Source organism: Kitasatospora sp. NPDC101108 (genome assembly GCF_055584725.1).
Genome location: NZ_JBVJLM010000010.1, coordinates 1 through 56,940 on the forward strand (window position 1 = coordinate 1; position 56,940 = coordinate 56,940).

Sequence of the window (56,940 nt, forward strand, 5' to 3'; positions counted from 1 at the left end):
TGGCCGGGCAGGGCGGCGAACAGCATCCGCGTGGCGTTGCGGTTCAGGTTCTCGATGCTGCCCTTCAGGTGGGGGCTGTAGGCGGGCAGGTCGTCTAGGGGTCCCCTCGGGGCGAGGTCTCTGACAGACGGGAGGTCTTGGGGCCCGGTTTTGTTCGGTGGGCCGTCCCTGATCTGGAGAGCTGTCAGGATCGCCGCATGGAGATCCGTCGCATCGCTGAGGCCGAGGCGGTAGGGGGTGCGGCGCTCTGGTGTCAGGGGAGCTGCCGGGGAAGCCACAGGTAGTGGACGATGTTCTCCCCCTCGTCGGACACGCCCTCCTGGCCGGTCGTGGTGAAGCCCAGGCCTTCGTAGAGGCGCCTGGCACGGACGTTGTCGGTGTGGGTGAACAGCTGGAAGCGGTCGTAGCCGTGGCCGCAGCCGTGGGTGAGCAGGGCCTGGAGGAGTTTCCTGCCCACTCCCCGGCCCCAGTGCCCGGGTTTCACGCTGACCATGCTGATGTGGCACAGCCCGGCGATCACCGGGCCGGTGCCGCGGCCGTGGCGGCCGCTCATCCCGGCGGCGAGGCCGATCATCTCGCCCTCGATGCTGTGCGCGACGAAGAAGAACGCGTCCGGGCCGGCGAGTCTGCGGCGCGCGCGGTCGCGGCTCGCCTGCCCGCCGGGCGGTCGGCCGCTTCGCCACGCGTCGGCAGTGCTGATGACTGTCAGCGCCTGCTCGATGTCGGACGCGGTTCCGGGCCGGACGGCGAAGGCGTGGTCGGCTGGCATGGTGGCACGGTAGTCCTCCGTCCCGCAGGATGCGCCCGGTTCCGGGAACTGCGAGGACCCGTGCCGCACGGTCGGGCATTCGCACCGGGCCGGCAGGAACCGGGGATTGGCCGTCCGCGCGGGCTGCGCCAAGATATCCGTCATGACCGATCCAGGGGGAACGGCGGACGGCACCGCCACGACGGGCATGCTCATCAGCGGCCGCTACCGGCTGCACGAACGCCTCGGGCGCGGCGGTATGGGCACGGTGTGGCGGGCCACCGACGAACGGCTGCGTCGCCAGGTCGCGCTCAAGGAACCCGTGTTCCCCGACGGCGTCGACGACCGGGAACGCGCCGAGCGCTTCCGGCGGATGGAACGCGAGGCGCAGGCCGCCGCCGCCCTGCGGCATCCGAACATCGTCCGGGTCCATGACATCGAGACCGTCGACGGCCGTCCCTGGCTGGTGATGGAGCTGATCGAGGGCGAGAGCCTGGACGCGGTCCTGGCCGCCGGCACGCTCAGTGTCCGCGAGGCAGCCGAGATCGGCCGCGAGATCGCCGCCGCGCTGGCCGCGGTCCACGCCGCCGGGGTGGTGCACCGGGACATCAAGCCGGCCAACATCATGCGCACCCGCACCGGCGAGACCGTCCTCACCGACTTCGGGATCGCCCAGATCGACGGCGGCACCGACCTGACCCGAACCGGCGTCGTGGTCGGCTCCATCCCCTACCTCTCCCCCGAACGCGCGATCGGCCAGCGTCCCGGCCCGCCCGCCGACCTGTGGGCGCTGGGCGTGCTCCTCTACGAGGCGGTCGAAGGCCTCCACCCCTACCGCAGGCAGCACCCCCAGAGCACCCTGGCCGCGATCCTCACCGATCCCGTGCCCGAACCGCGGCGCAGCGGAGCACTGACCGCGCCGATCATGTCCCTGCTGGAGCGCGACCCCGCCCGCCGGCCCACCGCCGCCCAGGCCCAGCTCCAGCTCGCCGCGGCCGCGGCGGCGGCCACCCGGCCCGCACCGCCCTCGCCGACCGTCCTCGACGCACCGGCCCGCACGGCCGTTGTTCCTGCCGCGCTGACCCTGCGGCTGCGCACTGCCACCGCGGCCGTCACCGGCACGAAGCGGCGCACGGCGACCGCGGCCCTCGCCGTCGTCGCCGTCGTCGCCGCGGCCACCACCTGGGCACTGTGGCCCGCCGGCACGCCGAGCCCGGCGAACGTCCCCGCCGGCTACAAGGCGCAGCAGGTGGCGTCGCTGGGCTTCGCCGTCGCGGTGCCGCAGGACTACACGGCCTCCGTCGGCAGCGACGACGCCGCCTGGGCCAGCCCCGACGGGCGCATCCAGATCGACCTGCGCGACGAGGGCAGGAGCACCGAGGACCCCCGGGCTTCCGCACAGAAGCGGCTCGACAGCGTGAAGACCGGTCAGGGCAGGCCGCCGAACTGCAACGCCATTCCGGATCCTTTCTTCGTCACACCCGTGCACGGCCCGCAGTCGATGCTCCACGGCGGCGGCGTCAACGCCTCGGTCATCGAGTACGACTACTCGACCAAGGCCGACGAGCCCTACCCGTGCATCGCCCAGAACCCGAACGACAAGGCCGTCGAGCAGTTCATGACCCACGACGGCCACGTCCTGCACCTCACCGTCACCGTCAGCGGCTACGACAAGGAGCAGAGCGACGGCCAGAAGGCCGACTACACCGTCTACGAGAACGTCAACACCTCACTGGCGTTCGGCTGACACGCTTCCTCCGAAGGACGGTTCGTCGTCGGGGTCGTCAGCCGGTGACGGTCTCGGCGTGCCGGGTGAGCGCGTCCAGGAGTGCGGTCTGCTGGTCGGTCAGTTTGCCGTCGGTGCGGGCCTTCGCCTGCTTGCGCAGCCAGGTGCCGGGGCGGAAGGCGGGGTCGTCGCCCAGGCCGGTGCGGTTGGCGGGGCCGGTGAGGGTGCCGCCGGCGGCGAGGTAGGTGAGCAGGCGGCGGTAGGAGCGGTTCCAGTCCGGTTCCAGGCGCCACAGTTCGTCCAGCGCGGTGAGCTTGGCGATCTGGTCGGGGTTGAGGTTGTCGGCCTTGCGCTGGCGGCGCATCCAGGCGCCGACCGCGTAGTGGTCGAGCTTCGCGGTGGCGGGGATGGCGAGGTGGCCGTGGTGGGCGGCCCAGGCGCGGGCGTAGGCGTAGCCGCGTTCCCAGGCGCCGGCGTGCTTGGACCAGATCATGCCGAGGGCGTCCAGTTCGCTGACGCGGGCCGCATCGAGCAGGTGTTGGCCGTTGAGGTGGCGTTGGCGGGTGAGCCAGGAGATCAGCTCGGCGTGCTCGGTCCTGTCGGTGGGGTCGAGGTGGCCGTGCTGGAGGTGGAAGGCGGTGGCGACGGCGTGCATGCGCTGCCACTCGCTCGCGCGGGGGTTGAAGGCGCGGAGTTTGACGCTCTGGAGGATCCGGGCGGCGTGCCGGCGGGCGTCGATCTTGAGCCATTCGACCGGTGACTGGGCCGGGGCCGGCGGCTGCTCGCCCTCCCCGGGCTCGGCCGCCTGGCCCTCGGAGGTTTCGGTGGTGTGCGGGGCGGGCTGGGCGCGGTGGGAGCGCAGCTCGGTGATGCGGCCGACCACCCGGGCGTCGTGCGCGGCCAGGGCGCGCAGGACCCGCCAGATCGTGCGGAAGGAGCTGGTCTCGATCTCGGTGTCGGCCTGCGCCTTCACGGCCTCACCGGCGTCCTTCACCTCGGCCGGGTCCGCGGTGGCGGTGTCGTCGCCGGCCAGCGGGGTGGGGAGGTAGACGGGGATGATGACCCAGGAGACCTTGCCCTGCCGGTAGGACTGGCGCAGCGCGCGGCCGACGGCCTGGACGATGTCGATGACGGACGACTTCGGGTCCGCGAAGCAGATCGCGTCGACGGCGGCGATGTCGATGCCTTCGGACAGGAGGCGGGCGTTGCAGAGGATGCCGCATTCCTCGCCGTCCTCGCCGGTGTGGGCCTTGAACTCGGCGAACGCGGCCCGGCGGTCGCGCAGGCGGTCGGTGCCGGCCACCGCCTTGGCCCAGATCCGCTCCGGCCGGTCCGCGTCCGGGAGCAGCGCGGCCGCCGCGGGCAGGTCGGCGGCGAACTCCCGCGCCGAGGTCACCCGGGAGTGGAAGGTGATCACGCGGCGCAGGTCGAGGTCGGCGACCGCGCGCAGTACCGCGGTCTGCAACGCGAGGCGCAGCAGGTCCTCGTTGGTGCGCTGGGAGCGCAGGTCGGCGACCGCGGGGAGGTTGAGGAGGTCGCGCAGGTCCTCGTCGGTGACCACCGGGACGAGGACGCGGTAGTCGGCGAGGTAGCCGTGCTCGATGCCCTGGCCGAGGGTCCAGGTGAACACGGTGGTGCCGTAGACGGTTTCGTCGTCCATCGAGCAGATGACCGTGCCTTCGGCGACGTCCGCCACCTCGCGCGGCACCCGGGCCTCGTCCACGATCCGCGGCGTGGCGGTGAAGTACAGGCGGCGCTTCGTCGGGACCTGGTCGTCGGCGTGGATGGCGGCCCACGCCTTGGCGTCCGAGCCGGCGGTGCGGTGGGCCTCGTCGATGACCGCCAGGTCCCAGGGGGGCAGGCCGAAGTCGCGGTGGGCCTGGACGATCCGTTCCAGGCAGGCGTAGGTGGTGTAGACGGTGACCGGTTCGCCGGGTTTGACGGAGGTGACCAGGTCGGCGATCCGGGCGGCCTGGGTCGACACCTGCGCGCGGATCCGGCCGCCGGCTTCCGCGCTCTCCAGTGCTTCCTCGCGTGAGCAGGCCGCCACCGCCAGGCCTCGGCGTGCGCCCCGCAGTGACCAGGCTTCGGCGGTCTGCTCCAGCAGCTCGATGGTCGGGACCAGGACCAGCACCCGGCCGCGCGCGGCCAGGCGGCGGGCGCCGGCGGCCGCGATGAGGGTCTTGCCGGAGCCGGTCGCCGCGACGACGGTCGCGCGGCCGCCGTCCTTCACCGCGCGTACCGCGGCCGCCACGGCGTCCTTCTGGAACCGGTGCAGCGGCAGCGGGTTGGCGGTGGCGCCGGTCGGCTGCGCCGGGACGGCCTTCTCAGGGCCGGCCACGGTGGTGGTCTCCACGGCGGTGCTTCTCCTTCGAAGGCTCGGAGGCCGAGTCGGCGGGGCGGGTGGGGGGCGGGGCTGTGGGAGGGGCGGACTCTACTGCTGCTGCTGGGGTGGCACCCAGGCCCGGACTTCGAGGTACTGGATGTCGGCGTCCTCGACGGCGCGGCCGGTCTCCACCAGCCAGGCCTTCATCGCCTCGGTGACGTCGCCGTGGTGGTCGGCGACGCGCCGGGACCATTCGGCGGCGTCGAAGCCGCCGGTGGAGGCGGAGCCGTAGGTGCGCTCCTCGGTGCCGTCCGCGCGGGGGACGAAGCCGCGGCGAAGCCCCGGGGAGTCCTCGGTGGAGCCGGCCGACATCGTGTACTGGTTGGCCCTCATCCGGACGGTGAAGGCGAGGCGGCCGCCGGCCTGGCCGGTCTCGTGGACGATCGGGGCGAGGTGGGAGGCGCCGGACTTGATGGCCTGCTTCCCGGCGCGGCCGGCCATCGACTCGCCGGGCGCGCCGACGACGTCCTTGCCCCGCACCCGGGCCTTGTGGCCGGTCCTGGTGCGGCGGCGCTCGACGTTCTCGCGGGCGATCCCGGTCAGGGTCTCGGTGTCGCGTTCGCCGGCGCGCACCGCGCGCACGAGCTGGCGCAGCGCGCCGACGAACGCCTTGCCCTTGCCCTTGGTGAAGAACTGGGTGACCAGTGAGGCGTCGCGGCCGAGCATTCTGGCGACCTGGCGCTTGGTGAAGCCCTGGTCGATCAGCTGCTGGGTCAGCCTCGCGGCCTCGTTCGGGTGGGTCGGGTCGGCCGGGCTCACTGGTCGGTTCCCTTCTCGGCGAGTTCGGCGCGGCCCAGGGCGCGGAGCCCGAGGTACTGCTCCTGGGTGGTGGGGTGCTCGACGGGGCCGGTGAGGTGGCCCTTGAGGAGGTAGTCGCCGGGCTCGCCCCGGTAGGGCCAGGGCTGGCGTTCGGTCAGGGCGATGCCGTCGGTGCCGAAGTAGACGACCGTGCCGGGCTTCGCGTGCAGGGCACCGGCGGAGGCGATGACCTCCTTGCCCTGGCGGTACTTCATGTCCAGCAGGGCGGCGCGGGCTCCGGACCACACGTAGGCGGCCCACTCGGGGTGTGCGTAGGGGTCGCGGGAGAAGCCGGCCTGGCGCTGCCAGGTCACCACCTCGTCGTCCTGGCCGAGGATCTCCACCCCGGCGGGGAGGGTCTCGCCGGCGGGGGTGGTGCCGGAGACCAGGCGGGGGCGCTGGGCGAAGCCGCCGAGGCCGAACAGCAGCACCGAGCGGACGGCTCGGGAGGCGAGGTAGGCGGCCTGCCGCTGGCGTTCGTCGGCGTGGGCGCGGGAGAGGTTGGTCAGGTCCGCCCAGGCGGACTTGAGGCGCTTGCCCCACTCGTCGAGGGGCTTGCCGTCCTCGAACAGCAGGCCGTCGAGGACCTCGATCCGCCACGGCGCGATGTGGTTCGACAGGGCGAGGTGGATCTCCGCGCCGCCGGCCCAGGTGGTGAACGTGGCGCCGGGCTGCGAGGGGTAGATCCAGGCCCGGTCACCGGTGACGGGGGCCGGGAGCAGGCCGACGTGCTGCCAGCCCTGCGGGACGGTGACGCGCACGTTCCAGTGGGAGCAGGACATCAGGGCCTTGGTCTGCTCCTGCTCGGTCATCGCGGCGAACGCGGCGGCGGTGATGCGGCGCGGGGTTCCCACCGGGGACTTCCACAGGTGCTTGGCGTAGGCGAAGGTGCGGTCGTACTCCACCAGCGCCGGAAGCTGCTGCGGCACCTGGGGCGGCAGGATCAGTTCGGTGCGGCCCTGGCCGCCGGTGGCGTGCAGCAGAGCGCGCAGTTCCTCCGACAGGACCGGGTAGCCGCCGGCCCACTTGCCGGTGGTGGGGATGGTGCGCGACCACAGGTCCCGGCCGGTCTGCGACGGGGAGCCCATGAGCACGGCGTCGTCCCAGTGGCGGCGCAGTGCCTGCCACAGCAGGGTGAACGCCTGGCGGCAGGTGACGACGTCGGCGCCGTCCGGGTCGAACCACTCCCCCATCGAGCGGATCTCGGTGCTGCCGCTGTCGGGTGCGGCGGCCGGGGCGTAGCGGCCGACGGGCTGGCGCTGGTGGACGAAGTGCCCGGCGAGCTTGTCGCGGCCGGAGCCGACGGCGGTGGTCCACCGCTCGCTGGGGGTGTTGAGCCAGGCGGCGACGGCGTCCTTGAGGGTGGAGTACCGCTCGGCGCCGTCGTGCCACGGGGCGCCGGCGGTGATGTAGATGCGCTCGGTGCCGGGTGCGGTTGCCAGGACGGAGTCCAGGATCTCGCCCGGGGTGCGGGCGCCGAGGTCGAGGCGCACCACGCGGTCGCGTACGGCGAGGTCGCCGGTGGCGGCGTCCAGGAACACCGTGGAGCGGGCCTGCTGGGTGAAGTTCGGGCGTTTGGAGGCCAGGCCGGTGGTCACGGTTTCGAACCGCGCGCCGGCCGGGCCGTCGGGGAGGGTGGGCAGTTCGCGCGGCCCGACAGCGGCCGGAGCGGCCGGGGTGGCGGCGGCGACGGCCTGGTCGTCGGCCTCGGCCGGCGCCTCGGCGGCCGGGGTCGGCTGCTCGGGCGCGGCGGGGCGGGTCAGTGCCGGGGCGAGGGCGCTCACGGACTCGGCGGCCGGCTCGGCCTTCGGCGCCTCGGGCGGCGCGGCGGCTGCGGGCCGGTCGTCGGCCTTGGCGGCGCGGACGGCGGCCGGCGTCGGGTCCAGCAGCGGGGCGATCCGCACGACGTCGCCGACCGACAGGCCGGAGGCCTTCGCGACGGCGTCGGCCTTCGCACCCTCGTACCCGGCGAGCCCGGCGACCCGGCGCGCGCGCTGGGCGGTGAGCTTGTCCAGCTCTTTCTGCGCGGCCGCGATCTGTTTCTCGGCGGCCGTGATCTCGGTGCGCAGCTCGCGCAGAGAGGCGAGCTCGGCGGTGTACGTCTTGCGGTCCATCAGCGGGTCACTCCCCCTCGGTGTCGAGCTGGTCGGTGGTGGCCGGGTGGGTGGGGACGTAGGCGATCGGGCCGCCGGAGAGCGAGTGCAGGCGGGTGCCGAGCAGCAGTGCGGCCAGGCGGGTGTCCTGCGGGTCGGTGGGGGTGGCGGCGTTGGCGGGGGCGGTGAGGTCCCTCAGGTAGCCGGCCAGGCGCGCCTTCGGGAAGCGGTAGCGGCCCGTCGTGCCGACGGTGCCGTCCGACTCCCATTCGGCCAGGCCGGTCAGCACCGCGACGACGAACCCGGCGACCGTGACCGGCAGCACGGCGCCGGCCGCGACCCGGGCCGGGTCGCACCGCCACCAGCCGGACAGCGCGGCCAGCAGCTGCGTCTCGTCCAGCGCGGTGCCGAAGCCGATCCACTCCCGGTCCGGCTCCTCGACCCGGGTCGGGGCGTCCGAGCGCAGCACTGCGATCTCGGGCGTGCCGAGCACGGTCAGGCCGGCGGCGGGCCGGGCCTGGAGCGCCTGGAGCGCGGCCAGCGGGAACACCTGCCGGCCGGTGTCGCGGACACCGGGGACCAGGCCGGTGGCCATCAGCTTCTTCACCGTCGGGATCGAGCATCCCAGGGCCGTCCCGGCTTGACCGGTCGTCACGAACACACCCACCACCCACGCCTATTCATCTAAAGTGAAACGCTAGGGTGACTCTACGCCCCCTGCGGCGGCGGCTCGGCGCGGCGAGGGGTACCGGGGTGGTGGCACCGGCGCTCTGCTCGCCGACTCCGTCCCGTCGCCGACGACCTGGTGGAGTGACCGGAGCGGGGCCCGAGGGCCACGCCGGCTCCCTCGGGCGTTCCCCGAAGCCCCGGCCTGCCCGGCTGCCGCGGGCGGCGCGGGCGGCGCGGGCGGCCCGAGCCGGCGGTCGACCGGGGCGTGGGCTCACTGCCAGAGCTGCTTCGACCAGTCGCCCCGGGGGCGATAGGCGCGGCCGTCACCGAGCTGCCTCATCCCGCCGGGAACGACGTCCGCGTGGTACGGGTACTGCTCCGTCACCGCGGCCAGCAGGAACTCCAGGAAGCCGCCCTCGAAGAGGTCCCACTCCCGCATCGAGTGGAACTTGACCGCGACCGGCCACCGGTCCGGGTCCGGGCCCCGCGTCAGCCAGAAGAAGTGGTCGCAGTCCCAGTTGTTGCCCCAGTTCAGGAGCCCGCCCTCGGCCGGGAACAGCGGGTACGGGCACTCGTCGCGGTCCCCGTCCCGGTAGGCCCGGGCCAGCGTGCTGCAGTATCCGTACGGTTCGGTCGTGCAGGAGAGGAACCCCTCGAAGCCGGCCGGCTGCCCGGCCTGGGGACCGGGCGCTTGCGACGGTGTGTAGACGTGCAGTTCGTCGCCGATGCTGACCGTCCCGTACCGGTCGGCGAACGCCCGGTAGTCCGCGGGCAGTTGGAAGCCGAGTACCTCGGGCCCGAGCTCCCACGGGACCGGGACCACGCCCTGCGGCGGCGGTCCGATCAGCGTGGCGAGCCGGTCCAGCATCCGCTCGGTGGTCACGTCCACTTCCCTTGCCCCTGTTCGATGATCATCCGGAGCACCCCGGCGCCCGCCCTCCGGACGTCCTGCGGATGCCCCGCTCCAGCCGCGGCCGGTACTACGTGGTACCGAGTACCGCTACACGGTATCACTGAGTACCGGGAGCGTGACTACTCCGTGGTCGGCGCGGCGCAGTCGGCCGTCAGGTCGGCGACGACGTGGGGCAGGCCTCCGGTGCGGTGGGCGGCGCGCTGGCGGTGCGCCCCGGTGCCGTGGGCGGCGAGCCTGTCGAAGAAGGCGGCGGCCCTGTCGAGGTCGCCGAAGCGCTGGAGCGCGGCGCCGATGTGGTCCATGAGCCGGCGGGCGCGTTCCGGCGCGGGCAGCATGGTGGCGGACAGCGCGTCCAGGCCCGTGCCGGTCCAGCCGTCGCGGGTGCCGTACCAGTACGCCCCGCGCAGCAGGTCGGAGCTCAGCCGCGGGCCGGGGTCGCCGCCTTCGACCAGGCGGGCGGAGGTGTCCACCAGGGCGCGGACGACGGCCGCCACGGCGGCGGAGTCGGCCGGGTCCGGGGGAACGTCCATGGACCGCACCTCGATGGTCGGCAGGCGGGGGTGCGGGCGGATGTCCCAGAACGGCAGGTCGGCGAAGGGAACCACGCGCGCCGCGGCCAGCTGCGCGGTGGTGCGCCGGTAGTCGTCGAAGGACTCGACGTACGGGGGCGGACCCAGGGCCGGGATCCGCAGGCGGGTCACGGTGCGCCAGCTCGCGTAGCCGGTGTCCCGGCCGTCGAAGTACGGGGAGTTCGCGGTCATCTCCACGAGCAGCGGAAGCCACGGCCGCAGGTGGTTGCCGACCAGGGCCGCCACCTCGCGGTCCGGCAGGAGGACGTGGACGTGCAGGGCGCTGACCGCGAAGTCGTCCATCAGCGACCGGTACAGCTCCACGCCGGCCCGGTAGCGGGGGTGATCGCCCACCGGGGCGTGGGAGCCCCCGATCACCGGGGTCGCCGAGGGGCAGACCCGCAGGCCCTCCCCCGCCGCGGCCGCGGCGACGGCCTGCCGCGCCCGCACCAGGTGGGCGTGCAGCTCCCCGGTGTCCGTGCACGGCGGGGTCCGCACCTCCACCTGCAGGTCGGTGAACTCCCCGGCCACCAGGTCCCCCAGTTCCCGCGCGGCCAGGGCCGCCACCCGCGGGCCGGCGCCCACCACGGCGCCGGTGCCGGGGCGCACCAGGAACAGCTCCTCCTCCACCCCGACCGACGGCACCCCGGCGGCGCTCGCCGGCGGTGCGGGCGCGGACCGCCGGGAACTCGTCTCAGTCGTGTCGTCCATCAGCCCACGCTCCCCCGTGCGGCCGGCGGTGTCATCCCGGGGAGCCGTCCTCGACGAGAATCCTCTTCACGAGACACGCCCGTGCGTCCCACCCGACGGAGGTTCCATGCGTCTGCTCTCCCGTGGCCGGCACCATGCCACGTTCGAATTCGGCGGCCTGCGGGTGACCTCGCTGCGGGACGGGTACCTCGACCTGCCGCCGACCCGGCTGCGCGGCCAGGACGGGCGCGCGCTCGACGCGCTGCCGGCCGCCGTCCCGCTGGCCGGCGGCAACCTGCGGCTGTCGGTCAACGCCTTCCACGTCACCGACGGCACGCGCTCGCTGCTCGTCGACACCGGCGCGTCCGACGTCTGGCACGAGCCCACCATGGGACTGCTCCACGACGCGCTCGACGAAGCGGGCATCGACCGCGCGCGCCTCACCGACGTGGCCATCACCCACCGGCACCAGGACCACGTGAGCGGCCTGATCGCACCGGACGGTTCGCAGGCGTTCACCGCCCTGGAGCGCGTGTGGATCGGCGCGGGCGACACCCAGGTGTTCACCGGGCGCCTCGACCCGGTCCGCGACCGGGTCGTCCCCGTGTCGCAGGAGACCGCGATCAACGACTGGGCCACCGCGCTGCCCACCCCTGGCCACACCCCCGGCCACACCGTCTACGACATCAGCAGCGACGCCGGCCACCTGCTCGTCTGGGGCGACACCGTGCACGTCCCCACCCTCCAGTTCGACCGGCCGGACGTGACCTGGGAGCTCGACGGCGACCGGTCCCAGGCCCGCACCGCACGGGCGGCCCTGCTCGAACGCCTGACCCGCCCCCACCACTTCGTGGCCGGCGCCCACCTCGACTCACCCGGCATCGCCCGCGTCAGTCCCGGCCCCGGCGGCGACGGCTACGCGCTGGAGTACCTCGCACCACCGATCGGCTGACCCCGCCCGCGGCGGCGCCCCCGGCCGTGCCCGCGCGCGCACCGGCTCGTTGACGGGACATGCGAACGATCACAACGGCCGCGCACACCCGGCGCGCCCTGCTCACCGGGGCGGCCGGGGCGGCCGCCGGTCTCGGCCTCGACCTCGGCCCCACCGGGAGCGGGGCGGCGCGGGCACGGGCGGCAGGACGGGCCGAGGAAGCGCCGGGACAGCCGGGACGGCGGGTCGCCGTGCTCGGCGGCGGGGTCGCCGGACTGAGCGCGGCGCAGGAACTGGCCGAACGCGGCTACCGGGTGACGGTCTACGAGCGCAACACGGCGCTGGGCGGCAAGGCCCGCAGCATGGACGTGCCCGGCACCGCCCGGGGCGGGCGGCGGCCACTGCCCGGCGAACACGGCTTCCGCTTCTTCCCCGGCTTCTACCGCAACCTGCCCGACACCCTGCGCCGGATCCCGCTGCCCACCGGCACGCCCGGCCGCACCGTCCACGACAACCTGGTGAACGCCACCGAGGAACTGCTCCCCCGCGCCGGAGGGCGACCGGCCCTGCGGCTGCCGTTCCGCACCGTGACCGCGCCGCCGGTGCTCGGCGAACTGCTGCCCGACGCGCTGCTCCAGACGCTGACGGGCCTGCTGGACACCGCCCTGCACCTGCCGGCCACCGAGGCGGCGTACTTCGCCAACCGGCTGCTGGTCCACTTCACCAGCTGCGACCTGCGCCGCCGCGAGCAGTGGGAACGCGTCCCGTGGTGGCGGTTCATCCGGGCCGAGGAGATGTCGTACGACTACCAGCGGCTGCTCGGCGTCGGCGTCACCCGCAACATCGTCGCGACCAAGGCCGAGGAGGCCAGCACCCGCACCGTCGCCCGGATCTTCCAGGCCTTCGTCTACAACATCCTGGGCCGGGGCAACGACGGCGAACCGGACCGCGTCCTCAACGCCCCCACCGACGAGGCCTGGATCGGCCCCTGGGAGACCCGGCTGCGCTCCCTCGGCGTGCGGTTCGAACTCGGCGCAGACGTCCAGGAGTTGCTGTACGAGGGCGGCCGGATCACCGGGGTGCGGCTGCGGGATTCGGCCACCCCCGTCGTGGCCGACCACTACGTCAGCGCGATGCCGGTCGAACACGCCCGCACCACCTGGGGCCCCGCCCTGCGCTCCGCCGACCCCCAACTGGCGCGCTGCGACCGGCTGCGCACCGACTGGATGGTCGGCGTGCAGTTCTACCTGCGCAGCCGCACCCCGATCGTGCACGGCCACGTCGACCTGGTCGACTCCCCCTGGGCGATCACCTGCATCGGCCAGGCCCAGTTCTGGCCCGACCGCGACTTCCGCCGGGACTACGGCGACGGGCGGGCGGCCGACTGCCTCTCGGCGATCGTCTCCCAGTGGGACGCCCCGGGCATCGTCTACGGCAAGCCCGCGCTCAAGTGCACCCGCGAGGAAGTGGTGCGCGAGACCTGGGCCCAGCTCAAGGACTCCCTCAACAGCGGCGGCCGGCGCGTCCTGGACGACGCGGACCTGCTCACCTGGTTCATCGACCCGGCCGTCACCGGCCTCGGCGGCCCGGCCCCGGCCAACCGCGAACAGCTGCTCATCCACCCGGCGGGCACCCTGGACAACCGTCCGTCCGCCGCGACGGCCGTGCCCAACCTCTTCCTGGCCGGCGACTACGTCGCCACCGACATCGACCTGGCCACCATGGAGGGCGCCAACGAATCCGCCCGCCGGGCGGTCAACGCCCTGCTCGACGCGGACGGTTCACCGGCCCCGCGCTGCACGGTGTGGCCGCTGTACCGGCCGCCGGAGCTGGCCGCCCTGCAACAGCAGGACGAGGGCCGCTACCGCCGGGGGCTGCCGAACGCCTTCGACCTGGGCTGACGGCGGGCGGCACGGACTGGCCGCCCCGGTTGCGGGAGAACCGCTGCGGGGCGCCTCCCCCGATTCGGGAGCTGCCAGAACTCGGGCAGGTCACCGTCGACGACATGCCGGCCCTTCGGCCCGGCGAAGGTGCGGCGAAAGGTGCGACCAACTGCACAGGCAGTCCTCCGGCGGCGCGGAAACCGAGTTGCCCGGGCCGCGGCCGGTGAACGATCATCCTGAGGTCCTGACACCCCCCAACCCCGGAGACACATGGCCACCGAACTGTCCGAAGCCTGGGAGCTCTTCGAGTCCGGCGACTCGCAGGGATCGATGCGGGTGCTGCGCTTCGCAGCGGACCGCCTCCCGCCCGCCGACATCGCACCGCTGGTGGCCAGGCTGGCCGAAGGCGCCGGTTTCGAGGACCTGGCACAGGCATCGACAGCACTGGCGGCCGGGCCCGGTGACGCCGACCGCCTCTACACCTACGGCTACGCCTGCGTCGAGCGCGGCATCGACGCGGTGGCCGTCCCCGCGCTGCGGGAGGCGCTGCGGCTGGTCCAGGAACCGCCCACCACCACGGCCCGCACCGGGCTGTTCCGCCGCAAGCCCAAGCCGCCGGCCGCCCGGCAGCCCGGCCTGCGCACGGTGCTGCTGGAGCTGGTCTCCGCCCTGGAGGGCTGCGAGCGGCACACCGAGGCCCTGGCCGTACTGCGCGAGCACGACGCCCGCCTCGACGACTGGCCCGACCGGTACCTGACGGTCTACAACGCACTGATGGCCGGCCGGATACCCCTGGCCCGCGAGATGTACGACGCCCTGTCGGCCCCCGAAGGGGTCTGGGCGGGCCCGGCACAGCGGGTCGGGCGGATGCTGGAGCGGGCCGCGGCCCTGCCGCCGGCCGACGACCAGGACCTGCGCGGCTGGCACTACGTGCTCACCGGCGGCCTGCTCACCACCCTGTCGCCACACGGGTTCGACCAGGGCATGACCGGCCGTTGGGCCTACCTGCAGGACGACTTCGGGCTCTGCCACTACGGCCTGGAGCGGCTGCGCACCGTGCTGGCCGCCACCGGCCGCCGGCCCGCCTCGGTCGGGCTGCTGGCCGACCGGGGCAGCCGGGCGCTGGGGCTGGCGGCAGCGCGGCTGCTCGGCGTGCCGGCGGCTCCCTACCGGCCGGACGCGGCGGATGTGCTGGTGGTCGCGTACGACCTGAACGAGTGCGATCCCGACGAGGTGGCGCAGCTGAACGAGCGGGCGCAGGGGCAGCTGCTCTTCGAGCACGCCACCTGCTGGACCGACCCGCCGGCCGTGACGGCCGACGTCTCCACGCTGCTGGGGCAGATCGTGAACGCCCCGTGGGAGCCGGGGCTGCGCTTCGGCGAGGACGGCGAAGCGCAGGAGGACGAGCCCGACCCGCGCCCGGCCGAGGAACTCGCCGAGGCGGTCCTGGCCGCCGCCCCGACCGCCCCGGAGGGCGACGGCGAAACCCCGCCCGACACGGACGACGTCCTCACGGCGTTCGCCGCCCGCGCGGTGGGCTGGCCCGCGGCCGGCCCGCGCGACCGCGTCCGCTCCTCCGGGCCGGTCCGCAGCTCCCGCTTCGCGTGACGGCGGGCCCCGGCTGACGCCGGATCGGGCGGTACTCCGGTCCGGTCCGCGGGCAGGGCTTTGACCTGTCCGCGGACCGGGTCGGTCGACCCGCGGTGGGGCGGCGGTGCGCGGCGGTTGGTGGGCGAGGGCGGATTCGAACCGCCACAGCCGAGGCGGGGGTGTTACAGACCCTTGGGCTCTCCGGTGCCCAGCTCGCCCTTGGGGGCCCGAACCCCCACGGGTGCCGGGTCCTGCGTGATTGCGCCGCGTTGCGCGGAGAGTGCGCGGATCGAACGCGCGCGGGCTTTCACCCGACGACGGCTTAGCAAGCCGCTGCCTTACCACTCGGCCAACTCTCCGGATGCTGCTGGCGGCACGGAAAAGGGCCGCCCGTACGGGGACTCCCCGGGGCGGCCCGGCCTCAGGCCGGTCGGCGCACTACGAGGACGTCCCGGTGGACCGGGGACTGGAGGAGCGCTGATACGACTGGACAGGGGTGGTGCTGTTCACGGTCGCGCTCCTTCCTCGGGCGTGTGGCGCGATGTGCCCACAGTGCCGGACCGTCGGCGGCGCGGGCAACCGGTTTTCGCCCCGGGAGGCCGGTGGTGGTGGGGCCTCCCGGGGTGGGGCTCAGGCCGAGGGCGCGCAGAGGTAGAGCTGTTGGCCGGTGGGGTCGGTTGAGCGGGCCGGCCGGCGGCCTCGGGGGTGGGCGGGTGGAGTGGGCTGACGGGCCGTGGGGTCTTCGCGCCGAGGACCGGCGGGGGCGTCCTCCCGCCGGTCCTCGTGGTGGTCGGTCAGTGGTCCCCGTGCTCGTCGTGCTCGTCGTGCTCCGGGCGTGTGACGGTGACGTCGTCGATCACCGGTCCGAAGTCGCCGGGAGTGGTGCTCTCGAAGGTCAGGGTCGTGGACGGGCCGGTGGCCACGAAGGTCAGTTCGTGCTTGACCCAGCCCATGTCCGTCTTCGTCTTGCCGGTGGTGTCGAAGGAGAAGTTCTGGAAGAGCTGGCCGTCGATGCGGACGTCGCCCGTCTTGATGGCGGGCGGGCCGTCGGGGTTCCCGGCGAGCGCGTAGGTCAGTGTGTAGACGGTGTTGCGGGTCGTGGGGAAGGTCTGGGAGACCGAGCCCGGGGTGAGGCCGTTGAGGTCCAGGCTCTGCCGGCCCTCGTAGGGCAGCCAGTCGAGGTCGTTGGTCAGGTCGACCTGGCCCGGGGTGGTCTGGCCGACGGGCGTGCCGACCAGCCAGGGGCCGATGTGCTGCCCGGCGAGGAAGGTCTGGTGGTCGGCCCCGGGGGGAGCCACCAGGGGGATTTCGAAGCCGCCGTCCTTGATCAGCTCGTGTCTGCCGTCCGGCCCGCGGGAGCTCTGGTGGGCGGGGGCGGGGGCGGCGTCGGCGTGCGCGAGCGACGGGAGTGAGAACACCGCGGCGAGGGCGGCGGCGAGCACCGCCGCGCGTCGAGGGGCGAGCGTCATTCTGGAACCTTCCACGAGGTGTGCCGCGTGCGGGCACTGTCGGCTCCATGCAAGCCGGAAGTCGTGGTGGCCGCCCGTCGGCTCGGCCGACCGTGTGTCAGCTTCCCCCGCGGGCGTGGTTTCTTGGCCCGCGGGCCACGAGGCCGGCCGGCTCGGCGACGTGCTGCAGCAGAGCTTCAACCGGCTGGACAACAGTGGCGAGTGGTCAGGGGGCGGCGAAGAGGCGGGCGAAGGCGGGGGCCAGCCAGGGGCGGCGGCCCCAGGCGAGGACCTTGCCCCGCAGGAGGGCGTCGGTGGCGCTGTAGCGGCCGAGGGCGATGAGGAAGAAGGCGACCGGCTCGGTGAGGATCGTGCAGTCCTGGCGGCGCGGCGGCTCCTGGCTCACCACGGCGGCGCCGTCCGTGAAGGTCACGGCGAAGCCTTCCAGGCCGCGCATCCGCAGGCGGTAGCAGGCGCTGTGGCCGGCCGCGGCGCGGGGGTCGACGACCCGGGGCATGGCGGTGCGCAGGAACGGCACGGTCAGTGCGACGCGCCGGCGGTCGAGCGGGTGCGGGCGGCCGAGGGCGAGGGCGATGTCGTAGAGGTGGGCCAGCATGTGGGTGAGCAGGTAGGCGCCGAGGGTGTCCAGGTCCATCGCGCCGAGCGGGGTCCGCACCGGTTCGGTGCCGGCGCGCGGGGCGGCCGCCGCCGTGAACTGCCGTGCCTGCCGGGCGATCTGCGCGGCGAGGACGGCCGGGTGCCGTTCGGTCCGGTCCGCGAGTGAGGCGGCGTTCGCCGCGGCGAGCGAGCCCGGGGTGCCGTCCCCGTACGGGCGTTCCTCGCCGGCGGCCAGGGCGGCCATCAGTTCGTTGGCCGTCGCCAGGTGGGCGGCGGCCTCGGCGACCGTCCACTCGGATCCGGGGACCGGGGTGTCGCCGCGGCAGTCGGCGAGCAGGGCGACGGCCTCGTCGCCGACCGCGGTCACCGCGTCGAACAGCGCGGCGCGGGCGGTACGGGGGGTGGCGGCGGGCCGGTGCGGGCGGTACGGGGCGTTCATGGTGGTGAGGGTGGCCGACTCCCCTGCCGCTGTCCAGAGTCGTCGCACGGAGGGGGTGGAGGGCCCCGCCCGGGGGCCGGGCGGGCGGGCGGGATCGGGGACATGACGGGGTCTGGAGGTGGGCGCGGTAGCGGGGGCGGGCCTATCCGGCGAAGACGGCGAGGGCGTTGGGGATCGGGCGTTCCTGGTCGTGGTCGAGGTGGTTGCGCACGGTGAGGCGTCCGGTGGCGGGGTCGCGGGTGACCAGGGTGGCCGAGGCGCCGCCGTCCAGGTAGACGCCGTCCGGGCAGCCGAGATCGCCCACCACCCGGGCGAGTTCGGTCAGGGTCAGGCCGGTGGAGGTGCCCTCGCGGCCGTCCGTGGACAGCAGCGTCAGCGTGCGGCCGCCATCCGTGAGACCGACCGCGCTGCGCGGTTCGATGTCGGTGGAGTCCAGCCCCGCCGGCGGCCTTCCACCCCGCAGCAGGGAGTAGGCGCCCAGGGCGAAGGTGAAGGGCACCGGTTCGCTCGACGCCAGGCGGTGGTCCACCGCGACCGGCGAGCCGAGGGGCAGGGCGGCCAGCGCCCGGGCCCCGGCCTCGCGGCCGAGCAGTACGGTGCTTCCGGCCGGGATCGGGCCGCTGCCCGGGGTGGCGGAGGCCGCCACCACCCGTCCGTGACGGACCGTCAGCTCCCAGGTGTCCGTGGTGCAGGCGGCCTGCCGCGACTCGTCGCTCCCGCAGGCCGCCCGGGCCCGGGAGGCCTCGCCCCAGTCGGAGGTGAACGCGCCGATCGAGCCGACCGGGAGGGCGTACTGGTTCAGCCCGCCCAGCGGCCGGACGCCGCGCGTGGTCCACAGGTGGCCCCGGAGCGTCAGGCGTGCGGTGCGGGCCACCCCGTCCACGCCGACCCCGAGCACGTCCCGGTCGCTGTCGCCCGGCGGTGGCCGCCAGCCGAACCGCTGGGCTTCCGGGACCGCCGCCTTCAGCGCCCTGCCCCGGTGGACGGCCGGCCCGGAGGCCGCCCCGGTGGCCTGGACGCCCGGGTGCTGCGTCTCGGTGATGTCGAAGAAGTCCCCGTTCACCGCCGCCACCGCCCCGCGTTCCCCCGCCAGCCGCGTCAGCGGCGCCCGGGCCGCCACCGCGCCGGGGAAGAGCAGGTCCGCCCGTACGCCGGGGCGGCGCAGCTCGGCGCGGACGGCGTAGACCCGCGCGAGGCCGTGGGCGGTGCGTACCGTCAGTTCCCGGTAGCCGATTCCGGGCGCGAGCGCCGCCCAGTTCCCGGCCGGCTCGGCCCGGACGGGCGGGGCCGCCGGGCCGGCCGGGGCCGCGGCCAGTACCAGGGCGGCCGCACAGCGCAGGACGGTCTTCATGCCCTCATGCTGGCGGCCGGCCCGGTCGGCCGGCGCGCCGAGGCCTCCCCTTCGTCGGCCGGTCGGCCGAACGGCGCGGGCTTCCCGGGGCCGGGGTCAGGCCGTGACGTGGTACCAGTAGCCGCCGGTGCGCAGGCCGACGTAGTGGACGTCGGTGCCCGTCTCCTTGGCCTCGTACATCATGTCCGCGCCGGTGGCCGGGTCGGTGCCGGCGTAGAGCACGACGTGGGTGGTGTTGTGCGCGTCCGTGCCGAAGTACTCGACGTCGCCGGGGCGGCGCTGGGACTCGGTGATGGGGGTGAGGTGGCGGTCCAGGGTCTGCTCGGTGGTGTCGCCGCCGTTGGCGAGGTCGAGGCCGGCGCCGAACCAGAAGGCCGCCCGGACCAGGCCCGAACAGTCCAGGCCGGCCGTGGTGTTGGCCGGGCAGGGCTGGATGGAGCCGGTGTAGCCGTCGCAGGTGCCGAGGGAGGGGCCGGGGCCCTCGCCGCGCAGGGAGTGGCCGCCGCCCCACACGTACGGGACGCCGAGGTAGGACTTCGCGGCGTTCAGGACCTTGGTGGGGTCGACGGCGCCGCTGGGCAGCGGGGTGGGGGTGCTGGTGTAGAGGGCGTTCTTGACGGCCGTGCCGACGACGCCGTCGACGGTCAGGGCGTGGGCGGTCGGGGGCGGCCGGCAGGACTCGGTCGACTGCCGCCGGTCCGGCCGGTCTGCCCGCGAGCGCCCCGGCGCAAGGCCCGATCGTGGCCGTCCCGAACGTCCCACACCCGCTGACCGGGGCTTTGATACCACGGGGGCCGCCGATGGGAGACACCGTCACCCTCCCGGCCCCGGAGCGTGTCCCCGCCACCACCTCCTTGCCGCGTCCTCCCCGCTGCCCCCTGGGGGCCGGTGCGGCGAGCGGTGCGGGGGGTCAGAGGAGGACGAGGAGCTTGGTGTGGGGGACGAGCTTGCGGTTGACGGAGGTGGACTGGACGAAGACGGTGTAGTTCGGGTTGTCGCCGGGCTTGACGGTGGCTTCGGCGGCGGGCAGGCCGAGGAGTTGGCGGGCGGCCGGGCCGGAGAAGACGCGGCCGGTCATCCGGCCGGTGGCCGGGTCCTTCTCGGCGACGGCGAGCTGCTTGTTGCCCTGGATCTTCTCGCGCTTGGAGAGCTCGTAGAAGGCGCAGCCGGTGCGGTACTGGTGGCCGGCGCTGGTGACGAAGTCGCGGATGGCGGTGGCCTGGTCGACGGGGATCAGGATGTACTTGCCGGTGTCGAGGGCGTCGAGCTTGGCGTTGACCTCGGCGGTGTTGAGGTCCTGGCCCATGGCGAAGAGGTTCTTGGTGCCGCGCACGCCCTGTTCGCGGCCGCGCAGGAAGCTGGTGGCGGCGGACTTGACGGTGCCGATGGCCTCTTCGACGCCCTTGCTGGAGTCGGCGTCCCAGATCGCGATGTTGCCGGCGGGGAAGCCGTACTCCTGGGCGGTGCGCTTGGCCAGGGAGTTGGGGACGAGGATGGCCGAGGTCCAGTGCTCGGGCAGGTCGTCCATGGCGCCCTGGATGCGGTCCCGCCAGGTGCGCAGGACGGTGGTGCCCTGGCCGTTGTTCATGCGGGTGTGCATCCGGCCGGTCTGGGAGAAGCCGGAGGCGTTCTCCTCGCCGTCGGTGACGACGACCTGGAGGAAGGAGTGCTCGCCGTAGCCCTCCCAGATGTTCTTCAGGTCGTCGACGGACTTCACGGCGGCTTCGATGAGCGCGGTGGCGCCGTTGTCGACGCGGTAGAGGCCGCGCAGGGACGGCAGGTGCTTGACGTCCATGTCCCAGACGAGGTTCTGCACTTCGTGGTCGAAGGCGTAGAGGCTGATCCGGGTCTCGTGGCCGAGGCGGTCGGACTCCTCCTGCAGGCCCTTGACGAACTCGTCGACGACGCGGATGAGTTGGGCCTGGTGCTGGCGCATCGAGCCGGACTTGTCGACCACCAGAGAGACGTGGTTGACCTTGTGCTTGATCCTGTTCGCGGACATGGGTGTGCCCCCCTGTTTTCGGTGGTGGTTTTCCGGCGGGCTTCGCGGGCGCCTTCGCGGCGCCCTCTCCGTCGTGGTTCCCACCCTAGGCGGGGCCACTGACAGTGCGTCCGTTCCCGTGGCGCCGCGGGTGCCACTCGGCCAGGGCGATGGTGGCGTCGTCGCGCAGCTGGTGGTCCTGGTGGGTGAGCAGGGCATGGACCAGGCGGCGCAGGGCTTCGGGGGCGGGGTCGCCGCCGGCCATGTGGTGGACCAGGGTGTCGGTCAGGCGGTGTTCGCCGAAGAGCTGGCCGGTGGCCGAGCGGGCCTCGGTGACCCCGTCGGTGTAGACCAGCAGTCGGTCGCCGGGCTGGAGCCTGGCGTGGTGGACGGGTTGCGGCCCGTGCTGGTGGAAGCCGAGGCCGAGCGGCAGTTCGGGGGTGCGGCGCAGGGCGTCGGGGACGACGCGGGCGTCGCGGATGAGCAGCGGCGGCGGGTGGCCGCAGTTGACCCAGGACAGTTCGCCGGTGGCGGTGTCGAGGTCGGCGATGACGGCGGTGAGCAGTCGGTCCGGGATCCACCGGGCGAGGGCGCGGTCGATGGTGCGGGCGATGTCCGCCAGGCCGCCGCCGGAGCGGCGGGTGGAGCGGCAGGCGGCCAGGGCGACGGAGCTGGCGCCGCCGGAGGCGAGGTCGTGGCCCATCGCGTCGAACACGGACACGTGGAGGTGGCCGCGGGCCACCGCGTGGTCGAAGGCGTCGCCGCCGACGTCGTAGGCGGGTTCCAGGACGGCGCTGGAGGTGACGTCGTGGGTGCCGATGGTGCGCGGCGGCAGGAAGGCCCACAGCAGTTCGGCCTGCAGGCTCATCGGCTGCCGGCGGCCCGCTTCGACGATGACGTCGCTGTAGGCGCTCTTGGAGACCACCAGCAGGGCGACCAGGGCGGCCAGCGCCTCGCAGCGTTCGATGGTGCGGCGCTCCGGTGCTGTGCGGTCGAGGCCTTCGATCCGAAGTACGCCGATCCGTTCGATGCCGTCGACCAGGGGGAACCAGCCGGTGGGCGGCGGGCCGGCGGACAGCTGGGTCTGCTGCAGGCGGTAGGCGCGGCCGCCGAGCGTGCTCTCGATGTCGATCCGGTGGCCGTACTCCCCCGGCCCGGGGCCGGGCAGCGGGACGAGGGAGTGCTGCTGGACGTCGGCGAGGAAGACCCGTGCGCCGTCCGCGCCCAGCGCGCGGGCGGCCTCGTGCACCAGGGCGGGCAGCTCGGCCGGGCCGCTGGTCCGGGAGCCGGTGAGCAGCTCGGCCAGGGCGCCGCCCAGCACCGCGTCGTCGCAGGTCACCGCTTCGCACCTCCCGTCGCCGCGGCGTGTACCCCGTGCGGGGCCGGCCGCACGCGGTTGGCGGCCCCGCACGCGGTTGGCGGTGGCCGGCGCGCCGGTGGGGTAGGCGCTCGGCCGAACGGACGAGTCCGGCCCGGAGGTGGCAGATGAACCCCGTCGAACGCGCCCTGCGCGCCCTCGACCGTGCCCAGCAGCGGCTCCGGGTCCCCGGAACGGTCGTCGGGGTGATCAAGAAGTACGGGGACGACCGCGGCGGCCTGCTGGCGGCCCTGATCACCTACTACGGCTTCGTGGCCCTCATCCCGCTGCTGCTCCTGCTCAGCACCGTCCTGGGCTTCGTCCTCCACGGCCATCCGCAGGCCCAGCAGTCCGTCGTCAACTCGGCCCTCGCCGACTTCCCGATCATCGGCGACCAGCTGCGCCAGAACGTCCACTCGGTGCAGGGCAGCGGGCTGGCCCTGGTGGTGGCCGTGCTCGGCCTGCTGTACGGCACGCTGGGCATCGCCCAGGTCCTCCAGCACGCCATGGCCGAGATCTGGAACGTGCCGGGGGTGGTCCGGCCCGGCTACTGGCCGCGCCTGGCCCGCAGCCTGCTGCTGTTCGCCGTCCTGGCCCTCGGGCTGCTGCTGGCCACCTCCGCGGCCACGCTCGTCGCCCTCGCCCTGACGGGGCCGGCCGCGCGCGTCGGCGGGCTGGTGCTGTCCGCCCTGGTCAACACCGCCCTGTGCCTGGCGTGCTTCCGCGTTCTCACGCCCAAGAGCGTGCCCACCCGGGCGCTGCTGCCCGGGTGCCTGCTCGCCGGCCCGCTGTTCACCGTGCTGCAGGCCTTCGGCGCTCTGCTGGTCGCCCACCAGCTGCGGCACGCCACGGCCGTCTACGGCTTCTTCGCCACCGTGATCGGCCTGCTGTCCTGGCTCTACCTGAACGCCCAGATCACCGTGTACGCCGCCGAGACCAACGTGGTCCTGCACCGGCGGCTGTGGCCGCGCAGCATCCTGCAGCCCCCGTTGACCGGGCCGGACCAGGAGGTCCTGTCGTCCATCGCGCGCCAGGAGGAGCGGCGGCCGGAGCAGCGCGTCAACGTCGAGTTCGAGGACGGGGGGGGGGGGGGGGGGGGGGGCGGGGGCGGGGAGGAGAGCGGGGACGGGAACAGGAACGGGGACGGGGACGGGGGTGCCGGGAAGGCGCCGCCGTCCGGGTAGGGCCGGCCGCCCGGGACGGCGGCGGCCCGCCGGGTGCAGGGGTGCTGCACCCGGCGGGCCGCCGGGGGGCGCGGGGTCAGCGCACGGTCACGGTGAACACGGACGAGGCGGTGTTCCCGCTGACGATGCGCAGCTCATTGGGGCCCTTGATGCCGAGCTTCACGCCGAGGGAGTAGGAGCCGTTGCGGGTCGTGTGCACGGAGGCCGGCAGGGTGACCCACGCGCCGTGCTGCTTCTGCTGGACGGTCACCGTGCTGCCGGCCGTGAGGCCGGTGGTGGTGCCGGTGACCCGGAACAGCTGCCAGGCCTGGACGGAGGTGGCCGACGGCTTGGCGGTGATGCCGGCGGACGCGGGGGCGGCGGCGAGGGAGACGACGGGCGCGGCGGAGGCCGCCGGGGCGGCCGCCATGGCGGTGCCCGCCGCCCCGAGGAGCAGCGCGCCGAGGGCGGCGACGGTGGCCAGGCGCAGGGAGTTCCGCTTGGTGACGATCACGGGTGCACCCCTTTCAGGGGGAGGTGGTCGTTCGGCCCGAGGCACCGGCGGTGCGGTTCGGGCACTGTCCTTCCTGGAGACGTCTCACCCGGCGCCACCGGTTGTGTGCGGAACGTCACCGTCGTGTAACAGTCGGACGGGCTCCCGGTCGGAAGGGTCAGGGACCGGGGTCAGGGGGTCAGGGACCGGGGGCCGGGGGCCGGGCGCCAGGGGGTCAGGGCTTGAGGGCGACGCCGGCGTAGAAGGAGACCTGGGCGTCGGTGACGGCGGCCGGCAGCAGGTCGGCGGTGTCCTCGGTGCCCTCGGGGTGCCAGCGGTGGGCCGGGACGATGCCCGGGTCGAGGAGGTCCAGGCCTTCGAAGAAGGTGGCGAACTCGGCCCGGGGGCGCAGGCGGAGGGAGGTGCCGGCCTGGTTGTAGATCTCCTCGACCTTGGAGGCGCCGGGCGGGTCGAGTTCGGCGGTGGCGTGGGAGAGGACCAGGGCGGAGCCGGACGGCAGGGGGTCCAGGAGGTGCTGGACGATGGCGTGGGCGTCGTCGAGCTCGGGGACGAAGTGGAGCAGGGCGACCATCGACAGGACCACGGGCCGGGTCAGGTCGAGGGTCTCGGCGACCTGGGGGGTGGTCAGGATCGAGGCGGGGTCGCGGACGTCGCCGTGGACGTAGGCGGTGCGGCCCTGGGGGGTGCTGGTCATCAGGGCGCGGGAGTGGGCCAGGACGACGGGGTCGTTGTCGGCGTAGACGACGCGGGCGCGCGGTTCGACGGCCTGGGCGACCTCGTGGAGGTTGGGCGAGGTGGGGATGCCGGTGCCGATGTCCAGCCACTGGCTCAGGCCGCGCCGGGCCAGGGCGCGGGTGGCGCGGTGCATGAAGGTGCGGTTGGCGCGGACGGCGGTGCGCATGGTGGGGAAGACGGTCAGGACGCGCTCGGCGGCTTCGCGGTCGACGGCGAAGTTGTCCTTGCCGCCGAGGAAGTAGTCGTACATCCGGGCGCTGTGCGGGATGTCCTGGCGGATCTGCGGCCCGGCCGGCTGCGCCGGGTCGGGATCGGTCGCGGTCATCCAGGTCTCCCCCATGCTCGTCCCTGTCCCTTCGTGATCACATCGGGCCGGGGCAGTCTAGCCAACTGACCGGTAGGGCGGGGGAAGTGGGTCCCGGTCCCCCGTACGGGAGCGGGCGCCGGGGCCGGGCGCCGGGGCCGGGTGCCGGGGGGCCGGGGCCGGAGGGGCGACTACCCGCCGGTACCGGTGGGCGGGCCCGCACCCGGCGGGGACACTGCGCCGATGCGGCGCACCAGCGCGCAGGAGACCCCGGGAGCCGTTCATGCCGTCGTCCGCCCGCCGCGCCCCGACCACCACCGCGGCCCCCGGCAGACGGGCGGCGCTGCGCCGCCTGGGTGAGTGGTGCGCGCGTCACTCACTGGTCGTCATCGTGCTGTGGCTCGTGGCCCTGGCCGGCGTCCAGGCCGCCGACAGGGCGGTCGGCGGCACCTACTCGGACGACTTCTCCCTGCCCGGCACCCAGGCGCAGCAGGGGCGGGCGGTGCTGCAGGCGCACGAGCCGGCCGCCGCGGGCACCAGCTCCCAGGTGGTGCTGCACGACGCCCGGCAGCTGGCCGGCTTCCAGCCGGAGGTCTCCCAGGCCGTCTCCTCGCTGCAGCAGCTGCCGCACGTGCTGACCGCGCAGAGCCCGCTGCCGCCGCCCGGTCAGAGCGCCCCGCCGGGCGGGCCGTTGGCCCCCGACGGGCTGACCGGCTACATCACGGTGCGCTTCGACACCTCCCCCACGCTGCTGGGCCGCGGCTACCTGGACGGGGTGGACGCCGCCGTCGCCCCGCTGCGCCAGGCCGGGGTGCAGGTGGAGTACGGCGGTCCGCTGGGTGAGCTGGCCCGGCCGGCGGCGGACGACCGTTCCAGCGAGGTGATCGGCTTCGCGGTGGCGGTGGTGGTGCTGCTGGTGGGCTTCGGCAGCGCGATCGCGGCCGGGCTGCCGCTGCTGACGGCGCTGGTGGCGGCCGTGGTCGGGCTGGGTGTGCTGGGGCTGGTCGCGGCGCTGTCCACGTTCGCCACCGTCGCGCCGACCCTGGCGACCATGATCGGCATCGGGGTCGGCATCGACTACGCGCTGTTCCTGCTCACCCGTCACCGGCAGAACCTGATGGACGGCGTGGACCCGGTCGCCTCCGCCGGGCAGGCGGTGGCGACCAGCGGGCGGGCGGTGCTGGTCTCCGGCTGCACGGTGATCATCGCGCTGTCCGGGCTGTCGGTGTCGGGCATCTCCTTCATCGCCAAGCTCGGCGCGGCGGCGGCCGTGACGGTGGTGTCGGCGGTGCTCGGCGCGCTGACCCTGCTGCCGGCGCTGATGGGGCTGATCGGCCGTCGGATGGACCGGTTCGCGGTGCGCCGTCCGATCGCCGAGGCCGGGGGCGGCGGGCGGGGCGGCGGCAGCTGGCACCGCTACGCCCGGCGGGTCGAGGCGCACCCCTGGCGGTACCTGGTGGCCGGGGTGGTCACGCTCGGGGTGCTGTCGGTGCCGCTGTTCTCGATCCAGCTGGGCCACATCGGCGACGGGGCCGACCCGACCTCCTTCACCGACCGGCGGGCCTACGACCTGGTCTCCCAGGCCTTCGGGCCGGGCGCGAACGCGCCGCTGACCGTGGTCGTCGACCAGGGCGCGGTGCCCGCCGGCGCGCGGGCGGGCGTGCAGGGCGCCGTGCAGCACGCCCTGACCGGCCTGCCCGGCGCGGCGAGCACCACCCCGTTGCAGACCAGCCCGGACGGCGAGGTGCTGTTCGCCACCGTCGTCCCGGCGGGCGCCCCCCAGGACCGGGCCACCACCGACCTGGTCAACCGCCTGTCGGACACCGTGCTGCCCGACGCGGTGGCCGGCAGCGGGGCGAGGACGTACGTGACCGGCAACACCGCGGCCCACGTCGACTTCCTGGACATCGTCTCCAGCCGGCTGGTCCTGATCATCGCGGTGGTGGTCGCGCTGGCCTTCCTGATCATCCTCGCGGTCTTCCGCGGCCTGCTCGTCGCCGTCAAGGCCGCGGTGCTCAACCTGCTGTCGATCGCGGCCTCGTACGGGGTCGTGGTCGCGGTCTTCCAGTGGGGCTGGGGCGGGCCGGCGCTCGGGGTCGCGGGGAAGGTCCCGATCGAGAGCTACGTGCCGATGATGATGTTCGCGATCGTCTTCGGGCTGAGCATGGACTACGAGATCTTCCTGCTCTCGCGCGTCCACGAGTCCTGGCTGCGCACCGGGCGCAGCCAGGACTCGGTCGCGCACGCGCTGGAGATCACCGCGCGGGTGATCACCTGCGCCGCGCTGATCATGGTCAGCGTGTTCGCGGCGTTCATCCTCAGCGACAACGTGGTGGTCAAGATGATGGGCCTGGGCCTGGCGGTCAGCGTGCTGGTGGACGCCACGATCGTGCGGCTGCTGCTGGTGCCGGCGGTGATGACCCTGCTGGGCGCGGGGGCCTGGTGGACCCCGCGGTTCCTGGACCGGCTGCTGCCGCACATCGACACCGAGGGCGTCGGCGAGCGGCCGTAGGGGGTCTGGCGGCCGGGCGGGGGCCTGCCGGGGCGGGGCGGATCGGCTGCGGTCGGCCGTCCGTGTCCGGCCGGCGGGAGCCGGCCGGGGGCGCGGGCGCGGGTGGTTCGGGCGGCTTGTGGACGCGTTGCCAAGGAAGTGGCGACGCAGTGCCAACACGGCGGGGCTGCGGGCTGGCATCCTCCACGAGGAACACCGCGGGACGCCCGGGCCGCTCGGCCCGGATGCGGCAGAACCGCCGGTGACGGCCCGGCACGCCACGGGGGAGCGTGCCGGGCCGCCGTGGCCGCCGGCTGCTAGTTGCGGTAGCGGTAGCGGATCCGGCCGCGGGTGAGGTCGTAGGGGCTGAGCTCCACGAGCACCCGGTCGTGCGGGAGGATCTTGATGTGGTTCTTCCGGACCTTCCCGCTGATGTGGGCGAGCACGATGTGCCCGTTGGGGAGTTCGACCTTGAAGTTGGCGTTGCGCAGGCACTCGACGACGGTGCCTTCGACTTCGATGCCGTTCGTTGTCTTGGTCATGGTCATTCACCTCTTCGATTCGTGACGTGGTGCGGCCTGGGGAGGCGTCAATGGTGGACGAGTTGCAGGGTGGTGCTCGTGCGGTGGGCGCCGACGCCCTTGAGGAGTGCGGTGGCGGCCGGGTTGGACTCCGCCGCCTCGGCCCACGCTTCGGTGGTGCCTTCACGGTGCAGGGATTCCAGTGCGTGGGCCAGCAGGGCCCGGGCGATGCCGCGGCGGTGCAGCTCGGCGCGTACGGCGAGCAGGCCGATGCGCGGGCGGCGCGGCGGTGACACCCGGATCAGCCCCACGTACCGGTCGTGCCGGCGCGCCACCGCGTACCGGGCGGGGTCGGCCACCAGGGTGCCCGCCGGGCGGGGCAGAATCTGGGCCGGTACGCAGTGCCAGCCGGCGCCGGCCTCGATCTCGTCGTGGAGGGCGCGCGCCAGGGCGTGCAGCGGGGCCTCCTCGGCCAGGCCCGCGGGCACGATCGTGACGCCCGCCGGGGGCCGCGCCGGACCGAGTCCGGTGACCCGGGGGTCGGTGGGCACCCGGTAGCCGTGCTCGCGGTGCGCGGTCGTGAAGCCGGCGCGCCGCCAGGCGGCGGCCGTGGCGTGGTCGTCCTCGTCGACCACGGTGTGCAGCGGCGCCCGCAGGTCGGCCAGCATCGCGGCGGCGATCCTGTCGAAGACCGTGTCGTGCCACGCGTCGATGCTGACGAACAGCCGCCCGTCGGGCCGGCGCGAGGCGTCGCCGCGGCCGACCACCCGGTCGTCCTCCACGGCGTGCCACTCGGTGTCGCGGACCCGCGCCAGCGTGAGGGCGCGGTGGTCGGCGGTGCGCCCGTTCGGGGCGGGATGGGAAGGGTTCATGGTGGTGCCTTTCGGAAGTGCCTGGTCTGAGGCGCTCCCGGGCGACACCAACGTCAATCGCCCACCGTGACGACAAGGGGGAGCACCCACACGGATACAGCCTTCATGGGTCTCACCTCCTCGCGTCTCTTCCACGGCTGCGCTGACGGTAGCAGCCGGCGGGGCACCGGCCCAACCGATTTACGACTCGGCGACACTCCAGGGCGTCGTAGCTCCGGCCTCCGAAGGAGTTGCCGAAGGAGTCGGAGGCCGCCGCGCCCGGGCGGTGAGGCGGGGCGCGGCGGGGCCGGGGTCAGTGGCGCAGGACGGCGGCGATGTGCCGGTTGTCGGCGAGGGTGTCGTCGGGGACGAAGGTGATCCGGGCGCCGGTGTCGAGGGCGCGCTCGATGACCTCGTCGACGATGTCCTCGCGGGCGCCGGCCTCGTCGGCCTCGGCGGGGACGAGGTGGTCGCCGTCGTCGCGGACGGTGGCGCGGTAGTTCTCCTCGACGACCAGGCGGGCGATGCGGGCCTCGCCGGCGGCCCGCCAGACCTCGTCGAGGCCGGCGGCGAACTCCTGGCGGCCGCGGGCCTTGTCGAGCTGGGCGAGGGCGTCGTCGATCTCGCGCTCGGCGTGGGCGCGGGCGGCGGGGGCGACCACCCGCCGCACGGCCGCGGTGTCGGCCTGGGCGAGGCCGCCGTGCGTGATCTGGGCGGCGGCCTCCTTGGCGATGGGGCCGGCGGCGTCCAGCAGGGCGAGGGCGGGGGCGTCGCCGACGACGTACAGCGGGCGGGGGTCGGCGGCCAGGACCTTGCCGATCGCGGCGTCGGCCTGGCGCAGGAAGGTCTTGGTCTCCTCGTCGCGGAAGGTGCTGGGGGTGTCGCCGATGCGCTCCTGGCGTTCGGGGTCGGGGTTGGGGAAGGTGCGGACCAGCGGGAAGCCGTTGCCGCTCTCCTCGGTGACCCGCTCCTGGTTGCCGCCCCACAGCACGGCCCGGTCGGCGGCGACGGCGAGCACCCAGTAGGGGCGCTCGGCGGCCTGGGCTGCGACCAGGTTGCGGGTGAGGAAGGTGTCGGACAGGACCACCCGGGCGGGGGCGGTGCGGGCGAATGACCACACCTGGTGCTCGCCGGGCGCGGCGAGGACGGCCAGGCCGTCCTCGGCGTGGACGAGGTCGACCTCGGCGAGCGCCCGGTCGAGCTGTTCGAGGACGTCGATGCGGTCGGCCCGGGAGACCTTCGGGTCGGCCTGGACCCGCTCCTTGGCCTCGGCCAGCAGGTTGCGCAGCCGGACCGGGTCCTGGGTGCTGTCCGGTTCGCGGCGGTGGGTGGGCATCAGGACGGACACCGCCGGGTAGGGCCGGGGCCGGCGCAGTTCGGCGAGGACGGCGGGGCTGAGGGCGGGGCGCATGGGGACCCTTTCCGAAGGCGGTCGGCCTTCTTTGCGTGGACGCACGGTGCCTGGCACAGCTGCCAAATGTCCTCAATGTAACGATTTGCGCACCGGGTCGCCGGGTCAGCCCTTGCCCCGGGGCCGCCCGAGGCTGTACCTACTGGTACGTACAGATGGTTCCGGGGAGGGAGAAGGCATGCCGTTCGTCCGCATCGACGCGTTGGGGGGCCCCGAGCGGCTCGATGCCCTCGGGCGCGCCGTGCACGAGGCGCTGGTGGAGACGATCGGGATCCCGCCGGACGACCACTTCCAGGTGCTGGTCGGGCACGACGGCACCAACAGCACGCTGCGCTACGGCGGTTACCTCGGGGTGCGGCGGGACGAGGGCATCGTGTACGTGTCCGTCACGCTGCGCGCCGGGCGCACGGACGCGCAGAAGCGGGCCCTGTACGCGCGGATCGCCGAGCTCGCCCGGGCGTACGCGGGCACCGAGCCGCGCAACGTGTTCGTCGTCCTGACGGAGAACGCGCCGGCCGACTGGTCGCTGGGCCACGGGCTCGCCCAGTACGCTCCCCCGCCCGGGGAGGGCGTACCGGGCGGCCCGGGCGCGCCGGGCCAGGACCCCGGTCTCACGACCTGACGGCCAGGGCCCCGTTCACGAAGTCGACGACCCGGCCGGGGGTTTCGAGTTCGTACAGCCCGCCGTCGGGCAGCTCCACCTCGTACTCCCGCTCGATGACGGCCGCCGTTTCGAGCAGGGCCAGCGAGTCGTAGCCGAGTTCGGCGAACGGGACGCCGGCGATGTCGCCGTCGAGGTCGACGGTGTCGTTCTCGCCCGCGCAGGACCGGATCACGCGGCGGACGTCGTCGAGGGTGAACTTCTCCATGGGGTTTCCCTTCTCTCGGCGGCTGCTTCGGCCGCACCAGGTCTCCAGCGCGCGGGTCAGCGCCGGGTCGTCCGCCGCGCCCGCCCACGCCACGTGGCCGTCGGGGCGGATGAGCAGGGCCTGCGCGTCCGGGGGCGTCGCGGCGGTGGCGGTGACCAGGTCGACGCCGCGGGGCAGCGGTACGGCGGGCGGGGCCGCCAGTGCCAGCAGTACGGCGCGCCCGGGGTTGAGCAGTTCGGCGACGCGGACCTCCCGGCCGTCCTCGGCCTTCAGCTCCAGCCGGGGAGCGGGCCGTCCGACCCACGGGTGGTCCTGGCCCTGGTCGGCGTAGCACGTGTCGGTGCCGGCCACCAGCCCGGCCAGGTGCCGGTTGACCTGCGGGATCGCCAGCAGTTCGGCGACCAGTTCGCGCAGCGGGTCGGTGCGCTCGTCGGGGTTCATCAGCGCGAGCTGGGCCCTGGTCTCGCGCAGCACCCGCACGGCCACCGGGTGGCGCTCGCGGTGGTAGCTGTCGAGCAGCCCCTCGGGCGCCTCGCCGCGCACCTCGGCCGCCAGCTTCCAGCCGAGGTTCATGGCCTCCTGCAGGCCCAGGTTCAGGCCCTGCGCCCCGATCGGGAAGTGGATGTGCGCGGCGTCCCCGGCCAGCAGGACGCGCCCGCGCCGGTACTCCTCGACCAGCCGGGTGGCGTCGCCGAACCGTGACAGCCAGCGCGCCTCGCGGATCTCGACCTGTTCGCCCGTCACCCGCTGGACGGCCGAGCGCAGTTCCTCGACGGTGACCGGGGCTGTGCCGGCGGCCTGCGGCGCGCGGAACTCGGTGGTCAGTACCCGGGTGACCGGCGGTTCCAGGGCGACCGCCATGAGCAGGCCGCGGGGCGTGCGCGCGGTGCCGGGGATGCCGGTGGGCAGCTGGTCCGGGTCCTCCAGGACGACGTCCCCGAGCAGGGCGGTCACCTGCGCCGAGGTGCCGGGGAACGCGAAGCCGGCCGCCTTGCGGACCGTGCCGGCGCCGCCGTCGCAGCCCACCAGGTAGTCCGCCCGCAGGGTGTACGGCCCGTCCGGTCCCACGACCTCGGCCCGCACGGCCTCCTCGTCCTGCGACAGCCCCGTCAGCGCGTGGCCGCGCCGTACGGTCGCGCCGAGCTCGGCGGCCCGCTCGGCCAGCAGCCGCTCGGTCTCGGCCTGCGGGATCAGCAGCGAGTAGGCGTGCTCGCTCTCCAGCCCGTCCAGCCGCAGCAGCGGCTGGAGGCCGGCGAAGTGGGCCATCGGCCACTCCTTGCGCCCGTCCCGGAACCGCTGGGCCAGGCCGCGGTAGTCGAGCATCTCCATCGTCCGCGGCTGGAGGCGGAAGGCCCGTGAGTGCGGGCTGGGCCGCGCCTGCTTCTCCAGCACCACCACCTCGACGTCGTGCAGCCGCAGTTCGGCGGCGAGCAGCATGCCCACCGGCCCGCCGCCGACGACAATGACATCAACCATCTGGTTCTCCTGACAGGCGGTTACTTGGGTGCCGCGGCCAGTCCGCCGGGTCGGCCGAGCGGGAGGTACTTGTCGAGGACCTCGCGGTAGTAGTCCGGGCCGAATCCCATCGCGTCCACGGCCGGGACCAGGGAGCGCAGCTTCCTGATCGAGATCTCCTGGGTGACGACGGGCGCGCTGTAGCTCCACCGCGCCGTCGTCCCGAGCCTGAGCTGGAGGTGCCGGATGATCTGCTCGATCGGCACGGCGTACCCCGAGGCCACGTTCACGGTCGTGCGGCTGACGCCCGCGCGCAGCAGCGCGTCGATGACGGTGACCACGTCGGCGACGTCGATCAGGTCCCGGCGGGCCCCGGGGAAGATCCGCACCAGGCCCGAGCTCACCTGTGCGGCCAGCGCGGGCAGCAGCTGGTGGGAGGGCTGGTCCCGGCCGACCACGTGGCCCAGCCGCAGGATCAGGTGCTCCACCGGGGATGCGGCCAACTCCTGTTCCAGGGTGTGCTTGTGGCGCCCGTAGGCGGTGCCGGGCACCACCTTCGCGTCCTCGGTGCCCGGCTGTCCGGGCTGTGAGTAGATGCCGCTGGAGGCCGTGGAGAAGAACACCAGCCGCTCGCCGCTGCGCAGGCACCGGTCGACCAGGGCCCGGACCAGGTCGGTCTCCCGCTGGAAGGCCTCGGGCGCGGTGTGCTGGGCCGCGGAGACCCCGGCCGCGGCCACCACCACCCCACGGTGGTGCGCCGCGAGGGCCGCCAGGTGCTTGGCCAGAAACCCGTTGCCGATGATGTCCATTCAGGACGACGGCCTCACATAGCGCCCGTAGGCGAGATCGCCCTCGCCGATCAGCACCTCCACCGGTGTGGGCCGGCCGAAGTACTCGTCGCAGGCGGTCTTGACCCCGGGGAACTTGACCACGGTACGCGGGTTGGCCTCGGGGTCCGCGTAGTCGTCGAAGATCAGCGCGCCGCCGGGGGCCAGCCGCGGGACGCACTCGGCCAGCGAGACGACGGTGGAGCTGTAGAGGTCGCCGTCGAGGTAGCCGAAGGCGATCTGCCCGGGCAGGCCGTCGTGCAGGGTGTCCTCGAACCAGCCGGGGTGCATCACGGGGGGCGTCCTGTGCCAGGCCTCGAAGGTCTTCAGGACCTCGGCCTGACTGGCGGACATCGCCCCCAGCGGCATCACGATCTCGTCCTCCTCGGTGGTGTCGGGCAGGCCCTCGAAGGAGTCGAAGACGTGCACCGGGCGGTCGTCGCCGAGGGCGTCGAGCACCGAGCGGATCCACAGCGTCATCGCGCCGCGGAAGCAGCCGAGTTCGACCACCGCGCCGGGCACGCCCTGCGCGACGACGCGTTCCACCTCGGCGCGCACGTGCCGCAGGCGGTCCGGGTCCACGGTCTCGCCGTGCTCCGTGAGCAGCCAGCGGTGCAGTTCGTCCAGGACGTCCGCCCCGGCCCCGTACTCGATCATCGTCACTGGTCCTTCCTCCTCGCGGTCATGGGTGGTGGGTCGGCTACGGCTGGAGGGCGCGCGCGGGCAGGTCGGCGGCGGACAGTTCGCCGGTGCGGGCGAGCCGTTCCAGCGCGGGCACCGTCTCGGCGACGCTCGGGTGGGCGTCCGCGTCGGCCTTGACGGCCGCGGCCGCCTCCTTGAGCGAGCCGTCGGTGAGCAGCCGGGCGACGGCGGTGCGTACGTCCCGCGCGGTGGCGGTGAGGCCGGGCAGCAGGATCGCCGAGCCGCCGGCGGCGAAGCGCCGGCCGATCTCGATCTGGTCGTCGGTGAGCGCGAGGACCAGTTGGGGCAGCGACAGCGCCGTCATCATCGGGTTGACGCTGCCCTGGTGGATGACCGCGTCGCAGTGTTCCAGCAGGAGGTGCAGCGGCTGGTCGCTCAGCAGCCGTACGCCGTCGGGCAGTTCGCCGAGTGCGGCGACCTGGTCGGGCGCCGCGGTGAGCACGAGTTCGGCGCCGGCCCCGACGACCGCGTCGACCGCGTGGCGCAGCGCCGGCAGGTCGGTGCCGAAGATACCCGAGGCCGAGTTGCCCCACAGCAGGCAGACCCGGGGGCGCGCGGGGCGCTCCAGCAGCCACGGTTCCATCGCCCCGGGGCCGTTGTAGGGGACGTAGCGCACCGGCAGGCGCAGTGCGCTGCCCAGGTCGGGTGCCATGAGGTCGGGTGACGGGTCGATCGCGTAGGCGATGCGGGAGCGGTCCCAGCCGTGGACGCCGTGGCGGGGGAAGGCTCCGGTGGGGTCGTGCAGGCCTGCTTCCATGCTGCCGAACAGGCCGGGTGAGTGGTAGACGGACGGGACTGCGGTGGTCTCGGCGGCCAGGACGCCTTCGGGGGTCATGAGGTCGTGCACCACCAGGTCGGGGTGCCAGGCCCGGGCGAGGGCCACCGCGGCGTCGCAGTTGCGGCCCATGGTCTCGTCGTAGCGGCGGGAGAACTCCTCGCGGTGCGCGTCGACGTCGTACTCGCCGTAGTGCGCCACCGGCTGTCCGGTGAGGGGGTGCACCGGTGGTGCGGCGGCGAAGCCGTCCGGGTCGCGCACGGCCGCGGCGTAGCGCGACATGCGTTCGACCTGCATCAGTTCGAAGCCGTGGAGCACCGGGACCGGGACCAGGCCGGCCCGGGCGATGGTGTCGGCCTGGTCCCGGGCGCAGGCCACCCGTACCTCGTGGCCGGCCGCTTGCAGGGCCCAGCCGAGCGGCACCATGCAGAAGTAGATGCCTTTCCAGTTGGTCGCGGTGAACAGCACCCTCATCGTGGCCGCCCCTCCCCCGCTCAGGCGCCCGTGCCGGCGGTGGCCGGGGCGGAGAGCAGGCGCGTGACGGCGTGGGCGGCTCCTCCGGGCGGGTCGGCGGGGAGCAGGTGCGCGGTGAGGCCGCGGGGGGCGGTCTCCCGGGCGAGCCGGTCCATCGCCTCGCGCATCGCGGCGGCGGCGACGGCCCGGGCCGCCTCCGTCTCCCCCTCCTGCGGCTGCTCGCGCCGCGGGGCGCCGAGGTGCACCAGGGCGCCGGTGCCGCGCAGCGTCATGGCGGGCAGGGCGGCGTACATCGGGCCGAGGCCGGCGGTCAGGCGCAGCCGTACCGTCTCGGCGAGGCGGGTGACGGGGTCCGCGGCGGGCTGCGGTTCGGGGTGGTCGGGTTCGGTCGTCACCACGATGTCGACGTCGCCGAACGCGCCCCAGGCCTTCTTGCACAGCAGCTCGGTCTGGGCGGGGTCCTGCAGGTCGGCCTTGATGGCGACGGCCTGGCCGCCGGCCTGCTCGATGTCCCGTACGACTTGTTTGGCGCGCGCGAAGGAGGTGGCGTACTGCAGGGCCACGGCGGCGCCCCTGCGGGCGAGTTCGGCCGCGACGGCCGCTCCGGTGTCCGTCTCCGCGCCGGTGACGACCACGACCTTGTCATCCAACGAGAACTGCGTCATGGCGGCTGAACCTAGAGGCGGTGCCTAGAGCCGCGTTATAGGTTCCGGCAAGCGCGGTCGGTGTCCGGGGGTCGCCCCGCGGGCGGGAGTTGGAAGTCGGGCCCCGAGGAGGGCGGGTAGCTCGACGGCTCTTCTAGTTCTGGTCTAGGGCCCGCGGTGAAGCTGGCGGCCCGAGAGCCGAGAGCCGGGAGCCCTGGATGAGAGTCCTCTTCACCGTGTCCGACTGGGCCGGGCACTACTACTGCATGGTGCCGCTGGGCTGGGCGCTGCAGGCGGCGGGCCACGAGGTGCGGGTGGCCTGTCCGCCGCCGCAGGCCACGGCGGTCAGCCATGCCGGGCTGGTGCCCGTGCCGGTGCTGGACGGGCCGGACATGACGTACTGCACGCGGTTGATCCGCTACCAGGAGGCGGTGGACGGCACCGGTGTGCTGCCGGGGCCGCCGCTGCACCCGGTGTCCGGGCGGCCGGTGGACGACCTGGGCGACTTCGACGTCGCGGCCGCGACGGCCGCGTTCTGGCAGGACGCGGGGCGGCGCATCGAGCGCAGCTACGACGCGGCGGTCGGCTTCGGCCGGGTGTGGGCTCCGGACCTCGTCCTGCACGACCTGATGGCCCCGGAGGGCGCGCTGGTGGCGCGGCTGGCGGGGGTGCCGTCGGTCTACCATTCGGCGGGGCTGTTCGGCGCCGCAGAGACGGAGCCGGTGCTGGAGACGGGTCTGGAGGATCCGACCGGCTCGTTCGCCCGGCACGGCGCGCGGCCGTGGGACCGTAGCCAGATCGGGCACGTCATCGACCCCTCGCCGGATCCGGCGCTGCCGCCGCACGGCTCGGCGTTGCGCATCCCGGTGCGGCCGGTGGCGTACAACGGTCCGGCCGCCGTGCCGGACTGGCTGCGGGAGCGGCCGGCGGGCCGGCGGATCTGCGTGCTGTGGGGTTATTCGGCGACGGCGATGTACGGGCCGCACGTGCCCGCGCTGCGCCATGCGGTGGAGGCGGCGGCCGGTACGGGGGCCGAGGTGGTGCTGGCGGTGGGTGCGGAGCAGGCGGCCGTGCTCGGTCCGCTGCCCGACCGGGTCCGGGTGCTGACCGGTTTCCCGGTCCACCTGCTGCTGGCGGCCTGTGACGCGGTGGTGCACCACGGCGGGGCCGGGACGGCCATGAACGCGTTCGCGGCGGGGACGCCGCAGTTGTGCCTGACGCTGAGCATCGACCGGCCGGTGTACCGGGAGCGGGTGATGGGCGGGGGCGCCGCGCTGGCGCTGTCGGCGCTGACCTCGACGCCCGGGGAGATCCGGGCCGGGCTGACGGCCGTGCTGGAGGACGGGCGCTACCGTGCGGCGGCGCGGCGGATCGCCGCCGGGCTCGCCGGGCGGCCCTCCCCCGCGGCCCTGGTGCCCGGGCTGGAGCGGCTGGCCCGTAGCGGCCGGTGGGACGCGGCCGCGGTCGCGGGGGCGGGGCGGTGACGATGCGGGTCATGCTGACCGCGTCCGACTGGCGCGGCCACTACTTCTGCATGGTCCCGCTGGGCTGGGCGCTGCAGGCGGCCGGCCACGACGTGCGGGTCGCCTGTCCGCCCACGCAGACGGGGGCGGTGGGGCGGGCGGGGCTGGTGGCCGTGCCGGTGCTGGAGTCCGTCGACATGACGACGATGGCCCGGATGTTCCGCTACCTGGAGAGCGTCGCGGGCACCCGGCCGGGGATGCCGCTGCACCCCTACACCGGGCGTCCGGTGCGCTCGCTGGCGGAGTTCGACGTGGCCGCCGAGGCGCCCGCGTTCCAGGAGCGGGCGCACGAGGCGCTGCGGCGCAGTTACGACGGGGCGGTGGCCTTCGCCCGCCGGTGGCGTCCGGACCTGGTGGTGCACGATCTGACGGCGCCGGAGGGGGCGCTGGCCGCCCAGCTGGTCGGCTGCCCCTCGGTGTACCACCCGCCCGGTCTGCACGGCATCGCCGAGACGGAGCCCGGGGTCGATCTCGGTGACGGCGACCCGTCCGGTTCCTTCCCCCGGTACGGCAGGCCGCGGTGGCACACCGGGCACGTCGACTACGTGATCGACCCGTCGCCGGACAGCGCGGTGCCCCCGATGGGCTCGGCGCTGCGGCTGCCGGTGCGCTACGTGCCGTACAACGGGCCGGGGGTGCTGCCGGGGTGGCTGCTGCGCGGGCGGGAGCGGCCGCGGACGGCCGTGATCGTGGGCGAGTCGGCGGCCGGGGAGGCCTCGGACATCCCGCTGCTGCGCGCCGCGATCGCGGCGCTGCTGGGCGAGGGCGGTGAGGTGGTGCTGACCACCACCGCGGCGCAGGCCGCCGCCCTGGGGCCGTTGCCGGCGGAGGTGCGGGTGCTGCACGGCTTTCCGCTGCGGCTGCTGCTGGAGGCCAGTGACGCGGTCGTGCACCACGGCAGCGTCAACGCGCTGATGACCGCGGCGGCGGTGGGGACGCCGCAGCTGGCGCTGGCGTTCACGGACGAGCAGCTGACGGTGAGCCGCCGGATCGAGGCCACCGGGGCGGGGGTCGCGTTGTCCGCGCTGCGGGAGGATGCGGGGGTCGTGCGGCGGGCCGCCGTCGAGGTGGTGTCCGGGGCGGGTCACCGGGAGGCGGCCGGGCGGCTGCGCGCGGTGATCGCGGCCCAGCCGTCCCCGGCGGAGCTGGTGGGGCCGCTCGAACGGCTGGTGCGCACCGGTGTGTTGACGGCGCCGGCGCTCGCCCGGCGGGCCTGAGCGGGGCCGGGCGGGAGGGAGCACGGCGGGAGGGCCCGGTGCCGGCACCGGGCCCTCCTGGCGTGTCCCCTGCGGGGCGGCGGGTCAGGCCGCCGCCGCGAACTCCCTGATGGAGGCGGTCACGTAGTCGATCATCTCGTTGGTGAGGGAGGGGTAGACGCCGAGCCAGAAGGTGTGCTCGGTGATGATGTCGGAGTTCGTCAGGTCGCCGGCGATCCGGTACTCCTGGTCGAGGTAGGCCGGGTGCCGGGTGAGGTTGCCGCCGAAGAAGCGCCGGGTGCCGATCTTGCGGGCCTCCAGGTAGTCGCCCAACTGGCGCCGGGTGAAGGGGGCGTCGGGCCGTACGGTGAGGACGAATCCGAACCAGCTGGGGTCGCTGTCGGCGGTCGCGCTGGGCAGCAGCAGGCCGGGCACGTCGGCCAGGCCCTCGCGCATCCGCCGCCAGTTGCGTTTGCGCGCCTGGGTGAACTGGTCCAGTTTGGCCAACTGGCTGAGTCCGAGGGCGGCTTGGAGGTCGGTGGACTTCAGGTTGTAACCCACTTGGGAGAAGATGTACTTGTGGTCATAGCCGTGCGGCAGATCGCCCAGCTGGTAGTCGAAGCGCTTGAAACAGGTGTTGTCCTCGCCCGGCTCGCACCAGCAGTCCCGTCCCCAGTCGCGCAGTTGCTCGACCAGCCTGGCCAGGGTCAGGTTGCGGGTGGCGACGCAGCCGCCCTCGCCGGTGGTGATGTGGTGGGCCGGGTAGAAGCTGGCGGTGGCCAGGTCGCCGAAGGAGCCGGTGGGCCGGGAGCGGTAGAGCGAGCCGACCGCGTCGCAGTTGTCCTCGATGAGGTAGAGGCCGTGTTCCCGGGCGAGTTGGGCCACCTCCTCGGCGGCGAAGGGGTTGCCGAGCGCGTGCGCGATCATGATCGCCCCGGTCCTGGGCGTGATGGCGGCGGCGATCCGCTCGGGGGTGGTGTTGTAGGTGCCGAGCTCCACGTCGACGAAGACCGGGACGAGCCCGTTCTGGATGATCGGGTTGACCGTGGTCGGGAAGCCCGCGGCCACGGTGATCACCTCGTCGCCGCGCCGCAACCTGCGGTCGCCCAGCTGGGGCGACATCAGGGCCGACAGGGCCAGCAGGTTGGCGGAGGAGCCGGAGTTGGTCATGTGGGCCTTGCGCAGCCCGAGCACCCGGGCGAACTCGCGCTCGAAGCGCCGGGAGCTCACGCCGGCCGCGATCCGCATCTCCAGGGCCGCCTCGACCAGCGCGACCCGGTCGTCCTCGTCCAGGGTCGCGCCGGAGGGCAGGATCCGGGTGACTCCCGGGACGAACTCCTGCGGTGCGCTGTCCCGGTGGTACTTGCGCACCAGTTCGAGGATCTGTGTCTTTCCCTCACTCATGTCCTGTCCCTTGATCGGTCACCGCAGTGTGTTGAGGCAGGCGAGCAGGCAGCGAGCCTCGACGTTGAGGTAGTGGCTGTGCCGCACCAGTTCGGCCGTGTCCCGGAGGGTGGCCCACAGGTAACCGTCAGGGGCTTCGGGCGGGAGGTCGTCCCCCGCCTCGACGACGAGGTACCGGTTCTCGGCGTGGTGGAACCGGCCGCCCTCCTCCGAGTGGACGGCGTCGAACCGGATCCGGTCCTCGGGGGCCGACAGCACGTGGTCCAGGAACGGGGGCGGGGCGTCCGGGTGGTTGGCCGGATCGCACTGGACGGTGGCGCCGAGTTCGGCCACGTCGAAGGTCCCCGCCTGGGTGCGCACGCTCAGCAGCATCCGCAGCACGCCGTCGGTGCGGCGGGTGACGAGGGCGATGACGCCGCGGCCGGCCGGGGCGATCAGCGGCTGGGACCAGCGTGCGACCTCCCGGTCCCCGGCCTCGACGTCGACCCCGAGCACGGAGAAGTAGCGGCCGTCCGGGCGGGCGACGCGCGTCCCGTCGTTGTGCCAGCCCGGCACGGAGGCGAGCGGGACCCGCCTGCGGGTCAGCGAGCGGGTGGCCTTGGCGGCGGTGAACCGGCTCAGCAGCTCGGTGGCGTCCGCCGGCGCGGCCGCCGAACGGGCCAGTGCCCCGCGGTAGGAGTCCTCCCGCGCGAGCGGGGCGTCCACCGGCACCGGGTAGGCGGCGAGGACGGAGCGGGAGTCCATGTTCACCACGTTGTCCAGCCGCAGCAGCGCGTCCAGCTCGGTGCGCGGGACCCAGCGGAAGCCGTCCAGGACGGGCACGTCGTCGTCGGTCTCGATGATCAGGTTGCGGTTGCGCTTGCCCAGGAACCAGGAGCCCTGCTCCGACTGGAGGGCGTCGGCCAGCGGCCTGCCCCGCCCGGGGACGGTGAAGTACTCCAGGTACGGGACGGCCTTGCCCCGGTGCACCCGGGTGTAGTTGGAGTGGGTGGCCTGGACGGTGGGCGACAGCTGCAGCGTGTTGATGTTGCCGGGCTCCATCTTCGCCTGCATCAGCAGGTGCGGCACCCCGTCGAACTCCTTGACGAGGATGCCGAGGATGCCGATCTCGGGCTGGCGGATGATCGGCTGCGCCCAGCTGCGCTCGGCGCCGGCCCCGCCGGTGGTCACCTCCAGCCCCTCGACCGTGTAGAAGCGCCCGGTGCGGTGCACCAGGTTCCCGGTGTCCGGGTCCACCCGCCAGCCGTCGAGCCGCTCCAGCGGCGCCTCCTTCACCAAGTAGTCGCTGGCCCGGGCGCGTTCGCCGAACCAACGGTGGAAACTGTCGAGTCCCTCTAGCGCGTTGCCGTGCGGCATGGTTCTCCTTCCTGGGAGCGGCTGGCGCCGGCCAGGGCCTTCAGCTCGTGCACCACCTCGGAGGGCGCCGGCATCGCGGACATCTCGGCCCGCACCCCGGCCAGGCCCTCGGTGTACCGCTGGTCGTCGAGCAGTTCGGCCAGTGCGGCGCCGACGTGTTCGGGCGTGCTGTCGGCGGCGGCCACCGCGCCGACGCCGGCCCGCTGGATCCGGTGGCCGATCTCGGCGTACATCGGCGACTGCGGCAGGATCAGCTGCGGGATGCCGGCGTCGACCGCCGTCAGGGCCGTGCCCGCGCCGCCGTGGTGGATGACCGCGGCGCAGGTGGGCAGCAGCAGGTGGAACGGGACGCCCTCGGCGAAGCGGGTGCCCTCCGGCAGGCCGGTGAGCTGTTCGGCGGCCCGGCGGCCGGCGGCGATGACCAGGTCCAGGCCCAGGCCGCTGACGGACTCGGCCAGCCGCCGGGTCACCTCGACCGCCGTGGTGGCGTCGTACTCGCCCAGCGCCACGCCGGCCGTCACGCACACCCGCGGGCGGCGGGGCCGGTCGCCGAGCCAGGACGGCGCCGTCCCGGCCCCGTTGAAGGGCACGTACCGCATCGGCACGCGCCGCACCGGGAACGACTCATGGATGCGCAGGGCGGGCGGGCTGGTCTCCACCACCGTGTGCGAGCAGGCCCGCGGCTCGGCGCCGAAGCGCTCGAACAGCTCGGCGTAGCCGGGCAGCCAGTCGCCCCGGCGCCCGGCCCGTTCGGCCCCCAGCACGGTGGCCACCTCCCAGCCGGTGGCGACGTTGGGCACGCCGACCGCGGCCGCGGCGACCGGGGCCGCGAAGCACAGCGAGTCGCCGACCACCAGGTCCGGCCGCCACCAGCGGGCGAAGCGCACGAGGTCCTCGACCGTCCTCCCGGCGGCGGTGACCTGCTTGCCCGCGGTGTGGTCGAGGACGGTGGTCTGCCAGTCGTCCAGCAGTTCGGGGCGCGCCGTCCAGCCGGGCGCCCAGGGCCGGTCGCTGCCCCAGGACCTGACGTTGCCGACCGGGCCCTTGTCGGGCGGCCCCTCGGCCGGGCCCACCTCGACGGCCGTCAGCCCGGCGCCCTCCACCGCCGCGCGGCAGCCGGGGGGCACGGCGACGACGACCTCCAGGCCCGCGGCGCGGCAGGCCCAGGCGAGCGGGACCATCGGGAAGAAGTGGCCGGGGGCGGCCCAGGTGGCGAAGAGGACACGCATGCTCGTTCTCCCTCCGGCTCAGGCCAGCCACGGCGGGGTGTCGACGATCTCGACCACGGCCCCGCTCACCGACAGGCCGGGCGCCAGGCCGATCATCAGCATCAGGTCGCCGGGGGCCAGCGCGCCGGTGCCCAGGAGGTGGTCGAACGCGGCCAGGTGGTCGGAGGAGCCGAGGTGGCCGACGCCCTTGGCGTACTCCCAGCAGGACTTCTCCATCGGCAGGCCCAGCGGCACCATCAGCCGCTGCTCGGTGAAGTCCCGGGAGACGCTCATGTACGAGACCCGGGCGATGTCCTGGAGCTTGACGCCGGCGTCCTCGGTGAGCCGCTCGACCAGGCCGTGCAGGCCCTGGAGGTTGAGCCGGTTGAACTCCCCGAACTCCTGGCCGGCGAAGAAGGCCGCCGAGCGGGCGGCCAGGTCGACCGGGACCCGCGTCGTCGCGGGCGGCGGGAACAGCGGTTCGGCGCCTCGGTGCAGCCCCTCCAGCTCCTGGACCAGCAGCGAGTCGACCGCGCGCAGCCGGGCGAAGCCGCCGCGCCTGGTCAGGACGGCCGCGGTGCCGGCGTCCCCGATGAGCTGGAACGGCACCGAGCGCCAGCGGTCCATCAGCGGCGACTCCATGTTGTCGCCGATGGTGACCAGCGCGCTCTGGCGCTGCGCGTCCGCGCGCAGGTAGCACACGGCCAGTTCGAACGCGGCGAACATCCCGTTGCAGCCCTGGCGCACCTCGAAGGCGGGCACGCCGCGGCCGGTGGCCTCGCCGACCGCCTTCAGCTGCACGTAGTTCTGGGCGCACCAGGCGTCCGGCCCCTCGTGGAAGCAGGAGGAGTGGAACACCACGTCGACGTCCGGGCGGGTGAGGGTGGCCCGGTCGAAGGCCTGGCGCGCGGCGAGGACGGCCATGTCGGGGCCCGAGATCCCCGGGGAGACCGCGACGCCGTCGAGTTCGGCTTCCTCGTGCATCTGCGCGTCGTAGAGGCCCTGTGCCACGGCGTCCGCCGAGCGGACGACCTCCGGCACGTAGACGCCGACGGAGTCGATGTAGATGTCCTGAACCTTCAAGGCCTTCTCCGGGTCGATGAGTCGTGCCACACGGGTGCTCAGCGCCCGCCGTCGACGTGCAGCACCTGACCGTTGATGTTCGAGTTCGCGTCGGAGCCGAGGAAGACGACCGCCCTGGCCACGTCGGCGGGGTCGCAGAGCCGCGCGGTGGGCGTGCGTCCCCGCTCCTCCTCGCGCAGGGCGGCCGGCAGTTTCTCCAGCACCCCTTCGGTGAGGGTGAGTCCGGGGGCGACGACGTTGACCAGGACTCCGTCCGGGCCGGCCTCCCAGGCCAGGCTGCGGGCGAGCCCGTGCAGCGCCGCCTTGGCCGCGCCGTAGACCTCCTGGCCGCCGCGGCCGTGCGTCGCGACGTGGGAGGAGAGCAGCAGCACCCGGCCCCACCCGCGCTTTCGCATGCCGGGCAGGACCAGTTGCGCGGTCCTGACGGTGCCGGCCAGGTTGTCGGTCAGGGTGGCGCGCCACTCCTGCTCCGGCACCTGCTCGAACCGCACGCCCGGGGCCCGCCGGGGCCCGCGCCGGTGGGCGTTGGCCACCAGCACGTCCACGGCGCCCCAGCGGGCGCCGGCCTCGGCCACGGCGGCCTCCGGCGACCCGGGTTCGTCCAGGGCGTAGCGCACCGCCGACGCCCTTGCGGGGCCGCCGAGTTCGGCGACCAGGGCGTCGGCCTCGGCCTTCGCGTGGCAGTAGGTCAGGACCACTCTGGCGCCCTCCGCCGCGAAGGCGCGGGCGGTGGCCAGGCCGATGCCCCGGGTGGCCCCGGTCAGCAGGACGACCCGGTCGGCCAGTCCCAAGTCCACGTCAACCTCCAACGGCGGGGCGGGCGGTGGTCCGTATCCACTGCCCACGGTCCGAAGAGCCTGCTCACCGGTGTTCGAGCGCCGGTCCAGGCGGCATCGATTCGACGGGTGCTCGAACCCGTTCGGCCAGGCTGCCCGGACAGGTGTACCGATTGCCCTGGAGGTCAGCGTGGTGAGGAAGGAAGCGCCCGCATCGGGACGGCCGGAGGCGCGGGAGCGCGCGTGCGACGGCGAGCTGGTGCACGAGAGGATCGCGGCCCGTGCCGAGCGCAGTCCGGACGCCGTCGCGCTGCACTGGGCCGGGCGCGACACGTCCTACCGCGAACTGGCCGCGGACGCCAGCCGCAGCGCCGACTTCCTGGCCCGCCGGGGGGTGGGGCGGGGCGACGTGGTCGCGGTGCGCGCGGACTGCGTGCCGGACACGGTGAAGGTCCTGCTCGGGATCGTCCGGTGCGGCGCGGCGTACGCGATCGTGCCCCCCGACTGGCCGCCGGGCCGGTTCGAGCGGATCGCCGGCCTGGAGGGCATCCGGCTGTGCGTGGTGGACCGTGACCTGCCGCCCGTCCCGGGGCTGCCCACGCTCACCGTCGAGGAGGCGCTCGGCCGCGCCGCGGCGGCGGACGGCGGCGCGCCCGGTGAGGCGCCGGCGGGGGCGGGCGCGGGGGCGGGCGGCGAGGACCCGCTGTGCGTGTTCTTCACCTCGGGCAGCACGGGCTCCCCCAAGGGCGTGGTCGCCCCGCACCGCGGGATCCTGCGGCTGGCCGCCGACGAGCTGTGCGTCGTCCCCGGCCGGATGGTGACCTACCAGACCGCCTCCACCGCCTGGGACGCCTTCGCCTGGGAGCTGTGGACCCCGCTGGTCCTCGGCGGCACCTGTGTGCTGTCCGGCGGCACCAAGCCGACCGGCCCGCGGGTGCGGGAGGCGATCGCCCGGGGCGTCAACGCGATGATCCTCAACACCGTGCTGTTCAACGCGCTGGTCGACGACGACATCGACTGCTTCACCGGTCTCGAACTGCTCGTCACCGGCGGCGAGCGGCACTCCGCCCCCCACCTGACGCGCTGCCGGCGCCGCCACCCGGGCATCCGCCTCCAGCAGGGCTACGGGCCCGCGGAGAGCTCGACGTACACGACCATGCACCCGGTCACCGAGGCCGACGAGGCGGAGGTCCCCATCGGACTGCCGGTGACCGGCACCGAGGTGTGGCTGCTCGACGAGCGGCGCCGCCCGGTCCCCGACGGCGGGACCGGCGAGATCGTGATCGGCGGCGAGGGGCTCGCCCTCGGCTACCTCGGCGACCCGGAGCTCACCCGGCAGCGTTTCCCCGTACTGGAGTTGGACGGGCGGGAGCACCGGGTGTACCTGACCGGCGACCTGGCCCGCCGCGACCCGGGCGGCCGGCTGGTCTTCGTGGGCCGCCGGGACCGGCAGGTCAAGATCCGCGGGGTGCGGATCGAGCCGAGCGAGGTCGAGGCGGTCATCGAGCAGGTGCCCGGGGTGAGCCGGGCGGCCGTGGTGGCCCAGTACGACGACAGCGGGCGCGCCACCGGACTGGCCGCGGTCGCCAGCAGCGAGGGCGGCCCGCTGCCGTCCGCGGACCTGGTCACCAAGACCGTGGCGGGCGCCTTCCCCGAGGCGTTCGTGCCCCGGCGGGTCGCGGTCGTGGAGCGGCTGCCGAAGCTGCCGAACGACAAGGTCGACCACCACGCGCTGGCCGCCCTGCTGGCCGACGCCGGCCGCCCCGGGCCCGGGGCCCGCCGACCCGGCGGCGCCGCGCCGGGCCCCGCCGCCGCGCCCGGGGCCGGCGACGGCGACCTGGCCGCCGCCGTGGCGATAGCCTCCGCGATCCTGCGCTACGAAGTCGGCCCCGACGACGACCTGTTCGACCAGGGGGCGACGTCGATGACCGCGATCCGCCTGGCCACCCGGCTGTCCCGGGCGCTGGGACGCCAGGTCACCGAGTCGGACGTGCTCCGGGCCCGCTCGATCACCGCGCTGTTCGGCCTGCTCGCCGACCCCGGCCGGCCCGACGGACCCGCCCCCGCCCCGCGGCCGGCGGACCCCGCGGAACCGGCCGGGGTCGAGCCGCTGTTCTCGCTGGAGAAGTTCTGGCACATGGCGGAGCACGAGCCGGACCTCCACGAGAGCATCATGCCGATGCTGTTCCTGCTGCACGGCACCCTCGATGCCGACCTGCTGGGCGCCGCCGTCGACGCCGTGGTGGCCCGTCACGACGCGCTGCGGGCCCGCTTCCGCCGCGCCGGACGCGGCCTGGCCGCCGACGTGCTGGCACCCGCCGACACCAGCGGGCTCCTGCGACGGGACACGGGCGCGCCACTGCCCCGCGAGAGCGCCGAGCAGGAGGCGCGCCGCTGGCTGACCGCGCCCTACCCGCTGCGGGACCAACCGCCGCTGAAGGCCCGGCTGATCCCGGTCGAGGGGGGCCGGTGGCTGCTGGCCGTCGTCGGGCACCACATCGCCTTCGACGCGTGGTCGACCCAGGTCTTCTGGCGCGACCTCTTCGACGCCTACCGGGCGCTGGAGCAGGGCCGGCCGGCCTTCGACGCGCCCGCGCCGTCCTTCTTCACGACCTACCGGGAGCAGTTGGAGGCCCGGCAGGCGCAGCGGCCCGCCGCGGTCCGGGCCTGGCGCGAGCGGGTGGCGGGGGTGGCGCCCGTGCCGTTCGCCCAGGCGGGCCCGATACCGCGCTACGGGCCGGCCGCCGAGGTGGAACTGGCCCTGACCGAGGAGCTGATGGCCACCGCCGCACGCGCCGCCAACACCGTGCGCGGCACGGTCAGCGCGGTGTTCCTGGCGGCCTGGGCGCGGGTGCTGGGCGAGTTCACCGGCGCGGCGGACCTGGCGGTGTGCACCCCGGTCTCGGGGCGCTTCCTGCCGGCCTCGGCGGACTCGGTCGGCTGCTACGCCAGCATGGTCGCGCTGCGGCTGGCGCCCGGCGACGGCGCGCGCGAGCTGGTGCGCCGGGCCGCCGAGCAGCTGCGCGAGGCGATGGAGGCGCCGCTGCTGTCGATCGCCCTGCAGCGGGGGCGGCCGCTGCCCGCCGCCGCGCGCGATCCGCTGCTCCAGGCGTACTTCCTGCTGGAGGAGGTGCCGCCGGCGCGGGTGGAGGTCACGGCGGCGCTGCGCGGCGAGCAGATCCGGGTCGCCCCGCGGACCTGGGTCCCCGAGGTGCACCTGGAGCTGCGGCCGCACCCCGACCTCGGGGGGCTGGTCCGCTACCGCACGGACGTGCTGTCGGCGGCCGACGCCGAGCGGCTGGCCGCCCGGCTGCCCGCCGAGGTGGCCGCGCTGAGCTCGCGGCTGCTCTGAGGTCGCGGCCGCGCCGGGCTCGCGGCGCGGCCCGCGCCGGCCGGCCGCCGCCCGCCCCTCGGGCGGCGGTCAGCCCAGCGCGTGCAGCGCCGCGATCAGGGTGCGCGCCTGCATGTTCAGGTAGTAGCTGTGCCGCAGCAGCCGGGCCGCCTGACCGGCCGTCACCCAGACGAACTCCGGCGGTACGTCGTCGAGTTCGTCGCCGACCTCGACGATGCGGTAGCGGCTCTCGGCGTGGTGGAAGCGGGCGCCCTCCTCCGACTGCACCGTGTCGTAGAGGACCCGCTGCGGGGGCGCGGACAGCACCTGGTCCAGGAACCGCGGGCGGTGGTGCGCCGGCACGTCGCCGTAGTTGCCCGGCGTGCACTGGACGGTCGGCCCGAACTCGGCGACGTCCCTGGCCCCGGCCTCGACCCTGGCGTGCAGCAGGACGTGCCGCACCGCGCCGAAGCGGCGGGTCAGCAGCGCGGCGACGCCTCCGGCGGCCGGCGCCAGCAGGGGCTGGGTCCAGTGCAGGATCTCCCGGCTGTCGGCGTGGACCTCGGCGGCGATCACCTTGAAGTACTTCCCGTCGGCCCGGGAGATCTCGTCGTCCAGGCGCCGCCAGGAGGTCACCTCCTTGAGCGGGATGCGGTGCTGCCCCACCTCGTGGCGGGCCTTGACCTCGCACAGCGCGCTGATCACCTCGCCGAGGCTGTGCCGCGCCGGCCCGGCGTCCAGCGACCGGGCGCCCGGCAGGCAGGCGAGCACCGAACAGGCCTCCATGCTCAGGGTGTTGTCGCGCATCATCAGCCGCCGCAGCTGGCCCAGGGTCAGCCAGCAGAAGTCCTGGTGCTCCGGGACGTCGCCGGCCGCCTCCACCACCATGTGCCGGTTGCGCTTGCGCAGGAACCAGGTGCTGCGCTCGGACTGCAGGGTGTCCACCAGCGGCCGCCCGGTGCGCGGCGCGACGAACCGCTCGATGTACGGGATGGCCCGCCCCCGGTGGACCCCGGTGTAGTTGCTGCGGGTGGCCTGGACCGTCGGCGACAGCCGGACGGCGCCGGTGTTCCCCGGCTCCAGCTTGGCCTGCATCAGGAAGTGCAGGACCCCGTCGAACTCCTTGGCGAGGATCCCGAGGATCCCGATCTCCCGCTGGACCAGGATCGGCTGCTCCCAGACACCGGTCTGCTCGTCCGCCTCGACCCGCAGTCCCTCCACGGAGAAGAACCGGCCGCTGTCGTGGGCCAGCGTCCCCGTGTCCGGGTCGAAGCCCCAGTTGGACAGCCGGGAGAAGGGGATGCGCGTCACCTGGAACCCGCTGCGCCGCTGGTGGGCGGCGAACCAGGAGTCGAACCACGCGTTCGGGGTCACCCGGCTGTCGGGGGTCCGGGCGGACTCGGCGACTCGGCGGGCCTGCTGCGCCGCGACCGGAGGCGCGGCGGATTCCGTTGCAGGAGTGGACATATGACGAACCTTCTCCTCGGATCGGCTGGCCCGAGGAACCTAACGAGCCTGGTCCGAGAACCGTTCGAACGCAGGCTGAGGAGCACCCCGTGCGATCATGTAGCCTTCGCTGGCGGCGAGAGGGGAAAGGGGCCTGATGATCACGGCACCGGGGATCCGGGTGGCGGTCCTGGGGCCGCTGGTGGTCTGCGACCCGGACGGCACGCCGGTCAGGCTCACGGGCACCCGGATCGGCTCGCTGGTCATCCGGCTGGCGCTGGCCCACGGCCGTCCGGTCGGCGCCGAGCGCCTGATCGAGGACCTGTGGGAGGACTCCCCTCCGGCGAACCCGCACAACGCCGTGCAGGCCCTGGTGTCGCGGCTGCGGCGGCTGGCGCCCGCACTGCCCGTCACCTCCGGCCCGGGCGGCTACGCCCTGGGCGTGCCGGCCGAGGCGGTCGACCTGTGGCGCTTCGAGCAGCTGGCCGCCCGCGGCCGCGCCGAGCTCGCGCAGCGCCCCGACCTCGCGGCCGCCACGCTGCGCGGGGCGCTGGCGCTGTGGCGGGGCGAGGAGTTCACGGAGGCGGCCGGGGCGCTGTTCGCCCAGGCCCCGGCGGCCCGGGCCCGCGAGCTGCGGCGCACCGTCCTCGGCACCCGGATCGACGCGGACATCGCGCTGGGGCGGGCCGTGGACGTCCTGCCCGAACTGGAGCAGCTCGCCGCCGCCGACCCGGTCGACGAACTGTGGCACGCCCGGCTGATGCGGGCCCTGCAGGCGGCGGGCCGCCAGGCGGAGGCCCTGGAGGTGTACGACCGGATCCGCCGCCGCCTCGCCGACGAACTGGGCCTGGACCCCTCCCCCGACCTGGAGCGCGCCCATCTGGCCGTGCTGCGCGCCGAGCCGGCCGTGCCCGCGGCCCGCGCCGGGGCCCGCGGCGGCCCCGGAGCGGACGCCGGGGCGCCGGCCTGCGCCCGCCGGGGCGTGCCGCTGCGGGTCAGCGGCATCCTCGGCCGGGGGGCGGAACTCGCCGAGCTGGAGCGGCTGCTGGGCGAGGCGCGCCTGGTGACCCTGATCGGGCCGGGCGGGGTCGGCAAGACCCGGCTGGCCGTCGAGGCGGCGCAGACCCTCGCCGACGGCCTCGGGGAGGGGGCCTGGTGGGTGGACCTGGCCGCGGTCAAGGATCCGGCGCAGGTCCCCGAGGCCGTGCTCAACGCCCTGACCTCGACCGGCACCACGGTGCTGGGGAGCCCGGAGACCACCAAGCCCGCGCCGTACCCGCGGCTGGTCGAGGTGGTCGGCGACCGCGGCGTCCTGCTCGTGCTCGACAACTGCGAGCACGTGGTGGACGCGGTGGCGGAGCTGGTCGAGCGGCTGTTCCGGGACTGCCCGGCGGCGCGGGCCCTGGCCACCAGCCGGGAACGGCTCGCCGCGGCCGGCGAGCGGCTGCTGACCCTGGGCCCGCTGCCCCTGCCCCCGGCCGGCGCCGCCCTGCCCGAGGTGCTGGCGAGCCCGGCCGTCCAGCTGCTGGCCGAGCGCACCCGGGCGGTGCGCTCGGGCTTCGAGGTGAACGAGGACAACGCGGCGGACGTGGTGCGGCTGTGCGGCCGGGTCGACGGCCTGCCGCTGGCGCTGGAACTGGCGGCGGCCCGGCTGCGGGCGCTGTCGCCGGCGGACGTCGCCGAGCGGCTGGACGACCACTTCCGGATCCTCTCCGGCGGCCTGCGCAGCCGCCCCGAGCGCCACCGCACGCTCCACGCCGTGGTCGGCTGGAGCTGGGGGCTGCTGCGGCTGGAGGAACGCACCCTGGCCAAGCGGCTCTCGGTGTACGAGGGCGGGGCGACGCTGAACGCGGTGGAGGAGATCTGCACCGACGCCCGGGTCGGGGTGGTGCCCCGCAACGTCGTCGACCTGCTGACGGCGCTGGTGGACAAGTCCCTGGTCCAGCTCGACGAGAGCGGCCGGGAGATCCGCTACCGGGTGCTGGCGACCATCCGCGAGTACCTGGCCGGGCAGCTGGAGGAGGACGAGGAACAGGCCGTACGGGCCGCCCACGCCCGGTACTTCGTGGGCCTGGCGGAGTCGGCCCGGGAGCGGCTCATCGGCGCCGACCAGGCCCTGTGGCTGGCCCGGCTGACCGCCGACCACGACAACCTCCAGGCGGCGCTGCGCTGGTCGATCGCCGCCGGCGACAGCGCGCTGTCGGTCCGCATGGTGGCCGCGCTGGGCTGGTACTGGTCCCTGCGCGGCCAGCAGATCGAGGCCGCGGACTGGGCGGACCGGGCGCTGGCCGTCCCCGGGGACGCCCCGGACGACGCCCGCGCCCTGGTGACGATCATGTCCGCGCTGGCGCCCTCCGCCTCGCCCGAGGGCATGGCCGCCGGCCTCGCGCGGGTGCGGCAGTGGCTGGAGCGCGCCGAGCGCAGCCGCCCGCCCGGCACCGAGGAGCCGCCCGAACTCACCGCGTTCCGGGGGACGTTGAGCATCCTCGACGAGAACCCGGCCGGCGCCCTGGAAGCGATGGAGCAGCTCACCCGGGCCCGGCACGCCTGGGTCCGCTCCTGCGGCCACGTCAACTGCGGCCACCTCCACTCGGCGCGACGGGACGTGCGGCGCGCCACCGAGCACTTCCGGGCCGCCCTGCGGGAGTCCCGGCAGATCGGCGAGCGCTGGGGGCAGATCCAGGCGCTCAGCGCCCTGGCCGGGATCTCCGGCGCCACCGCCGGGCCCGGGGAGGCCATCGAGCTGCTGGAGGAGGCGCTGCGGCTGGCGACCGAACTGGGCGGGCTGGAGGACCAGATCATCCTGCGCGCCCGCCTGGGCAGCGAACTCGCCCGCGCCGGGGACCTCGACGGGGCGCGGGAGCTGCTGGAGAGCACGCTGCGCACCGCCCGGCAGGCCGGGATCACCCGCGCGCAGCCCCACATCCGCGGGGTGCTGGCCGAGATCGCCCGCTGGCAGGGCGACCTCGCCCACGCCGCGGCCGTCCTGGAGCCGGGGGTCACCGCGCTGCGCACCGCGCCGCGCCCGGACGTGGGCCAGCTCGCGCTGATGCTGTGCGGCCTGGGCCACGTCGAGGTCGCCCGGCGGCGGCTGGGCCGGGCCGCGAGCCTGCACGAGGAGGCGCTGGCCCACGCCGTGCTGCTGGGGGACGCCCGGGTCGCCGGCCGGGCGGCGCTGCTGGCGGCCGACATCGCGGCCGCCCAGGGCCGGGCCGCCCGGGCGGTGCGGCTGCTCGGCATCGGCGACGGGGTGTCCGGCAGCGCGCCGGTGAGCCACCCGGACGCGGTGCGGATCGAGGGGCTGTGCGCGGCGGTCCTCGACGGGGAGGAGCTCGCCCTGGCCTACCGGTCGGGGGCCGAGCACGCGGCCGGGGCCGCCCTCACCGGCCTGGCGGGCGTCTTCGACGAGCTCACCTAGGAGGGGCCTGTGCGGGCGTCCCCGCCGCGCCCGGTCAGGGGGCGGCGGGGACGGACCCCTCGACCAGGTGCACCACGCTGCCGGTCGCGGTGATGCCGTGGAAGTGCAGCCCGGCGCGTTCGAACAGCTCGCGGAACTCGTCGCCGGTGCGTTCCCGGCCGCCCTGGCTGACGAGCATGAGCAGGTTCATCACCGTGGCGATCTCCGGCGTCGCGGTGGCGTCCAGCACCTGTTCGATCAGGACCACCCGGGCGCCGGGCGGGGCGCTGCGGGCGAGCGTGCGCAGCGCGGCGACGGCGGTCTCGTCGTCCCACATGTGCACCACGCCCTTGAGCAGGTAGGTGTCGGCCTTGACCGGGACGTCGACGTGGCAGTCGCCGGCCACCACCTTGCAGCGCGCGGCCAGTTCCCCGCCGTCGCGCAGGGCGGGGTCCGCGCCGGCCGCCACCGGCTCCAGTTCGAACAGCACCCCGTTCAGCGCGGGCCGGCGCTCCAGCAGGACCTTGAGCAGGGTGCCGCGGCCGCCGCCGATGTCGGCGACCGTGTGGGTGCCGGTCAGGTCGAGCACCTCGGCCACGGCCGCCGCGGTGGCCACGCCGGACTTGGCCATCGCCTGGTCGAAGAGGGCGCCCAGCTCGGGTTCCTCCTCGTGGAGGTGGGTGAACAGGGTGGTGCCGTACAGGTCCGGGAAGACGCTGCGGCCGGTGCGTACGGCGGTGTCCAGCCGTTCCCAGATGCGCCAGGCGAAGGGTGCCCCGGCGAGCAGGGCCATCGCGCGGCGCCCGCCCGGCGCGTTGGCGCGCAGCAGCCGGGAGAGTTCGGTGTGGGTGTAGCGGCCCGGTGGCGTCTCCTGGAAGACGCCGTGGCAGGCGAGGGCGCGCAGGAGCTGGCCGAGCGGTTCCTCCTTGGCGCCGACGGCCGTGGCGAGGGCGGCGACGGTCATCGGCTCCTCGCCGAGCGCGTCGGCCAGTTCCAGCCGGGCGGCGGCGGTGACGGCGGCGGTGACGCCGAGGCTGTAGGCCAGGGCGTGCAGCCTCAACGGTGCCGTGGCGGGCTGGGGTTCAGCCATGGGACGTCCCCTCCGTGGTGGTGGGCCGGTACGCGGCGAAGGCGTGGCGGGCGTACACGTCGGCGTTGCTCTCGAACTGCAGGGCGGCGTGGGCGGCGGCGGCGTGGACGTCGCGCCAGGCGCGTTCGGTGGGGCCGCCCTCCAGTTGGCCGCGGGCGCCGCTCTCGCGCTGGAGCCGGTCGACGGCCTTGGTCAGCGTCGCGGCCACGAGGGCGAAGTCCCGGTGGTTGCGGGGGACGGCCTGCGCCGCGGCGCCGGCGTCGGCCTGGGCCGCGATGCGGGCGAGCACCAGGGCGGCCGCGTCGAGTTCGAAGGAGGCGCGGGCCAGTGCGGAGCGCACCGACGCCTTCTCCCCCGCCCGGACCGTGCGGCCCATCAGCACCTCGGTCTTGCCGGCGATCCACTGCGTCCAGGACTCCAGTGCGCCGAGGCCGGCGCCGAGCGCCGGGGTGACCATGGTGAGGCCGTTGACGAGCCGGAAGGGCACGGCGTGGCAGCCGGCCGGCTCCGTCTCGGGGGCGGTTCCGGCCAGCAGGACGGACTGGGCGAGGGTGCGGTGCTGCGGCACCTCGACCCCGTCCAGGACGAGGCTGCGGCTGCCCGTGCCGCGCAGCCCGACGGAGAACCAGGTGTCCTCCAGGGCGCAGTCGGCGCGCGGCACCGCGAAGAAGCGCAGGCGTTTGCCCTCGCCGCCGGGTTCCCAGGCCGACAGCAGCACCCAGTCGGCGAAGTCCGCTCCGCTGATGAAGTTCCACGCGCCGCTCAGGATCCAGGTGTCCCCGGTGCGGCGGACGGTGCCGCTGGGCACGAATCCGGCGGAGATCCGGGCGTCGGGGCCGTCCCGCCACACCTCCTGCTGTCCCCGGGCCGGCAGGTAGGCCGCGAGCCGGGCGTGCCCGGCGAACAGGGAGGCGCACCAGCCGGCGGCGGCGCACCCCTTGGAGAGCTCGGTGACCGCGCCGAGGAGGTCGGTGAAGGTGCCGGCCGTGCCGCCGAAGCGGCGCGGCACGAAGTGCCGGGGGAATCCGGCGCTGGTGAGGGCGTGGACCGCCTTGGGATCCAGTCGGCGCTCGCGGTCGGCCTGTTGGGCGAGTGGTGCGACGACGGTCCGCGCGACGGAGGCGGCCGCCGCGAGGGTGCTGGATGGGCCGGTGTCCGGCTTCAAGGGGGGCTCTCCCTCCGGTTCAGATCCGATCGGCGAGGAAGAGCCGGTGCATGGCGGCCTCGCTGGAGTGGTCGGTGACGTTGGCGAAGCCGGCGTCGGTGAGCATCCGCCGGTAGGTGTCGACGGAGTGGGTCTCGCCGCGGTGCGTCTGCACCAGCATGATCACCGAGAACATGTACGGCAGCGGGTTGGTGTGCGGGGTGTCGTGGGCGTCGGTGGTGTGGCCGACGACGGCGATCCGGCCGCCCGGCTTGACGGCGGGTGCCACGCGCCGCAGCAGTTCGGTGGACTCCTCCGGGGAGAAGTGGTGCAGCACGTTGGTGAGCATCACGATGTCGTACGGGCCGCCGAGCGGGGTCTTGAACATGTCCCCGGCGATGGTCCTGAACCGGTCGGCCAGGCCGAGGCGTTCGGCGTGGCGGCGGGTGATCTCCAGGACGTTGGGCCAGTCCAGGCCGGTGATGGTGGCGCGCGGCTCGCGCTGGGCGAAGGTGAAGCCGTAGCTGCCGTGGCTGCAGGCGATGTCCAGCACGTCGACGCTCTCGCGCTGCGCGGCCCAGGGCAGCAGCTGCTCGGTCATCAGCTCGGCGGCGCCGTTGTTGAACCAGGTCGTGCTGGTGGCGAACTCGGTCCAGTAGTCGAACTCGGGGGTGAGCGCGTGGGTGGGGGCGACGGTGCCGCCGTGCCGGACCGCGTCGATCAGGTGCTTCTGGGCGTCCCACTCCCAGTCGCTCGCGCCGAGCTTCAGCGCGCCGCCGAAGTAGCGGGGGCTGGTGCTGAGCAGGAGTTCGGACTCGCCCTGCGGGAGGGCGTAGCGGCCGTCCCGGGCGTGCAGCAGGCCGATCGCGGCCAGCGCGTCGAGCACGATGCGCAGGCCGCGCCGGTCCACCCGGGTGTGGGCGGCGAGCTGGTCGGCGGTCAGCGGCCCGTCGGCGAGCGGGTCGAAGAGCCGGAGCTCGAAGGCGGTGCGCAGGAGCGCGGTCTTCACGTAGCCGCGGGCGATGTCGTGCAGCTGGCGTGTGTCGACCCGGGGCGCTTCGGTGTTGGTCATGGCTACCTTCCGTGACTGGTCGCGGTCAGCCCATGGTCGTGGCGGGACTTCGAGGGACGTTCGAACAGTGCCGGTCACGCTGTGCCCAATGACCTCTGGAGCAATGGGATTCAGCAATGGATGGCGAAGTCTCGGTGGTGATCGCCGGTGGCGGGCTGGTGGGCCTGTCCACGGCGCTGTTCCTGGCCGGGCAGGGTGTGCGGGCCCTGCTGGTGGAGAAGCACGACGGTCCGTCGCCCCAGTTGCGCGGGCGCGGGCTGAACCTGCGGAGCATGGAGGTGCTGCGCGCGGCCGGGGTGGAGGCGGCGCTGCGGGCGGCGCCGCCGTCGGTCCTGCGCGACCTGCCGGAGATCGCGCGGGCGGAGGACCTGTCGGGCCCGCAGTCCTTCCACGCGGTGCGCACGGCGCCCGAGTCCGTGGGCCGGCTCAGTCCGACGCTGCCGCTGATGATCGACCAGAACGCGGTGGAGCCGGTGCTGCGGGAGCAGGCGCGGCGGCTGGGGGCCGAGCTGCGGTTCTCCACCCGGCTGGAGTCGTTCGAGCAGGACGGCGCCGGTGTCGAGGTGCGGCTGTGTGACCTGGCGCGCGGCACGCGGCGCACGGTGCGGGCGCAGTACCTGGTGGCCGCCGACGGCCACCGTTCGGGGATCCGGGACGCGCTGGGCATCGGCACGAGCGGGGTGGGCAGCATCGCCCACTACGTGAACATCCCGTTCCGGGCGGACCTCTCGGGGCCGCTGCGGGGCCGGCGGCTGGCGGTGTGCTACCTCGACCGGCCGCGGCCCAACACCATGCTGACGCGGCTGGACCACCCGCAGCGCTGGGTCCTGATGGTGCCCTACCGGCCGGGGGCCGGCGAGCGGGCCGAGGACTTCGGTGTGGAGCGCTGTGTGGAGCTGATCCGCGCGGCCACGGGGGTGGCGGACCTCGACCCGGAGCTGCTCGGGCTCGCCGCGTCCACCGGCTCCGGTTGCCCGGCGCCGGTGCA

The 56,940-nt window shown here is 74.6% G+C and carries 44 protein-coding genes and 2 tRNA genes (1 of these 46 only partly in view); 12 read left to right on the top strand and 34 right to left on the bottom strand.

The features are described 5' to 3' along the window. Positions 1-253: 253 nt before the first annotated feature. The gene (locus tag ACZ6Z8_RS21755) at positions 254-769 is read right to left on the bottom strand and encodes a GNAT family N-acetyltransferase (protein ID WP_465611698.1); all 516 of its coding nucleotides are present in this window, start codon (positions 767-769) and stop codon (positions 254-256) included. A gap of 142 nt (positions 770-911) precedes the next feature. On the opposite strand from ACZ6Z8_RS21755, the gene ACZ6Z8_RS21760 reads away from it, so the two are divergent. Then, the gene (locus ACZ6Z8_RS21760; protein ID WP_465611699.1) at positions 912-2,495 is read left to right on the top strand and encodes a serine/threonine-protein kinase; all 1,584 of its coding nucleotides are present in this window, start codon (positions 912-914) and stop codon (positions 2,493-2,495) included. 37 nt (positions 2,496-2,532) lie between these two features. Here ACZ6Z8_RS21760 and ACZ6Z8_RS21765 read toward each other — a convergent pair whose 3' ends face one another. The 6 genes from ACZ6Z8_RS21765 to ACZ6Z8_RS21790 all read right to left on the bottom strand — a co-directional run bounded on the left by ACZ6Z8_RS21765 (position 2,533) and on the right by ACZ6Z8_RS21790 (position 10,613). Next, the gene (locus tag ACZ6Z8_RS21765) at positions 2,533-4,830 is read right to left on the bottom strand and encodes a helicase associated domain-containing protein (RefSeq protein WP_465611700.1); all 2,298 of its coding nucleotides are present in this window, start codon (positions 4,828-4,830) and stop codon (positions 2,533-2,535) included. 78 nt (positions 4,831-4,908) lie between these two features. Beyond that, positions 4,909-5,619, bottom strand: coding sequence for a helix-turn-helix domain containing protein (locus tag ACZ6Z8_RS21770; RefSeq protein ID WP_465611701.1), 711 nt, complete (start codon positions 5,617-5,619; stop codon positions 4,909-4,911). Beyond that, positions 5,616-7,772 (bottom strand): hypothetical protein, encoded by a 2,157-nt coding sequence (locus tag ACZ6Z8_RS21775; RefSeq protein ID WP_465611702.1) that lies wholly within the window; start codon positions 7,770-7,772, stop codon positions 5,616-5,618. Before ACZ6Z8_RS21775 ends, ACZ6Z8_RS21770 begins: the two co-directional genes overlap by 4 nt. Before the next feature lie 7 nt (positions 7,773-7,779). Beyond that, positions 7,780-8,406 (bottom strand): MerR family transcriptional regulator, encoded by a 627-nt coding sequence (locus tag ACZ6Z8_RS21780; RefSeq protein ID WP_465611703.1) that lies wholly within the window; start codon positions 8,404-8,406, stop codon positions 7,780-7,782. A 285-nt stretch (positions 8,407-8,691) separates the two neighbouring features. Continuing rightward, the gene (locus ACZ6Z8_RS21785) at positions 8,692-9,303 is read right to left on the bottom strand and encodes a hypothetical protein (protein WP_465611704.1); all 612 of its coding nucleotides are present in this window, start codon (positions 9,301-9,303) and stop codon (positions 8,692-8,694) included. Between the two features lie 149 nt (positions 9,304-9,452). Next, positions 9,453-10,613: a carboxylate-amine ligase gene (locus ACZ6Z8_RS21790; protein ID WP_465611705.1), complete on the bottom strand. Its 1,161-nt coding sequence runs from the start codon at positions 10,611-10,613 to the stop codon at positions 9,453-9,455. 106 nt (positions 10,614-10,719) lie between these two features. Between ACZ6Z8_RS21790 and ACZ6Z8_RS21795 the strand changes: the two genes are divergently transcribed. The 3 genes from ACZ6Z8_RS21795 to ACZ6Z8_RS21805 all read left to right on the top strand — a co-directional run bounded on the left by ACZ6Z8_RS21795 (position 10,720) and on the right by ACZ6Z8_RS21805 (position 15,014). Next, positions 10,720-11,544: an MBL fold metallo-hydrolase gene (locus tag ACZ6Z8_RS21795; protein WP_465611706.1), complete on the top strand. Its 825-nt coding sequence runs from the start codon at positions 10,720-10,722 to the stop codon at positions 11,542-11,544. Positions 11,545-11,603: 59 nt separating this feature from the next. Then, positions 11,604-13,424 (top strand): hydroxysqualene dehydroxylase, encoded by a 1,821-nt coding sequence (locus ACZ6Z8_RS21800; protein WP_465611707.1) that lies wholly within the window; start codon positions 11,604-11,606, stop codon positions 13,422-13,424. 252 nt (positions 13,425-13,676) lie between these two features. After that, on the top strand, positions 13,677-15,014 hold the full coding sequence (locus ACZ6Z8_RS21805; protein ID WP_465611708.1) for a hypothetical protein: 1,338 nt from the start codon (positions 13,677-13,679) through the stop codon (positions 15,012-15,014). 118 nt (positions 15,015-15,132) lie between these two features. Here ACZ6Z8_RS21805 and ACZ6Z8_RS21810 read toward each other — a convergent pair. The 8 genes from ACZ6Z8_RS21810 to ACZ6Z8_RS21845 form a co-directional block, all read right to left on the bottom strand. Next, positions 15,133-15,215, bottom strand: a tRNA-Tyr gene (locus tag ACZ6Z8_RS21810). A gap of 55 nt (positions 15,216-15,270) precedes the next feature. Then, a tRNA-Ser gene (locus ACZ6Z8_RS21815) sits at positions 15,271-15,355 on the bottom strand. Between the two features lie 435 nt (positions 15,356-15,790). After that, positions 15,791-16,465 carry a choice-of-anchor C family protein gene (locus tag ACZ6Z8_RS21820; RefSeq protein ID WP_465611709.1) on the bottom strand — a complete coding sequence of 225 codons (675 nt, stop codon included), beginning with the start codon at positions 16,463-16,465 and terminating at the stop codon, positions 15,791-15,793. 205 nt (positions 16,466-16,670) lie between these two features. Next, positions 16,671-17,501 carry a maleylpyruvate isomerase family mycothiol-dependent enzyme gene (locus tag ACZ6Z8_RS21825; RefSeq protein ID WP_465611710.1) on the bottom strand — a complete coding sequence of 277 codons (831 nt, stop codon included), beginning with the start codon at positions 17,499-17,501 and terminating at the stop codon, positions 16,671-16,673. A gap of 142 nt (positions 17,502-17,643) precedes the next feature. After that, the gene (locus tag ACZ6Z8_RS21830) at positions 17,644-18,852 is read right to left on the bottom strand and encodes a phosphodiester glycosidase family protein (RefSeq protein ID WP_465611711.1); all 1,209 of its coding nucleotides are present in this window, start codon (positions 18,850-18,852) and stop codon (positions 17,644-17,646) included. Positions 18,853-18,948: 96 nt separating this feature from the next. Further along, entirely contained in the window at positions 18,949-19,614 is a 666-nt protein-coding gene (locus ACZ6Z8_RS21835) for a C40 family peptidase (RefSeq protein WP_465611712.1), read from the bottom strand. Between the two features lie 148 nt (positions 19,615-19,762). After that, positions 19,763-20,854, bottom strand: a complete 1,092-nt coding sequence (locus ACZ6Z8_RS21840; protein ID WP_465611713.1) for a vWA domain-containing protein — start codon at positions 20,852-20,854, stop codon at positions 19,763-19,765. 85 nt (positions 20,855-20,939) lie between these two features. Beyond that, a complete protein-coding gene (locus tag ACZ6Z8_RS21845) occupies positions 20,940-22,172 on the bottom strand; it encodes a PP2C family protein-serine/threonine phosphatase (RefSeq protein WP_465611714.1) in 1,233 nt (410 codons plus the stop codon). Between the two features lie 146 nt (positions 22,173-22,318). On the opposite strand from ACZ6Z8_RS21845, the gene ACZ6Z8_RS21850 reads away from it, so the two are divergent. Continuing rightward, the gene (locus ACZ6Z8_RS21850) at positions 22,319-23,374 is read left to right on the top strand and encodes a YihY/virulence factor BrkB family protein (protein WP_465611715.1); all 1,056 of its coding nucleotides are present in this window, start codon (positions 22,319-22,321) and stop codon (positions 23,372-23,374) included. Positions 23,375-23,450: 76 nt separating this feature from the next. On the opposite strand, the gene ACZ6Z8_RS21855 is transcribed toward ACZ6Z8_RS21850, so the two are convergent. Next, positions 23,451-23,867 carry a hypothetical protein gene (locus ACZ6Z8_RS21855; protein WP_465611716.1) on the bottom strand — a complete coding sequence of 139 codons (417 nt, stop codon included), beginning with the start codon at positions 23,865-23,867 and terminating at the stop codon, positions 23,451-23,453. Between the two features lie 214 nt (positions 23,868-24,081). Continuing rightward, positions 24,082-24,927 (bottom strand): SAM-dependent methyltransferase, encoded by an 846-nt coding sequence (locus ACZ6Z8_RS21860; protein ID WP_465611717.1) that lies wholly within the window; start codon positions 24,925-24,927, stop codon positions 24,082-24,084. A 262-nt stretch (positions 24,928-25,189) separates the two neighbouring features. On the opposite strand from ACZ6Z8_RS21860, the gene ACZ6Z8_RS21865 reads away from it, so the two are divergent. After that, positions 25,190-27,418 (top strand): MMPL family transporter, encoded by a 2,229-nt coding sequence (locus ACZ6Z8_RS21865; protein ID WP_465611718.1) that lies wholly within the window; start codon positions 25,190-25,192, stop codon positions 27,416-27,418. Positions 27,419-27,714: 296 nt separating this feature from the next. On the opposite strand, the gene infA is transcribed toward ACZ6Z8_RS21865, so the two are convergent. The 3 genes from infA to ACZ6Z8_RS21880 form a co-directional block, all read right to left on the bottom strand. Then, a complete protein-coding gene (gene infA, locus ACZ6Z8_RS21870; protein WP_465611719.1) occupies positions 27,715-27,939 on the bottom strand; it encodes a translation initiation factor IF-1 in 225 nt (74 codons plus the stop codon). A gap of 47 nt (positions 27,940-27,986) precedes the next feature. Beyond that, complete coding sequence (locus ACZ6Z8_RS21875; protein ID WP_465611720.1) at positions 27,987-28,790, bottom strand: GNAT family N-acetyltransferase; 804 nt, start codon at positions 28,788-28,790, stop codon at positions 27,987-27,989. Positions 28,791-29,082: 292 nt separating this feature from the next. After that, positions 29,083-30,180, bottom strand: coding sequence for a baeRF3 domain-containing protein (locus ACZ6Z8_RS21880; protein WP_465611721.1), 1,098 nt, complete (start codon positions 30,178-30,180; stop codon positions 29,083-29,085). A gap of 178 nt (positions 30,181-30,358) precedes the next feature. On the opposite strand from ACZ6Z8_RS21880, the gene ACZ6Z8_RS21885 reads away from it, so the two are divergent. Next, the gene (locus tag ACZ6Z8_RS21885; RefSeq protein WP_465611722.1) at positions 30,359-30,802 is read left to right on the top strand and encodes a tautomerase family protein; all 444 of its coding nucleotides are present in this window, start codon (positions 30,359-30,361) and stop codon (positions 30,800-30,802) included. Here the strand turns inward: ACZ6Z8_RS21885 and ACZ6Z8_RS21890 are convergent. The 5 genes from ACZ6Z8_RS21890 to ACZ6Z8_RS21910 are packed head-to-tail and all read right to left on the bottom strand — an operon-like array spanning position 30,792 to position 35,947. After that, positions 30,792-32,525: an FAD-dependent monooxygenase gene (locus ACZ6Z8_RS21890; RefSeq protein WP_465611723.1), complete on the bottom strand. Its 1,734-nt coding sequence runs from the start codon at positions 32,523-32,525 to the stop codon at positions 30,792-30,794. The genes ACZ6Z8_RS21885 and ACZ6Z8_RS21890 overlap by 11 nt on opposite strands. Before the next feature lie 20 nt (positions 32,526-32,545). Continuing rightward, entirely contained in the window at positions 32,546-33,313 is a 768-nt protein-coding gene (locus ACZ6Z8_RS21895) for an NAD-dependent epimerase/dehydratase family protein (RefSeq protein WP_465611724.1), read from the bottom strand. Beyond that, positions 33,314-33,988, bottom strand: coding sequence for a TylF/MycF/NovP-related O-methyltransferase (locus ACZ6Z8_RS21900; protein WP_465611977.1), 675 nt, complete (start codon positions 33,986-33,988; stop codon positions 33,314-33,316). A 43-nt stretch (positions 33,989-34,031) separates the two neighbouring features. Beyond that, positions 34,032-35,282 (bottom strand): nucleotide disphospho-sugar-binding domain-containing protein, encoded by a 1,251-nt coding sequence (locus ACZ6Z8_RS21905; RefSeq protein ID WP_465611725.1) that lies wholly within the window; start codon positions 35,280-35,282, stop codon positions 34,032-34,034. A gap of 20 nt (positions 35,283-35,302) precedes the next feature. After that, positions 35,303-35,947, bottom strand: coding sequence for an SDR family NAD(P)-dependent oxidoreductase (locus ACZ6Z8_RS21910; RefSeq protein WP_465611726.1), 645 nt, complete (start codon positions 35,945-35,947; stop codon positions 35,303-35,305). Between the two features lie 197 nt (positions 35,948-36,144). Between ACZ6Z8_RS21910 and ACZ6Z8_RS21915 the strand changes: the two genes are divergently transcribed. Continuing rightward, complete coding sequence (locus ACZ6Z8_RS21915) at positions 36,145-37,410, top strand: nucleotide disphospho-sugar-binding domain-containing protein (protein ID WP_465611727.1); 1,266 nt, start codon at positions 36,145-36,147, stop codon at positions 37,408-37,410. Positions 37,411-37,421: 11 nt separating this feature from the next. After that, positions 37,422-38,666, top strand: coding sequence for a nucleotide disphospho-sugar-binding domain-containing protein (locus tag ACZ6Z8_RS21920; protein WP_465611728.1), 1,245 nt, complete (start codon positions 37,422-37,424; stop codon positions 38,664-38,666). Positions 38,667-38,750: 84 nt separating this feature from the next. Here ACZ6Z8_RS21920 and rfbH read toward each other — a convergent pair whose 3' ends face one another. From rfbH to ACZ6Z8_RS21945, 5 genes are read right to left on the bottom strand one after another with little or no spacing between them, the layout of a single operon-like run. After that, entirely contained in the window at positions 38,751-40,049 is a 1,299-nt protein-coding gene (rfbH, locus tag ACZ6Z8_RS21925) for a lipopolysaccharide biosynthesis protein RfbH (RefSeq protein WP_465611729.1), read from the bottom strand. Positions 40,050-40,067: 18 nt separating this feature from the next. Then, positions 40,068-41,405: an NDP-hexose 2,3-dehydratase family protein gene (locus ACZ6Z8_RS21930; RefSeq protein WP_465611730.1), complete on the bottom strand. Its 1,338-nt coding sequence runs from the start codon at positions 41,403-41,405 to the stop codon at positions 40,068-40,070. Further along, positions 41,384-42,634, bottom strand: a complete 1,251-nt coding sequence (locus ACZ6Z8_RS21935; RefSeq protein WP_465611731.1) for a nucleotide disphospho-sugar-binding domain-containing protein — start codon at positions 42,632-42,634, stop codon at positions 41,384-41,386. Before ACZ6Z8_RS21935 ends, ACZ6Z8_RS21930 begins: the two co-directional genes overlap by 22 nt. An 18-nt stretch (positions 42,635-42,652) precedes the next feature. Next, positions 42,653-43,696 (bottom strand): ketoacyl-ACP synthase III family protein, encoded by a 1,044-nt coding sequence (locus ACZ6Z8_RS21940; protein ID WP_465611732.1) that lies wholly within the window; start codon positions 43,694-43,696, stop codon positions 42,653-42,655. Positions 43,697-43,734: 38 nt separating this feature from the next. Continuing rightward, positions 43,735-44,493: an SDR family NAD(P)-dependent oxidoreductase gene (locus ACZ6Z8_RS21945; protein WP_465611733.1), complete on the bottom strand. Its 759-nt coding sequence runs from the start codon at positions 44,491-44,493 to the stop codon at positions 43,735-43,737. Positions 44,494-44,662: 169 nt separating this feature from the next. Between ACZ6Z8_RS21945 and ACZ6Z8_RS21950 the strand changes: the two genes are divergently transcribed. Continuing rightward, a complete protein-coding gene (locus ACZ6Z8_RS21950) occupies positions 44,663-47,824 on the top strand; it encodes an amino acid adenylation domain-containing protein (RefSeq protein ID WP_465611734.1) in 3,162 nt (1,053 codons plus the stop codon). A gap of 69 nt (positions 47,825-47,893) precedes the next feature. Here ACZ6Z8_RS21950 and ACZ6Z8_RS21955 read toward each other — a convergent pair whose 3' ends face one another. Then, the gene (locus ACZ6Z8_RS21955; protein ID WP_465611735.1) at positions 47,894-49,270 is read right to left on the bottom strand and encodes an NDP-hexose 2,3-dehydratase family protein; all 1,377 of its coding nucleotides are present in this window, start codon (positions 49,268-49,270) and stop codon (positions 47,894-47,896) included. A gap of 136 nt (positions 49,271-49,406) precedes the next feature. Here ACZ6Z8_RS21955 and ACZ6Z8_RS21960 point away from each other — a divergent pair, with 136 nt between their 5' ends. After that, the gene (locus tag ACZ6Z8_RS21960; RefSeq protein ID WP_465611736.1) at positions 49,407-52,667 is read left to right on the top strand and encodes an AfsR/SARP family transcriptional regulator; all 3,261 of its coding nucleotides are present in this window, start codon (positions 49,407-49,409) and stop codon (positions 52,665-52,667) included. 34 nt (positions 52,668-52,701) lie between these two features. Here ACZ6Z8_RS21960 and ACZ6Z8_RS21965 read toward each other — a convergent pair whose 3' ends face one another. From ACZ6Z8_RS21965 to ACZ6Z8_RS21975, 3 genes are read right to left on the bottom strand one after another with little or no spacing between them, the layout of a single operon-like run. Then, a complete protein-coding gene (locus tag ACZ6Z8_RS21965) occupies positions 52,702-53,736 on the bottom strand; it encodes a methyltransferase (protein WP_465611737.1) in 1,035 nt (344 codons plus the stop codon). Continuing rightward, positions 53,729-54,901, bottom strand: a complete 1,173-nt coding sequence (locus ACZ6Z8_RS21970; protein WP_465611738.1) for an acyl-CoA dehydrogenase family protein — start codon at positions 54,899-54,901, stop codon at positions 53,729-53,731. Before ACZ6Z8_RS21970 ends, ACZ6Z8_RS21965 begins: the two co-directional genes overlap by 8 nt. A gap of 19 nt (positions 54,902-54,920) precedes the next feature. Next, positions 54,921-55,952, bottom strand: a complete 1,032-nt coding sequence (locus ACZ6Z8_RS21975; protein ID WP_465611739.1) for a class I SAM-dependent methyltransferase — start codon at positions 55,950-55,952, stop codon at positions 54,921-54,923. Positions 55,953-56,068: 116 nt separating this feature from the next. Here ACZ6Z8_RS21975 and ACZ6Z8_RS21980 point away from each other — a divergent pair, with 116 nt between their 5' ends. Next, positions 56,069-56,940 carry the 5' portion of an FAD-dependent oxidoreductase gene (locus ACZ6Z8_RS21980; protein ID WP_465611740.1) on the top strand. 805 nt of this gene lie beyond the right edge of the window, so the window shows 872 of its 1,677 coding nt (coding positions 1-872); the start codon lies at positions 56,069-56,071; its stop codon lies beyond the right edge, outside the window.

Coding starts and splice junctions, on each gene's coding strand:
- ACZ6Z8_RS21800 (WP_465611707.1), top strand. CDS start 11,604: ATGCGAACGATCACAACGGCCGCGCACACCCGGCGCGCCCTGCTCACC.
- ACZ6Z8_RS21850 (WP_465611715.1), top strand. CDS start 22,319: ATGAACCCCGTCGAACGCGCCCTGCGCGCCCTCGACCGTGCCCAGCAG.
- ACZ6Z8_RS21955 (WP_465611735.1), bottom strand. CDS start 49,270: ATGTCCACTCCTGCAACGGAATCCGCCGCGCCTCCGGTCGCGGCGCAG.
- ACZ6Z8_RS21830 (WP_465611711.1), bottom strand. CDS start 18,852: ATGAAGACCGTCCTGCGCTGTGCGGCCGCCCTGGTACTGGCCGCGGCC.
- ACZ6Z8_RS21880 (WP_465611721.1), bottom strand. CDS start 30,180: ATGCGCCCCGCCCTCAGCCCCGCCGTCCTCGCCGAACTGCGCCGGCCC.
- ACZ6Z8_RS21790 (WP_465611705.1), bottom strand. CDS start 10,613: ATGGACGACACGACTGAGACGAGTTCCCGGCGGTCCGCGCCCGCACCG.
- ACZ6Z8_RS21860 (WP_465611717.1), bottom strand. CDS start 24,927: ATGACCGCGACCGATCCCGACCCGGCGCAGCCGGCCGGGCCGCAGATC.
- ACZ6Z8_RS21910 (WP_465611726.1), bottom strand. CDS start 35,947: ATGACGCAGTTCTCGTTGGATGACAAGGTCGTGGTCGTCACCGGCGCG.
- ACZ6Z8_RS21915 (WP_465611727.1), top strand. CDS start 36,145: ATGAGAGTCCTCTTCACCGTGTCCGACTGGGCCGGGCACTACTACTGC.
- ACZ6Z8_RS21875 (WP_465611720.1), bottom strand. CDS start 28,790: ATGAACCCTTCCCATCCCGCCCCGAACGGGCGCACCGCCGACCACCGC.
- ACZ6Z8_RS21920 (WP_465611728.1), top strand. CDS start 37,422: ATGCTGACCGCGTCCGACTGGCGCGGCCACTACTTCTGCATGGTCCCG.
- ACZ6Z8_RS21905 (WP_465611725.1), bottom strand. CDS start 35,282: ATGAGGGTGCTGTTCACCGCGACCAACTGGAAAGGCATCTACTTCTGC.
- rfbH (WP_465611729.1), bottom strand. CDS start 40,049: ATGAGTGAGGGAAAGACACAGATCCTCGAACTGGTGCGCAAGTACCAC.
- ACZ6Z8_RS21930 (WP_465611730.1), bottom strand. CDS start 41,405: ATGCCGCACGGCAACGCGCTAGAGGGACTCGACAGTTTCCACCGTTGG.
- ACZ6Z8_RS21960 (WP_465611736.1), top strand. CDS start 49,407: ATGATCACGGCACCGGGGATCCGGGTGGCGGTCCTGGGGCCGCTGGTG.
- ACZ6Z8_RS21865 (WP_465611718.1), top strand. CDS start 25,190: ATGCCGTCGTCCGCCCGCCGCGCCCCGACCACCACCGCGGCCCCCGGC.
- infA (WP_465611719.1), bottom strand. CDS start 27,939: ATGACCAAGACAACGAACGGCATCGAAGTCGAAGGCACCGTCGTCGAG.
- ACZ6Z8_RS21885 (WP_465611722.1), top strand. CDS start 30,359: ATGCCGTTCGTCCGCATCGACGCGTTGGGGGGCCCCGAGCGGCTCGAT.
- ACZ6Z8_RS21965 (WP_465611737.1), bottom strand. CDS start 53,736: ATGGCTGAACCCCAGCCCGCCACGGCACCGTTGAGGCTGCACGCCCTG.
- ACZ6Z8_RS21820 (WP_465611709.1), bottom strand. CDS start 16,465: ATGACGCTCGCCCCTCGACGCGCGGCGGTGCTCGCCGCCGCCCTCGCC.
- ACZ6Z8_RS21775 (WP_465611702.1), bottom strand. CDS start 7,772: ATGGACCGCAAGACGTACACCGCCGAGCTCGCCTCTCTGCGCGAGCTG.
- ACZ6Z8_RS21900 (WP_465611977.1), bottom strand. CDS start 33,988: ATGATCGAGTACGGGGCCGGGGCGGACGTCCTGGACGAACTGCACCGC.
- ACZ6Z8_RS21795 (WP_465611706.1), top strand. CDS start 10,720: ATGCGTCTGCTCTCCCGTGGCCGGCACCATGCCACGTTCGAATTCGGC.
- ACZ6Z8_RS21895 (WP_465611724.1), bottom strand. CDS start 33,313: ATGGACATCATCGGCAACGGGTTTCTGGCCAAGCACCTGGCGGCCCTC.
- ACZ6Z8_RS21840 (WP_465611713.1), bottom strand. CDS start 20,854: ATGTCCGCGAACAGGATCAAGCACAAGGTCAACCACGTCTCTCTGGTG.
- ACZ6Z8_RS21805 (WP_465611708.1), top strand. CDS start 13,677: ATGGCCACCGAACTGTCCGAAGCCTGGGAGCTCTTCGAGTCCGGCGAC.
- ACZ6Z8_RS21760 (WP_465611699.1), top strand. CDS start 912: ATGACCGATCCAGGGGGAACGGCGGACGGCACCGCCACGACGGGCATG.
- ACZ6Z8_RS21935 (WP_465611731.1), bottom strand. CDS start 42,634: ATGCGTGTCCTCTTCGCCACCTGGGCCGCCCCCGGCCACTTCTTCCCG.
- ACZ6Z8_RS21890 (WP_465611723.1), bottom strand. CDS start 32,525: ATGGTTGATGTCATTGTCGTCGGCGGCGGGCCGGTGGGCATGCTGCTC.
- ACZ6Z8_RS21755 (WP_465611698.1), bottom strand. CDS start 769: ATGCCAGCCGACCACGCCTTCGCCGTCCGGCCCGGAACCGCGTCCGAC.
- ACZ6Z8_RS21975 (WP_465611739.1), bottom strand. CDS start 55,952: ATGACCAACACCGAAGCGCCCCGGGTCGACACACGCCAGCTGCACGAC.
- ACZ6Z8_RS21825 (WP_465611710.1), bottom strand. CDS start 17,501: ATGAACGCCCCGTACCGCCCGCACCGGCCCGCCGCCACCCCCCGTACC.